Source organism: Methylobacterium sp. JK268 (assembly GCF_054052225.1).
Genome location: NZ_JBSVZN010000011.1, coordinates 165,684 through 220,234, shown reverse-complemented (window position 1 = coordinate 220,234; position 54,551 = coordinate 165,684). Strand labels below are relative to the sequence as shown.

General features: G+C 72.2%; 54 protein-coding genes (2 of these 54 cut by a window edge). 23 read left to right on the top strand and 31 right to left on the bottom strand.

Annotation, left to right across the window (positions count from 1 at the left end):
* The 4 genes from ACW9J6_RS14530 to ung form a co-directional block, all read left to right on the top strand.
* Positions 1-114: the 3' portion of a hypothetical protein gene (locus ACW9J6_RS14530; RefSeq protein ID WP_457117186.1), read on the top strand. It extends 1,929 nt beyond the left edge of the window; the window shows 114 of its 2,043 coding nt (coding positions 1,930-2,043); its start codon lies beyond the left edge, outside the window; its stop codon occupies positions 112-114.
* A complete protein-coding gene (locus ACW9J6_RS14525; protein ID WP_457117185.1) occupies positions 111-692 on the top strand; it encodes a hypothetical protein in 582 nt (193 codons plus the stop codon). The genes ACW9J6_RS14530 and ACW9J6_RS14525 overlap by 4 nt, the downstream gene beginning before the upstream one ends.
* A gap of 77 nt (positions 693-769) precedes the next feature.
* A complete protein-coding gene (locus tag ACW9J6_RS14520; RefSeq protein ID WP_457117184.1) occupies positions 770-2,275 on the top strand; it encodes a bifunctional metallophosphatase/5'-nucleotidase in 1,506 nt (501 codons plus the stop codon).
* An 86-nt stretch (positions 2,276-2,361) separates the two neighbouring features.
* The gene (gene ung, locus ACW9J6_RS14515) at positions 2,362-3,066 is read left to right on the top strand and encodes a uracil-DNA glycosylase (RefSeq protein WP_457117183.1); all 705 of its coding nucleotides are present in this window, start codon (positions 2,362-2,364) and stop codon (positions 3,064-3,066) included.
* An 85-nt stretch (positions 3,067-3,151) separates the two neighbouring features.
* Here the strand turns inward: ung and aqpZ are convergent, their stop codons facing one another.
* Positions 3,152-3,886, bottom strand: coding sequence for an aquaporin Z (aqpZ, locus tag ACW9J6_RS14510; protein WP_457117182.1), 735 nt, complete (start codon positions 3,884-3,886; stop codon positions 3,152-3,154).
* A gap of 198 nt (positions 3,887-4,084) precedes the next feature.
* Entirely contained in the window at positions 4,085-5,173 is a 1,089-nt protein-coding gene (locus ACW9J6_RS14505; RefSeq protein ID WP_457117181.1) for an inositol-3-phosphate synthase, read from the bottom strand.
* Between the two features lie 131 nt (positions 5,174-5,304).
* Between ACW9J6_RS14505 and ACW9J6_RS14500 the strand changes: the two genes are divergently transcribed.
* Positions 5,305-5,763 carry a MaoC family dehydratase gene (locus ACW9J6_RS14500; protein WP_457117180.1) on the top strand — a complete coding sequence of 153 codons (459 nt, stop codon included), beginning with the start codon at positions 5,305-5,307 and terminating at the stop codon, positions 5,761-5,763.
* Positions 5,764-6,380: 617 nt separating this feature from the next.
* On the top strand, positions 6,381-8,051 hold the full coding sequence (locus tag ACW9J6_RS14495; RefSeq protein ID WP_457117179.1) for a methyl-accepting chemotaxis protein: 1,671 nt from the start codon (positions 6,381-6,383) through the stop codon (positions 8,049-8,051).
* A 387-nt stretch (positions 8,052-8,438) separates the two neighbouring features.
* Here ACW9J6_RS14495 and ACW9J6_RS14490 read toward each other — a convergent pair whose 3' ends face one another.
* Positions 8,439-9,320 carry a peptidylprolyl isomerase gene (locus ACW9J6_RS14490; protein WP_457117178.1) on the bottom strand — a complete coding sequence of 294 codons (882 nt, stop codon included), beginning with the start codon at positions 9,318-9,320 and terminating at the stop codon, positions 8,439-8,441.
* A gap of 281 nt (positions 9,321-9,601) precedes the next feature.
* On the opposite strand from ACW9J6_RS14490, the gene ACW9J6_RS14485 reads away from it, so the two are divergent.
* Positions 9,602-12,340, top strand: a complete 2,739-nt coding sequence (locus ACW9J6_RS14485) for a bifunctional acetate--CoA ligase family protein/GNAT family N-acetyltransferase (protein ID WP_457117177.1) — start codon at positions 9,602-9,604, stop codon at positions 12,338-12,340.
* 69 nt (positions 12,341-12,409) lie between these two features.
* On the opposite strand, the gene ACW9J6_RS14480 is transcribed toward ACW9J6_RS14485, so the two are convergent.
* Complete coding sequence (locus ACW9J6_RS14480; protein WP_457117176.1) at positions 12,410-12,730, bottom strand: hypothetical protein; 321 nt, start codon at positions 12,728-12,730, stop codon at positions 12,410-12,412.
* A 101-nt stretch (positions 12,731-12,831) separates the two neighbouring features.
* Positions 12,832-14,607, bottom strand: a complete 1,776-nt coding sequence (locus ACW9J6_RS14475; protein WP_457117175.1) for a hypothetical protein — start codon at positions 14,605-14,607, stop codon at positions 12,832-12,834.
* Positions 14,608-14,985: 378 nt separating this feature from the next.
* Between ACW9J6_RS14475 and frc the strand changes: the two genes are divergently transcribed.
* Positions 14,986-16,263, top strand: coding sequence for a formyl-CoA transferase (gene frc / locus ACW9J6_RS14470; RefSeq protein ID WP_457117174.1), 1,278 nt, complete (start codon positions 14,986-14,988; stop codon positions 16,261-16,263).
* 118 nt (positions 16,264-16,381) lie between these two features.
* On the top strand, positions 16,382-17,314 hold the full coding sequence (locus ACW9J6_RS14465) for a methionyl-tRNA formyltransferase (RefSeq protein ID WP_457117173.1): 933 nt from the start codon (positions 16,382-16,384) through the stop codon (positions 17,312-17,314).
* A gap of 4 nt (positions 17,315-17,318) precedes the next feature.
* On the opposite strand, the gene ACW9J6_RS14460 is transcribed toward ACW9J6_RS14465, so the two are convergent.
* Together ACW9J6_RS14460 and ACW9J6_RS14455 are read right to left on the bottom strand one after the other, a co-directional pair.
* Positions 17,319-17,984 (bottom strand): glutathione S-transferase family protein, encoded by a 666-nt coding sequence (locus ACW9J6_RS14460; protein ID WP_457117172.1) that lies wholly within the window; start codon positions 17,982-17,984, stop codon positions 17,319-17,321.
* A gap of 181 nt (positions 17,985-18,165) precedes the next feature.
* Positions 18,166-20,328 carry a glycoside hydrolase family 16 protein gene (locus tag ACW9J6_RS14455; protein ID WP_457117171.1) on the bottom strand — a complete coding sequence of 721 codons (2,163 nt, stop codon included), beginning with the start codon at positions 20,326-20,328 and terminating at the stop codon, positions 18,166-18,168.
* 595 nt (positions 20,329-20,923) lie between these two features.
* Between ACW9J6_RS14455 and ACW9J6_RS14450 the strand changes: the two genes are divergently transcribed.
* Entirely contained in the window at positions 20,924-21,634 is a 711-nt protein-coding gene (locus ACW9J6_RS14450) for a cyclic nucleotide-binding domain-containing protein (RefSeq protein WP_457117204.1), read from the top strand.
* 9 nt (positions 21,635-21,643) lie between these two features.
* Here ACW9J6_RS14450 and ACW9J6_RS14445 read toward each other — a convergent pair whose 3' ends face one another.
* The 6 genes from ACW9J6_RS14445 to ACW9J6_RS14420 form a co-directional block, all read right to left on the bottom strand.
* Entirely contained in the window at positions 21,644-21,976 is a 333-nt protein-coding gene (locus tag ACW9J6_RS14445) for a c-type cytochrome (protein WP_457117170.1), read from the bottom strand.
* Complete coding sequence (locus ACW9J6_RS14440; RefSeq protein WP_457117169.1) at positions 21,976-22,788, bottom strand: universal stress protein; 813 nt, start codon at positions 22,786-22,788, stop codon at positions 21,976-21,978. Before ACW9J6_RS14440 ends, ACW9J6_RS14445 begins: the two co-directional genes overlap by 1 nt.
* A 180-nt stretch (positions 22,789-22,968) precedes the next feature.
* Complete coding sequence (locus ACW9J6_RS14435) at positions 22,969-23,223, bottom strand: DUF2312 domain-containing protein (RefSeq protein ID WP_457117203.1); 255 nt, start codon at positions 23,221-23,223, stop codon at positions 22,969-22,971.
* Positions 23,224-23,501: 278 nt separating this feature from the next.
* The gene (locus tag ACW9J6_RS14430; protein ID WP_457117168.1) at positions 23,502-23,816 is read right to left on the bottom strand and encodes a DUF1244 domain-containing protein; all 315 of its coding nucleotides are present in this window, start codon (positions 23,814-23,816) and stop codon (positions 23,502-23,504) included.
* A gap of 112 nt (positions 23,817-23,928) precedes the next feature.
* A complete protein-coding gene (locus tag ACW9J6_RS14425) occupies positions 23,929-24,681 on the bottom strand; it encodes an N-formylglutamate amidohydrolase (RefSeq protein WP_457117167.1) in 753 nt (250 codons plus the stop codon).
* A 195-nt stretch (positions 24,682-24,876) separates the two neighbouring features.
* Positions 24,877-26,286 (bottom strand): amidase, encoded by a 1,410-nt coding sequence (locus ACW9J6_RS14420; protein ID WP_457117166.1) that lies wholly within the window; start codon positions 26,284-26,286, stop codon positions 24,877-24,879.
* Positions 26,287-26,419: 133 nt separating this feature from the next.
* On the opposite strand from ACW9J6_RS14420, the gene ACW9J6_RS14415 reads away from it, so the two are divergent.
* A complete protein-coding gene (locus ACW9J6_RS14415) occupies positions 26,420-26,983 on the top strand; it encodes a TetR/AcrR family transcriptional regulator (RefSeq protein ID WP_457117165.1) in 564 nt (187 codons plus the stop codon).
* A gap of 118 nt (positions 26,984-27,101) precedes the next feature.
* Here ACW9J6_RS14415 and ACW9J6_RS14410 read toward each other — a convergent pair whose 3' ends face one another.
* Together ACW9J6_RS14410 and ACW9J6_RS14405 are read right to left on the bottom strand one after the other, a co-directional pair.
* Entirely contained in the window at positions 27,102-27,701 is a 600-nt protein-coding gene (locus ACW9J6_RS14410; RefSeq protein ID WP_457117164.1) for a hypothetical protein, read from the bottom strand.
* Positions 27,702-27,719: 18 nt separating this feature from the next.
* Positions 27,720-28,895 carry a zinc-dependent alcohol dehydrogenase gene (locus tag ACW9J6_RS14405; RefSeq protein ID WP_457117163.1) on the bottom strand — a complete coding sequence of 392 codons (1,176 nt, stop codon included), beginning with the start codon at positions 28,893-28,895 and terminating at the stop codon, positions 27,720-27,722.
* 641 nt (positions 28,896-29,536) lie between these two features.
* Between ACW9J6_RS14405 and ACW9J6_RS14400 the strand changes: the two genes are divergently transcribed.
* Positions 29,537-30,634: a two pore domain potassium channel family protein gene (locus ACW9J6_RS14400; RefSeq protein ID WP_457117162.1), complete on the top strand. Its 1,098-nt coding sequence runs from the start codon at positions 29,537-29,539 to the stop codon at positions 30,632-30,634.
* A 65-nt stretch (positions 30,635-30,699) separates the two neighbouring features.
* Entirely contained in the window at positions 30,700-31,509 is an 810-nt protein-coding gene (locus ACW9J6_RS14395) for a Crp/Fnr family transcriptional regulator (RefSeq protein ID WP_457117161.1), read from the top strand.
* A 6-nt stretch (positions 31,510-31,515) separates the two neighbouring features.
* On the opposite strand, the gene ACW9J6_RS14390 is transcribed toward ACW9J6_RS14395, so the two are convergent.
* Positions 31,516-33,414 carry a PAS domain S-box protein gene (locus ACW9J6_RS14390; RefSeq protein ID WP_457117160.1) on the bottom strand — a complete coding sequence of 633 codons (1,899 nt, stop codon included), beginning with the start codon at positions 33,412-33,414 and terminating at the stop codon, positions 31,516-31,518.
* A gap of 419 nt (positions 33,415-33,833) precedes the next feature.
* Between ACW9J6_RS14390 and ACW9J6_RS14385 the strand changes: the two genes are divergently transcribed.
* The 5 genes from ACW9J6_RS14385 (at position 33,834) to pyk (ending at position 38,521) form a co-directional block, all read left to right on the top strand.
* On the top strand, positions 33,834-34,793 hold the full coding sequence (locus ACW9J6_RS14385; RefSeq protein ID WP_457117159.1) for a DMT family transporter: 960 nt from the start codon (positions 33,834-33,836) through the stop codon (positions 34,791-34,793).
* A gap of 38 nt (positions 34,794-34,831) precedes the next feature.
* A complete protein-coding gene (locus tag ACW9J6_RS14380; protein WP_457117158.1) occupies positions 34,832-36,136 on the top strand; it encodes a glycerate kinase type-2 family protein in 1,305 nt (434 codons plus the stop codon).
* The gene (locus ACW9J6_RS14375; protein WP_457117157.1) at positions 36,102-36,563 is read left to right on the top strand and encodes a DUF1036 domain-containing protein; all 462 of its coding nucleotides are present in this window, start codon (positions 36,102-36,104) and stop codon (positions 36,561-36,563) included. The genes ACW9J6_RS14380 and ACW9J6_RS14375 overlap by 35 nt, the downstream gene beginning before the upstream one ends.
* A 41-nt stretch (positions 36,564-36,604) precedes the next feature.
* A complete protein-coding gene (locus tag ACW9J6_RS14370; protein WP_457117156.1) occupies positions 36,605-36,946 on the top strand; it encodes a type II toxin-antitoxin system HicB family antitoxin in 342 nt (113 codons plus the stop codon).
* 138 nt (positions 36,947-37,084) lie between these two features.
* Complete coding sequence (pyk, locus tag ACW9J6_RS14365; RefSeq protein WP_457117155.1) at positions 37,085-38,521, top strand: pyruvate kinase; 1,437 nt, start codon at positions 37,085-37,087, stop codon at positions 38,519-38,521.
* A gap of 310 nt (positions 38,522-38,831) precedes the next feature.
* Here pyk and ACW9J6_RS14360 read toward each other — a convergent pair whose 3' ends face one another.
* The 3 genes from ACW9J6_RS14360 to ykgO all read right to left on the bottom strand — a co-directional run bounded on the left by ACW9J6_RS14360 (position 38,832) and on the right by ykgO (position 40,755).
* The gene (locus tag ACW9J6_RS14360; protein WP_457117202.1) at positions 38,832-39,881 is read right to left on the bottom strand and encodes an alpha/beta fold hydrolase; all 1,050 of its coding nucleotides are present in this window, start codon (positions 39,879-39,881) and stop codon (positions 38,832-38,834) included.
* A gap of 15 nt (positions 39,882-39,896) precedes the next feature.
* Complete coding sequence (locus tag ACW9J6_RS14355; RefSeq protein WP_457117154.1) at positions 39,897-40,505, bottom strand: tetratricopeptide repeat protein; 609 nt, start codon at positions 40,503-40,505, stop codon at positions 39,897-39,899.
* 124 nt (positions 40,506-40,629) lie between these two features.
* A complete protein-coding gene (ykgO, locus tag ACW9J6_RS14350; RefSeq protein WP_012334921.1) occupies positions 40,630-40,755 on the bottom strand; it encodes a type B 50S ribosomal protein L36 in 126 nt (41 codons plus the stop codon).
* A 487-nt stretch (positions 40,756-41,242) separates the two neighbouring features.
* Here ykgO and ACW9J6_RS14345 point away from each other — a divergent pair, with 487 nt between their 5' ends.
* On the top strand, positions 41,243-41,824 hold the full coding sequence (locus tag ACW9J6_RS14345) for a YqaA family protein (RefSeq protein ID WP_457117153.1): 582 nt from the start codon (positions 41,243-41,245) through the stop codon (positions 41,822-41,824).
* A gap of 10 nt (positions 41,825-41,834) precedes the next feature.
* Complete coding sequence (locus tag ACW9J6_RS14340; RefSeq protein WP_457117152.1) at positions 41,835-42,332, top strand: disulfide bond formation protein B; 498 nt, start codon at positions 41,835-41,837, stop codon at positions 42,330-42,332.
* 110 nt (positions 42,333-42,442) lie between these two features.
* Here the strand turns inward: ACW9J6_RS14340 and ACW9J6_RS14335 are convergent, their stop codons facing one another.
* The 4 genes from ACW9J6_RS14335 to cpdR all read right to left on the bottom strand — a co-directional run bounded on the left by ACW9J6_RS14335 (position 42,443) and on the right by cpdR (position 44,621).
* Positions 42,443-42,928, bottom strand: a complete 486-nt coding sequence (locus ACW9J6_RS14335) for a DUF1178 family protein (protein ID WP_457117151.1) — start codon at positions 42,926-42,928, stop codon at positions 42,443-42,445.
* Positions 42,929-43,021: 93 nt separating this feature from the next.
* A complete protein-coding gene (locus tag ACW9J6_RS14330) occupies positions 43,022-43,870 on the bottom strand; it encodes a carbon-nitrogen hydrolase family protein (RefSeq protein WP_457117150.1) in 849 nt (282 codons plus the stop codon).
* Between the two features lie 69 nt (positions 43,871-43,939).
* On the bottom strand, positions 43,940-44,197 hold the full coding sequence (gene grxC, locus ACW9J6_RS14325) for a glutaredoxin 3 (protein ID WP_457117149.1): 258 nt from the start codon (positions 44,195-44,197) through the stop codon (positions 43,940-43,942).
* 67 nt (positions 44,198-44,264) lie between these two features.
* Entirely contained in the window at positions 44,265-44,621 is a 357-nt protein-coding gene (cpdR, locus tag ACW9J6_RS14320) for a cell cycle two-component system response regulator CpdR (RefSeq protein ID WP_012334928.1), read from the bottom strand.
* Positions 44,622-44,732: 111 nt separating this feature from the next.
* On the opposite strand from cpdR, the gene ACW9J6_RS14315 reads away from it, so the two are divergent.
* The 3 genes from ACW9J6_RS14315 to ACW9J6_RS14305 all read left to right on the top strand — a co-directional run bounded on the left by ACW9J6_RS14315 (position 44,733) and on the right by ACW9J6_RS14305 (position 47,625).
* Positions 44,733-45,653: a glycosyltransferase gene (locus ACW9J6_RS14315; RefSeq protein WP_457117148.1), complete on the top strand. Its 921-nt coding sequence runs from the start codon at positions 44,733-44,735 to the stop codon at positions 45,651-45,653.
* Between the two features lie 131 nt (positions 45,654-45,784).
* Entirely contained in the window at positions 45,785-46,675 is an 891-nt protein-coding gene (locus tag ACW9J6_RS14310) for an N-formylglutamate amidohydrolase (protein WP_457117147.1), read from the top strand.
* Between the two features lie 65 nt (positions 46,676-46,740).
* Positions 46,741-47,625 carry an HpcH/HpaI aldolase/citrate lyase family protein gene (locus ACW9J6_RS14305; protein ID WP_457117146.1) on the top strand — a complete coding sequence of 295 codons (885 nt, stop codon included), beginning with the start codon at positions 46,741-46,743 and terminating at the stop codon, positions 47,623-47,625.
* 174 nt (positions 47,626-47,799) lie between these two features.
* Here the strand turns inward: ACW9J6_RS14305 and ACW9J6_RS14300 are convergent, their stop codons facing one another.
* The 8 genes from ACW9J6_RS14300 to ACW9J6_RS14265 form a co-directional block, all read right to left on the bottom strand.
* The gene (locus tag ACW9J6_RS14300) at positions 47,800-48,201 is read right to left on the bottom strand and encodes a hypothetical protein (RefSeq protein ID WP_457117145.1); all 402 of its coding nucleotides are present in this window, start codon (positions 48,199-48,201) and stop codon (positions 47,800-47,802) included.
* Between the two features lie 152 nt (positions 48,202-48,353).
* On the bottom strand, positions 48,354-48,932 hold the full coding sequence (locus ACW9J6_RS14295; protein ID WP_457117144.1) for an NADPH-dependent FMN reductase: 579 nt from the start codon (positions 48,930-48,932) through the stop codon (positions 48,354-48,356).
* Between the two features lie 100 nt (positions 48,933-49,032).
* Entirely contained in the window at positions 49,033-50,496 is a 1,464-nt protein-coding gene (locus tag ACW9J6_RS14290) for a methyl-accepting chemotaxis protein (protein ID WP_457117143.1), read from the bottom strand.
* A gap of 7 nt (positions 50,497-50,503) precedes the next feature.
* A complete protein-coding gene (locus ACW9J6_RS14285) occupies positions 50,504-50,842 on the bottom strand; it encodes a hypothetical protein (protein ID WP_457117142.1) in 339 nt (112 codons plus the stop codon).
* Positions 50,843-50,987: 145 nt separating this feature from the next.
* Positions 50,988-52,313 carry a TRAP transporter large permease gene (locus ACW9J6_RS14280; protein WP_457117141.1) on the bottom strand — a complete coding sequence of 442 codons (1,326 nt, stop codon included), beginning with the start codon at positions 52,311-52,313 and terminating at the stop codon, positions 50,988-50,990.
* Positions 52,310-52,897: a TRAP transporter small permease gene (locus tag ACW9J6_RS14275; protein WP_457117140.1), complete on the bottom strand. Its 588-nt coding sequence runs from the start codon at positions 52,895-52,897 to the stop codon at positions 52,310-52,312. The genes ACW9J6_RS14280 and ACW9J6_RS14275 overlap by 4 nt, the downstream gene beginning before the upstream one ends.
* 253 nt (positions 52,898-53,150) lie before the next feature.
* Entirely contained in the window at positions 53,151-54,170 is a 1,020-nt protein-coding gene (locus ACW9J6_RS14270; protein ID WP_457117139.1) for a TRAP transporter substrate-binding protein, read from the bottom strand.
* 166 nt (positions 54,171-54,336) lie between these two features.
* A protein-coding gene (locus tag ACW9J6_RS14265) for an FAS1-like dehydratase domain-containing protein (protein ID WP_457117138.1) crosses the window boundary here: on the bottom strand, positions 54,337-54,551 show its 3' end. It continues 628 nt past the right edge of the window; only the last 215 of its 843 coding nucleotides appear in the window; its start codon lies beyond the right edge, outside the window; the stop codon is at positions 54,337-54,339.

Here is a 54,551-nt window from a genome sequence, read left to right as displayed (position 1 = left end):
GCCCGCGACCCGGTCTTCGCGGCGCCCGGTGCCTGGCCGCAGCGGGCGATCCCGATCCACGCGGAGCCCGGCGTGCGGGCCTTCGCGGTCTCGCCGGAGGCTCAGATTCCGTGAGCCGCTCCCTCCTCGCCGGCCTCCTCGCGGCCGCCCTCACCTACACCCTGGCGCTCCTGCTCGGGACGGCCCTGTTCCTCACCGTCACCCGCGCGGGCGTGTTCGGCGCCGTCCCGATCCTGTTCTACCGCGGGCTCGCCGGCCTCGCCCTCACCTTCGCGCTGCTCTGGGCCGCCATGGCCGCCGTGACGCGGCGCCGCCGGCTCGGCCTGCCGCTCGCGATGCGGGACGCATTCGGGGCGAGCGTCACCGCGGCGGCGCTGCTGCTCGCCGCCTTCGTGGTCGGTCCGGTCACCGTCGACCGCTCCGTCTCGGTGTTCATGCTCGGGCGGTTCGCGGCCGCGCCCGAGGGCCTCGACGCGCCCGCGGTCGAGGACGCCTTCCGGCGGACCTACCTGGAGGAGTGGCGCCAGATCCCGCGCCGTCTCGACGAGCAGGTCGCCTCCGGCAACCTCGTGCGCGACGGCGACCGCTACCGCCTGACCCCGCAGGGCGCGCGCTTCATGCGCATCGCCCGGGGCACGGCGCGGCTCTTCGACACCGACCGCCGCTTCGTCGGCCTCTCCGACCGGCCCTGACGGCGCCGCTGTCGCTCGCCGGTCAAGATTCGCCGCCAGACAGGATGTCCCGCTTCGAGCCCGCCGCGAGGTCGCCCATGACCCATCCCACACGCCGCGAGACGATCGGCCTCGGCGCCGCCCTGACGGCGGCCCTCGCGGCCGACCCGGCCCAGGCGCGGGGGCCCGACGTCGCCTTCACCCTCGTCCTGGTGAACGACATCTACCGGATGCAGGCCGTGGAGGGGCGCGGCGGCTTCGCGAAGCTCGCGGCGATCGTCAAGGCGGAGCGGGCGCGGGGAGGCCCGGTGCTGGTCTGCCACGCGGGCGACACCTTCTCGCCCTCCCTGATGTCGGGCTTCGACAAGGGCCGGCACATCGTCGACCTCACCAACCGGGTCCGGCCGGACGTGTTCGTGCCGGGCAACCACGAGTTCGACTTCGGCCAGGCGGTGTTCCGCGAGCGGTTGGCGGAGGCGACTTTTCCAGTTCTCGCCGCGAACCTGCGCCAGGCGGACGGATCACCCGTCCCGGGCCTGCGCGATACCGCGCTCCTGACCCTCGGCGGGATCGCGGTCGGCGTGGTCGGGATCGCGCTGCCGGAGACGCCCGCGAAGTCGCAATCCGGCGACTGGCGCTTCGGTCCGGCGCTCGAGACCCTGCGCGCCGGAGCGGGCGCGCTGCGGGCGGCGGGGGCGGACTTCGTGCTCGCGGTGACCCACACGGACCGGCCGACCGACGAGGCGCTCGTCGCCAGCCGCCTCGCCGACGCGGTCCTGTCGGGCCACGACCACGACCTCGCCCTGCATTACGACGGCCGGACCGTCTTCGCGGAATCGGGCGAGGAGGCGAACGTCGTCACGGCGATCGACATCCGGGTCGCGGGCCGCCGCGAGGGCCGCCTCGCCTGGGTCCCACGCTTCCGGGTGACCGATTCGATCGACGTGGAGCCCGATCCCGAGGTCCAGGCGGTGGTCGACGGGCTGCAGCGGCAGCTCTCGGCCGATCTCGACCGGCCGCTCGGGCGCACCGATGTTTCCCTCGACACGCGGGTCGCGGCCGTGCGCGCCGCGGAGACGGCGTTCGGCGACCTCGTGGCGGACGCGCTGCGCGCGGCGACCGGGGCGGCGCTCGCCATCACCAATGGCGGCGGCATCCGCGGCAACCGGCTGTACCCGCCCGGCACCGTGCTCACCGCACGGGACGTCCTCACGGAACTCCCCTTCGGCAACACCACCGTACTTGTGGAGATCACCGGCGGGCAGGTCCGTGCCGCCCTGGAGAACGGCTACGCCGAGTTCGGCCATCCCTCCGGGCGCTTCGCCCATATCTCCGGCATGACCGTGACGGTGGCGCCCGAGGCCCCGGTCGGGGAGCGGGTGACGGAGATCCGGGTCGCGGGCGCGCCGCTCGATCCTACGGGGCGCTACACGGTGGCCTCCAACAACTTCATGCTCGGGGGCGGCAACGGCTACGGGATGCTGGCGGAGGGCCGGACGCTGATCGGCGGGACCGACGGCACCCTCCTCTCCGAGGCGGTGGTGACCTACATCCGCCAATCAGCGCCGCTATCGATCGCGACCGGCCGCATCCGGACCCGCTGACGCGCCGCACCCGGATCTCAAGGAGGTGCCCCGTCCGTGCCGAATGCCCCGCGACGACCCGGCCCTCCCTCTCCCGGAAGCTGCTGATGCCGGACCCGGATTCCGTCGCGGGCGCCCTCGCCCGCTTCCGCGCAAGCGGATCGCCGTGGCTCGCCCTGCCCTTCTTCCAGGACGGCAGCGCCGAGCAGGTCGCTGCCGCGGTGGATGCCCGGCGCGAGGCCGGGGCCACGGTGCTGCCGCCGCCCGAAGCGGTCTTCGCCGCCCTCGCCCTGACGCCGCTCCCGGCCGTGCGGGCGGTGATCCTCGGCCAGGACCCCTACCCCACGCCCGGCGATGCCCACGGCCTCGCCTTCTCGTATCGCGGCGCGCGCCGGCTCCCCGCCTCGCTGCGGGTGATCCTCGCCGAGATGGCGGAGGATACCGGCAGCCCGATGCCGAAGGCGGGCGACCTCTCGGCCTGGGCGCGCCAGGGCGTGCTCCTCCTCAACACGGCGCTGACCGTCGAGGCCGGCAAGGCGGGCGCGCACCTCGCGTTCGGCTGGGCGTCGCTCACCGACCAGGCGGTGGAGGCCGTGTCGCGGGAGCAGCCCGCCGTGGCCTTCCTCCTGTGGGGGGCGCCGGCCCGGCGCCGCGCCGCCCTGATCGACGGCGAGCGGCACCTCGTCCTGGAGGCCGGCCATCCCTCGCCCCTCAACCGGCGGGGGGATTACCGCGGCAGCCATCCCTTCAGCCGCACCAATGCCTGGCTCGCCGCGCGCGACCTCGCGCCGATCGACTGGCGCCTCGCCTGAGCGTCTCTCACGATACTCCCGATCACCGCCGTGGCTCGCCGTGGCGCTTCCAGCGCGGCGGGAGGTGTGTGAGGTGCACTGAGCCTCAGGTCGCCGTCGCCTTGGTGGCGACGCCGGTGACGGCCGCCGAGGGCTCCTCGCTGAGCCAGCGGTAGAGCACGCCGCCGAGCGCTCCGCCCGCGAGCGGCGCGACCCAGAACAGCCAGAGCTGGCCGACCGCCCAGGCGCCGGCGAACAGGGCCGGCCCGGTGCTGCGGGCGGGATTCACCGACAGGTTGGTGATCGGGATGCCGACGAGGTGGATCAGCGTCAGGCCGAGCCCGATGGCGATCGGCGCGAATCCCGCCGGCGCCTTCCCGTGGGTGGCGCCCATGATGATGAACAGGAACATCATCGTGAGCACCACCTCGGCGAGGAGCGCCGACGGCAGGCCGTAGCCCCCGGGCGAATGGGCGCCGTAACCGTTGGCCGCGAAGCCCTTGGCGGCGTCGAAGCCCGGCGCCCCGCTCGCGATCACGAAGAGCAGGCAGGCCGCCACCACCGCGCCCGCCACCTGGGCGCCCACATAGGGCCCGATGTCCCGCGACGGGAACCGTCCGCCCGCCCAGAGCCCGACCGTCACCGCCGGGTTCAGGTGGCAGCCCGAGACGTGGCCGATGGCGTAGGCCATGGTGAGCACCGTGAGACCGAAGGCGAAGGATACGCCGAGGAGCCCGATGCCGACCTGCGGGAAGGCGGCGGCGAGGACCGCGCTTCCGCACCCGCCGAAGGTGAGCCAGAACGTGCCGACACCCTCGGCGACGCATTTGCGAAGCATCATCACGTCCTCCCGATCGCGACGGAACTCGCAAGGACGCGGCGCCCAGCCGAGTTCGACCGCGCCACGTCGTCCGCATGCCTGCAGTAGATACGGCGGATCGAGAATTCGCAAGTGCAGCCGAGGTCCAAGACTCCACCGGATCGGGTGAGCCGGCGAAGAAGTCAATCCTGCCGCCGACGACGGAGTGCCGAGAGCTTGTCAGTCGGGGTCGGATTCTCCCGCCACGAAGCGCAGGGTGCGCCGGTGGGCCTCCTCGTCGGTGAATTGCTGCGGCGGCGACTTCATGAACCAGCTCGACGGGCCGATCAGCGCGCCCCCGATGCCGCGGTCGCGGGCGATCCCGGCGCAGCGGACCGCGTCGATGACGACGCCGGCGGAGTTCGGCGAATCCCAGACCTCGAGCTTCAGCTCGACATTGAGCGGAACGCCCCCGAAGGCGGTGCCTTCGAGACGGATATGCGCCCATTTCCGATCGGTCAGCCAGGGCACGTAGTCGCTCGGGCCGACATGGATGTCGTCTGGGTCGAGGGGCGCGTCGAGCTGGCTCGTGACGGCCCGCGTCTTCGAGATCTTCTTCGATTCGAGCCGCTCGCGCTCCAGCATGTTCCGGAAGTCGGAATTGCCGCCGAAGTTGAGCTGGTAGGTGCGGTCGAGGCGCACGCCGCGCTCGCGGAACAGGGCAGCGAGGGCCCGGTGCACGATGGTGGCGCCGACCTGGCTCTTGATGTCGTCGCCGATGAGGGGCAGGCGCCGTTCCGCGAAGCGCGCCCGCCACTCGGGATCGGAGGCGATGAAGACCGGGATGCAGTTGACGAAGCCGCAGCCGGCCCTGAGCGCCGCCTCGGCGTAATGCTCGGTGGCGGCCTGCGCGCCGACCGGCAGGTAGGAGACGAGGATCTCGGCGCCCGCCTGGTCCAGCGCCGCCGCCACGTCGACCGGGGCTTCCGGCGATTCGGGCACCACGTCGCGCAGGTAGCGGCCCAGCCCGTCCAGGGTCGGCCCGCGGGCGACCGTGACGCCGGTCGGCGCCACCGCGGCGAAGCGCGCGGTGTTGTTGGGCGCCGCACCGATCGCCTCCGCGAGGTCGCGCCCGACCTTCGCGGCGGCGACATCGAAGGCCGCGACGATCGCGACATCCGCCACGTGGTAGCCGCCGAGCACGACGTTCATGAGGCCCGGGACGGCCTCGCCGGGCGCCGCGTCGCGGTAGTGCGTGAGGCCCTGAACGAAGGACGAGGCGCAGTTTCCGACGCCCGCGATGGCGATCCGCAATCTCCGCTGTCCCAACGCACGCACTCCCTGCCGCGAGGAACCCCCGCCCGGCAGCTATGTAGAACACTCACCGGGAGTATCATCCCCCCATCCACAGCCATCGCCACGCGGCCGCCGAGGTTCTAGGCTCGCCCCGGGAGGATCGTATGAAGGCATTCGACGGACCCGAGGCCCTGATGGCAGCGCTCGGGCAGGAGATCGGCATCGGCGCCTGGATCACGGTGGATCAGGCCATGATCGACCGCTTCGCCGCCGCGACGGGCGACCACCAGTGGATCCACACCGATCCGGAGCGCGCCGCCCGCGAATCGCCCTACGGCCGGACGGTGGCGCATGGCTATCTGACGCTGTCGCTGGTGCCGCAATTCATCGCGGCGGTCCGGCGACTGGAGGGGTTGCGTCTCAGCCTGAATTACGGGCTCGACCGGGTGCGCTTCCCCGCGCCCGTCCTGGCCGGGGCGCGTCTGCGCGGGCGGGTCTCGCTCACCGCGGCGTCGCCCGTGCCCCCGCGCGGGCTGCGGGTCACCTACGGGGTCACCGTCGAGATCGAGGACGAGGAGCGCCCGGCCTGCATCGCCGCGGCGGTCGTGCTGCACCAGTGGTGAGGCGTGGACTCCGCTTTCCGCGATAGGAGACGATCGGAGGCTCCGTGAACGCGCCTCCGTCTCGGCAGGATGCGATTTTGACGACAGCCTACGCAAGTCCAGCCCGGCGCGGGATCCCCTCTCCCGTACCGGAGAGGGGTAGGGGTGAGGGTCCAGGACCGTGCCGTCGTCAAGCGGCGACTGTTGTGCTGGCAGCGGGACACTTCAGAATTCTTGCTGAACCACCTGGACCCTCATGCGGGATCTCCGATCCCCTGCCCGTCTCCCGCACGGGCTAGGGTCTGAACTCAATCAGCTTGGCCGCGTGAAGGGCTGCTGACGGTGGGGAGCCGAAGTTTGCTGCGCGCCGACATGCGGACGTTCAAGCCAGTGGAGGATGGTTCGATTTGATTGTGCTTGTATCAGGTCAGCGGGAAGTCACTCTAGCAAATTTCAACCATCGGTAGTGATGACAACCGCGGATGATGGCACTTGAGTGAGATCAGCAGATGTCACGATCTCGTCATCTTCACTGCTGCGACGCTCGCGCAGTAGTGACACTGGGAAGGCTGCAGTTGAGAATATATTAACCTGATAGTTGTAATTCTAGTGACCTCAACATACGTGATCTGGCAGCTATGAGCCTAAAAATTAAGCACATCCTGATCGGGATGATTGCTCTTCTCCTAGCGGCCATCGCCGTACAGGGCGGCACGGCGATCATGCAGCTGCGCATGGTCAACGCGAATACCGTCGACATCGCCACCAACTGGATGCCCAGTGTGCGCGAAATCGGCGATCTGAAGTATAGGATCACCCGACTGCGCCTGATGGATGCGCGCTACGTTACGGCTCTCGAAGCCATCGCCGACCTCGAAAAAGTATCGGCCGACCGTTTGAAGGCAGTTGAGACAGTGGCAAAGCGCTATGAGGCGCTGATCTCAAATTCCGACGAGCGAGCCCTCTGGGAAGCATTTGGCCGGCACTGGACCGATTACCAGGGGCTGCGCAGAGCGCTCATTGCCGCCGCGCAGGCTGGCGACCAGAAGCGGATGAACGAGATCTTCGCCGCCTCGCGCAAGCCCTTTGATGCGGCGGTCGAGACGATCGACCGCGACACCGCCCTGAACGCCCAAGCGGCTGACCGTGCACAGAGCGAGGCCGCAGAGGCTTACGAGCGGGCGATTTGGCTGACCGGGCTGCTCTGCACCCTGGCGTTCATCTGCGGCCTCGCCGGAGTCGCTTTTGTGCTCGGCGGCGTCACGCGCCCGATCGACCGACTGATTCTGCGGATGCGGGCCCTGGCCGCCGGAGACCTGGAGCAGGTCGTGCCCTACCGCGAGCGCGATAATGAGATCGGCTCGATTGCGCAGGCTGTCGAAGGCTCGCGAGAGAACCTGATCCGCACGCGTGCTCTGGAGGCGGAGACGGCACAGGCGCGGCTGGCCGCCGAGGAACAGCGTAGGACGGGCATGCGCCAGATGGCCGACGGCTTCGAGACGGCGGTCGGCGCAGTGATCAGCATGGTCTCGACATCGGCCACCGAGCTACAGGCTACGGCCCAGACCATGACGGCCACCGCGGCCGAGACGGCCAGCCAGTCGAGCATGGTGGCGGTGGCGGCAGAGGAAGCCGCCTCCAACGTCAATACGGTGGCTGCAGCCGCTGAGCAGCTCAGCTCGTCCGTGGCTGAGATCAGCCGGCAGGTGGACGGGTCGGCCGAACTGGCGCGCACGGCGGTGGCCGAGGCGGATCAGACCGGGGCGTTAGTGCAGGAGCTATCCGGGGCGGTCGCGCGCATCGGCGACGTGGTCGGGCTGATCTCCAGCATCGCCAGCCAGACGAACTTGCTGGCACTCAACGCCACGATCGAGGCGGCGCGGGCCGGCGAGGCAGGTCGCGGCTTTGCGGTGGTCGCCGCGGAGGTGAAAGAGTTGGCCGGGCAAACGGCCAGGGCCACCGACGAGATATCGCGGCAGATCGCGCGCATCCAAGCCTCGACGGGGCAGGCGGTGGTGTCGATCGGGGTCATCACCGGGCGCATCCGGGAGATCAGTGCAGTGGCGACGTCGATAGCGGCGGCGGTCGAGCAGCAGGGTGCGGCCACCCAGGAGATCGTGCGCAACGTGAGCCATGCGGCCACCGGTACCGGCGAGGTGACCGGCACTATCGCGGGGGTGGCAGGCGCGGCCGAGGAGACGGGCGCAGCGGCCGGTCAGGTGCTTGTTGCGGCCTCCGAGCTGTCGCGTCAGTCTGAGCACCTCGCCGCCGAGGTCAGCTGCTTCCTGACCACCGTCCGTGCCGCGTGAGGTGAAGTCGTCTGGAAAGCAGACCTCGCCAAAGCCTGAGGTCGGTCGCAAGCAGCCCCTCGCATGGTCAAGCTGAGGAGGTTTTGACCCGAGCCCGAGTGAGAGAGGGGTAGCGCGATCGGAGATCGTGCAGGGTGGCTCGGCTTCAGGATTGAACTCCGAAGGTCGAGCAGCCAGCGGCACGGTTCAGACGTCTTGCTGAAGCCGAGCCACCCTCACGGGGGATCTTCGATCCCCCGGCCCCTCTCTCACGTTGGAGAGGGGAGACGTGCCTCTCCATCGCCGCGGACAGCCGGGCCGTGAAACGCTGTTCCTGTCCCGCGCGCGACGCGCCAGACGGGAGCCTTCACACCGGAGAAGGCTCCCGCCTCTGTCTGACCCGGCGCTCTACTTGGCCTCGGGCGCCTTGGCGGGCCCGTCGGGGGCCGCGGGCGTCGGCGCGGCGGGGGCCGCGGCGGTGCGCTCGACCTTCCCCTCCCCGCGCAGCTTCGTGATGATGTCCTGCTGCGTCTTGCGGGTGAGGTAGGTGTCGATCTGCTCCTTCATCTCGTCGAAGGACGGCACCGGCTTCGCGCGCTTCTCCTCGACCTTGATGACGTGCCAGCCGAACTGCGTCTTGACCGGGTCCGAGACCTTGCCCGGCTCGAGCTTGAAGGCCGCCTCGGCGAAGGCCGGGACCATCCGCTCCTTCGTGAACCAGCCGAGATCGCCGCCCTCGGCCTTGGAGCCGGGATCCTTCGAGGTCTCGGCCGCGACCTTGGCGAAATCCTCCCCGCCCTTGATGCGCGCGGCGATCTTCTTGGCGTCGGCCTCGTTGTCGACGAGGATGTGGCGGGCGTGCACCTCCTCCTCGGGCTTCATTGTCTTGACGGTGTCGTCGTAGAGCTTGTGGGCGGCCTCCTGCGTCACGGCCTTCTTGGCCTCGCGCTCCAGGTACTCGTCGAGCAGGAGCTTGTCGCGGAAATAGGCGAGCTTGCGGGTGAAGTCCGGGCTCTCGGCGATCTTGGCCTTCTCGGCCGCCTGCGCGCCGAGCTTGAGGTCGACCATGTAGTCGACGAGGAGGCCCTTCTTCTGCTCCTCGCTCACGCCCGGCAGGGACAGGGCCGGATCGTCCGCCGCCACCGCGAGGTCGCCGGCCGTGACCGGGGCGCCGTTCACCCGGGCCACGACCGTGTCAGGGGCCGGAGCGGGCGGGGTCTGCGCCGCGGCGGGCAGCGCGAGCCCGAGCGCGAGGGCGGCCGCGCGCCAGGTCAGGGAAAAGCTCTGCATCGGACGATCCTTGGGCCTCAAGTCGGGGCGAACGCGGCGGAGAGGTGGCGCAGATCGCCCGGCAACACAAGAGAGTCCCGCCGACGCACGGGCGACCGGGGACACCCCGCGGCAGCGGCGGGATGCCCGACCGGGCTCGCTCGTCCGGATGCCCTATCTCGCCCCACGAGGCTGCATCACGGGGCGCGTCGTGCGATGCAGCCCCGCGCCGGAGCGGCGGAGCCGGCCGGCGCGGGCGCCGTTTCGTCTCGCCAGGGCCGCGCCGCCGGGGAGCCGCATCGATGAGCACCTACCGCTTCGACCGCATCCTCGCCCCGCGCTCCGTCGCCCTGGTGGGCGCGAGCGACCGGCCCGGCTCCTTCGGGGGCGCGATCCTGCGCAACCTGCGCGAGGCGGAGTTCCCCGGCCCGATCTGGCCGGTCAACCCCCAGCACGACCGGGTCGCGGACCTTCCCTGCCTCGCGTCCGTGGCCGACCTGCCGGAGGCGGCCGACCTCGTCGTGGTGGTGTCGCCCGCCGAGACGGTGCCGGAGGTGGTCAGGGCGGCTGGAGAGCGCGGCTGCGGCGGCGCGGTGATCATCTCGGCGGGGTTGGGCGCGGGCGAGACTTCGCTCGCCGAAGCGGCCCGCCGCGCCGCGCGGCCGCACGGCCTGCGGCTCCTCGGCCCGGAATGCATGGGGCTCGCGGTCCCGGGTGCCCGGCTCAACGCGAGCCTCCTCGCCCACCGGCCGCCCAAGGGGGACCTCGCGCTGATCACCCAGTCGCGGACCGTGGCGGCGGGCATCGCCGAGTGGGCGGTCGGGCGGGGCTACGGCTTCTCGGGCGTGCTCTCGGTCGGCCAGGCGCTCGACGTCGACATCGCGGACTGCCTCGACCATTTCGCGGGCGACCGCACCACCCGGGCGATCCTCCTCCACCTGGAGACGATCGCGGACGCGCCGAAATTCATGTCCGCCGCCCGCGCCGCGGCGCGTGCCAAGCCCGTCGTCGTGCTCCGCTCGGGCCGGCACGCGGCGGCGGCCCTCGACGGGCGGCCGGTCACCCATAGCGGGCTCCTGGCGCGGCCCGATGCGGTCTACGACGCGGCCTTCCGGCGCGCCGGCCTGCTGCGCGTGGCGGCGCTGCACGACATGTTCTCGGCGGTCGAGACGCTCGGGCGGCAGCGGCCCTTTCCGGGAAAGCGTCTCGCGGTGGTCACGAATGGCCGCGGCGTGGGGGCCCTGGCGGTGGACCGGCTCGCCGATCTCGGTGGCACCCTCGCGACGCTCTCGCCGGCCGCCGTCGCGCGGCTGGACGAGACTCTGCCGGCGACCGGCCTGGCCGCCGCGCCCTGGGGCAACCCCCTCGACCTCGGCGCGGATGCCGACGCGGTGCGCTACGCGGCCGCGCTCGACGCGCTGATCCCCGACCGCGAGAACGACGCGGTGCTGGTGATGAACGTGCCGACGGCCCTGTCGGGCGGGGAGGCGGTGGCGGGCGCGATCGCGGAGGCGGTGCGCCGCGGGCGCAAGGCGAGCCTGCGGGCGAAGCCGGTCTTCGCGGTCTCCGTGGGCGACGAGACGGCGATCGAGGTGCTCGGCGCCGCCGGCATCCCGCGCTTCTCCACGGATGCCGAGGCGGTCGAGGGCTTCATGCACCTCGTGCGCTACCGCGAGGCGCAGGACGACCTCATGAAGACGCCCGACTCGCTGCCGAAGGACTTCTCCCCGGACGTCGCGACCGCCCGCGCGGTCGTGGAGGGGGCGCTCCGGGAGGGGCGGACCTGGCTCGACCCGCGCGAGGTCGAGACGCTGCTCACCGCCTACGCGATCCCCGTCCTGCCGGTCCGCTTCGCGCGCGACGCGGACGAGGCGGCCGAAGCCGCCTGGCCGCTGATCGCGGCGGGATGCCCGGTCGCCCTGAAGGTCGTGTCACCCGACATCGTGCACAAGTCGGACGTGGGCGGCGTCCATCTCGACCTCACCAGCGAGGCGGCGGTGCGCGAGGCCGCCGCCGAGATCCTGGCCCGCGCCGCCCGCGACCGGCCCGAGGCGCGGATCAGCGGCTTCGTGATCCAGCCGATGCGGCGGGGCCGGAAGGCCCGCGAGCTGATCGCCGGCCTCACCGACGACCCGGTCTTCGGTCCCGTGGTGGTGTTCGGGCGCGGCGGCACGGCGGTCGAGGTCATCGACGACCAGGCGCTGGCGCTGCCGCCCCTCGACCTGCGGCTCGCCGCCGAGCTGATCGGCCGGACCCGCGTCGCGCGCCGCCTGAAGGCCTATCGCGACGTGGCGGCGGCCGACGAGCACGCGATCGCCCTCGTCCTCGTCAAGATCGCTCAGCTCGCCGCCGACCTTCCGGCGGTCCGCGACCTCGACATCAACCCGCTCCTTGCCGACGAGACCGGGGTGATCGCGGTCGATGCCCGGGTGGCCGTCGCCCCGTCGGGAGCGGCGCGGCGGCGCGACGCGGGCGTCGGTCCGAGCCACGCCCGCTTCGCGGTGCGGCCCTATCCGACCGAGTGGGAGCGGCACATCACCCTCGACGCCCACCGGGTCTTCATCCGCCCTGTCCGGCCGGAGGACGAGAGATTGTTCGCGGCGTTCTTCCGCAACGTCAGCGAGACGGATCTGCGCCTGCGGTTCTTCGCGCCCGTGCGCGACTTCAGCCACGCCTTCCTGGCGCGCCTGACCCAGCTCGACTACGCCCGGGCGATCGCCTTCGTGGCCCTCGACGAGGGGGACGGGACGATGATGGGGGCGGTGCGCCTCCACGCGGATGCGAACCACGAGACCGGCGAGTACGCCATCATGATCCGCTCGGATCTCAAGGGGATCGGGCTCGGCTGGGCGCTGATGAGCCTGATGCTGGACTGGGCCCGGGCCGACGGCATCCGCTGCGTCGAGGGGCAGGTGCTGCGCGAGAACACCACCATGCTGGCCATGTGCCGGAAGCTCGGCTTCACCGTGCGCACGGACCCCTCCGACCCGGAGGTGATGCTGGTGACGCTGTCTCTGGGCGAGGAGCGGAGCGGCGCTTAGGCGGGCGACCGCGTCCCGAGCCGCCCGCGAACCCTTCCCGCGCATGGGGGGAAGGGTTCGGGTTCATGCTCAGCGGTAGCGATCGCTGCTCTGGCTCATCCTCCGGGCCACGTCGTCGCCCGACACCGAGCGCTGGCCGAACATCAGCCAGGCGAGGCCGAACCCGATGGCACCGGCCACGAACCAGCCCGTCAGAGTCGTGGCATCGACCTCGCCCACGGCCTCGCGACCGCGCCGGACGTAGTGGGAGCCGCGCTGCGAGACGTCGTCCCACTGGTCGGACGCCTGGTCGGCGAGGTTGCGCGCCGCGCTGGTCGCCTGGTCGTAGAGGCTCTCGCCGCCCTGCGGCCCCCGGCTGCGTGCGCCGCCGGCCTGAGTTCCACCCGCCATGTCCATCTCCTCCGGTCTCACCGCCGCGGATCCTGCCGATGGCGCGGCGCTGGCGACGCCCCAACGTCCCCGCGCGGGCGGGTGTTCCTGGAGGCCGGCCGTCAGGGCTCGGGCGGGCCCCAGGCCCCCAGCGTGTGGGTGTCGGCGCGGGACAGCAGCTCCCGCACGGCCCCGTCGGGGCAGTGTTCGGGCGGGCCCTCGGCGACGGCCGCCAGGGCGGCGCGGGTGTCCGGGTCCGAGAGCGCCCGCAGGAGGGCCGGACGATCCGCGCAGGCGAGCCGGCGTCCCTCGAAACGGGCGTAGACGCGCCCGGTCGCGGCCTCGGCGAAGCACAGGCGCCGCATCTGCCGCGCGCATTGGCGCAGGAACCCGGTATTGCCCGCCGGCGCCATGGCGTCCGGGCCGGGATAGACCTCGACCGGGGCGTTCGCCCCGACATTGATCCGGCGGAACCGCTCGATGTCGAGGAGGCGGCCCGGGTCGAGGATGGTCATCTCGCCGTTCCAGCCGAAGGCGACGGTGCGCGGCCGGCAATCCCGAGGCACGCTGTTGTCCAGGAACTCGGTGTGCACGCGGCGGTGCGGCCTGAGGCTCCAGGTGAAGAACAGCCGCGGCATGCCCGTGAAGGCCTCGACGTTGTGGGCGAGGAGGTCGTCCACGGCCTTGTAGCGGCCGAAGCGCTCGCCCCGCAGCCACGCCCGCTCCACGGTAGCGTCCGGCGGCGTGATCATGAACAGCATGTAGACGCGGTCGCCGAAGCGAGTCAGGAGCTGGCTGCCGTCCTCCTCCCGGGACTCCGCCGCGAAGCTGCCGAACCGGAAGCGGTCGATCAGCAGGTGCGACATCCGCCCCTCACCGGCCTTGGCCGCCATGTAGTGGTCGAGCTTGGTGTTGACGATCTCGACCTCGTGGCCGGTCAGCGTGCCGGCGTAGCGCCGCGCCGGCCCGAGGGCGGCGTAGTCGAGCAGGAACTTGCGCCAGATGTCGGGGCTGATCAGCGCGAAATCCGACCAATCCGCGCCGATGCGGCCGGCCAGCGCCCGCTGCAGGGGCCGCATCGTGCTCTTGCCGGCCGCGGAGGCGCCCTTCACGTTCATCACGACCGGGCGGGGCTGCGGGGGCAGCAGCCGGTAGCCCTCGCGGGCCGCCGCGTCGCGGAACCAGGGATCGAGGCGCCGCCCGATCTCCCGGCTGCCGTAATCGTTCACCAGGAGCGGCGCGGCGATCCGCCCGATCAGGGCGCGGTCCCGCATCAGGCGGCCCCGCTGGCGCAGGATCGCCGCCACGGCCCGGGCCAGCGCCGCGCGCGCCGCGCTCGCCAAGGCGTCCGCGTTCCCCTCCGGAGGATCGGCGAGGAGGCGCAGCGCCCGCTCCTCAACCGTTTCCGTAAGGGCAGGCGCGGGCCGCCGCCCGAGCCGAAACCGCCGGGGCCATCCCGCCGCCGCCGCCGCGGACGGCGCGAAGATCGCGTCGAGGTCGCGGTCGATCGCGGCGACGGCCCGGAGAGTCAGGTCCCGGTGGGACTCCGCGAGGTCGTCGAGGCGCGGCCGGATCGCCGTCGTGAGGATCCGCTCCGTCATGCGGCGGAAATTCACGCCGAGATCGGCGTATTCCTCGCCGGCCGGGACGCTGAGGTCGGCCGTGACGCGCACCAAAACCTCGTGCACCGCTAGTCGCTCGGGCCGGAAGCAGACGAGGTCCTGCGCCGGCAGCCCGCAGACGCCCGCCAGATCCTCCGCCTCACGCAGGGAGGTCGCGACGTTCTCGGGCCGGAACACCGTCGCGAGCGGCAGGAAGGTCCGCGGCAGCGCCGACTGGAGGCCCGGATTCCACGGGCCGTAGGGCGTCGGTGCGGGGTCGGACGCGTCGCGGAGCATCGAGGAGCCCTCCCGGCAGACGGACGCTTGTTTGACACATGGTATCTGGTATGCCAAATTTTGAACACCGACGCGACGGGGAGCCGGTCGATCGGCTCCTTCCGGGAGCCCGCCCCGGGGCCTTGTGGCCCGCGAGGCGGTGCCCCGGCAGAGTGGCGGCGTGAGCGAGGAGGCGCCCGATGGTGAGACCGCACAGGTTGATCTCGGCCGCGGCGTCGACCGGCACCCGGCGGTGCCGGCCCGGCCTCACGGTGCCCACCCGAATGCGCGCGATCCCCCGCGAGACACCCGGAGGAGCCCGGATCGCGCCCGACGCGGCCCGGGCCGTCCCCACCGGCCCCGGCCGGCCCCGCAACCGCTCACAGTGAAGACGATCCCATGACCCAGGCACTCGCAGGCGTGCGCATCCTCGATTTCACGCATGTCCAGTCCGGACCGACCTGCACGCAGCTCCTCGCGTGGTTCGGAGCCGACGTCATCAAGGTCGAGCGGCCGGGCGTCGGCGACATCACGCGGACCCAGCTGCAGGACGTGCCGGACGCCGACAGCCTGTACTTCACGATGTTGAACGCGAACAAGCGCTCCATCACCCTCGACACGAAGAACCGGCGCGGCATGGAAGTGCTGGAGGATCTCGTGCGGGCCTGCGACGTGCTGGTCGAGAATTTCGCTCCCGGCGCGCTCGACCGGATGGGCCTCACCTGGGAGCGGATCCAGGCCCTGAACCCCCGCATGATCGTCGCCTCCGTGAAGGGATTCGGCCCCGGCCCCTACGAGGAGTGCAAGGTCTACGAGAACGTGGCGCAGTGCGCGGGCGGCGCCGCCTCGACGACGGGCTTCCGGGACGGGATCCCGCTGGTGACGGGGGCGCAGATCGGGGATTCCGGCACCGGCCTCCACCTCGCCCTCGGCATCGTCACGGCGCTCTTCCAGCGCACCCAGACCGGCCGCGGGCAGCGGGTCGCCTGCGCGATGCAGGACGGGGTGCTCAATCTCTGCCGGGTGAAGCTGCGCGACCAGCAGCGCCTGAGCCACGGCCCGCTCAAGGAGTACAGCCAGTTCGGCGAGGGCGTGCCCTTCGGCGACGCGGTGCCGCGCGCCGGCAACGATTCCGGGGGCGGCCAGCCGGGCCGCATCCTCAAGTGCAAGGGATGGGAGACCGACCCGAACGCCTACCTGTACTTCATCACGCAGGCCCCGGTCTGGGAGAAGATCTGCGACGTGATCGGCGAGCCGGACTGGAAGACCCATCCCGATTACGCCAAGCCGGCCGCCCGCCTGCCCCGCCTCAACCAGATCTTCGAGCGCATCGAGCGCTGGACGATGACGAAGACCAAGTTCGAGGCGATGGAGATCCTCAACCGCGACGAGATTCCCTGCGGCCCGATCCTGTCGATGCGGGAACTGGCCGAGGAGCCGTCGCTGCGGGCGACCGGCACGATCGTCGAGGTCGAGCACCCGGTGCGCGGCCCCTATCTGACCGTCGGCAACCCGATCAAGCTCTCGGACAGCCCCACCGAGGTGAAGCGCTCGCCGCTCCTCGGCGAGCACACCGAGGAGGTGCTGCGCGACGTGCTGGGCTACGGCGAGGAGCGGCGGCTCGACGTCGCCGCCTCCGGCGCGATCGGCGACGTCCCGAAGATCGCCGCCGAGTAACCCTCTCCCCGCGACCACGGCGCCCGGCACGGCTGGGCGCCTCCCGCACCCGGAACCACGGCGCCCGCCCGGGCAGCCGAACGGGAGCCTGCGCGCCGGGCTTCCGAAGGAGGCCAGCATGCGCATCGCACTGATCGGTCAGCAGGATTTCGGCAGGGCGGTGCTCGACGCCTTCCTGAAGCGGGGCGATACGGTCGCCGGCGTGTTCTGCGCGCCGGACCGCGAGGGTGCGAAGCCCGACGCCCTGACGCAGGCGGCGCGCGAGCGGCATCTGCCCGTCTTCCAGTTCCCGAGCCTGAAATGCGTCGACGCCGCCGACACGCTGCGGGCGCTGGAGGTCGATCTCGGCGTGATGGCCTACGTGCTGCAATTCGCGCCGCAGGACTTCGTGACCATCCCGCGCCACGGGACCATCCAATACCACCCCTCGCTGCTGCCGCGCTATCGCGGCCCCTCCTCGATCAACTGGCTGATCGCCAAGGGCGAGACGCGGACCGGATTAACCATCTTCCGCCCGACCGACGGCCTCGACGAGGGGCCGGTCATCCTCCAGAAAACCTGCGAGATCGGGCCGGACGACACGATCGGGGACGTCTATTTCGGGCGGCTGTTCCCGATGGGCGTCGCCGCCCTGCTGGAGGCCGCCGACCTCGTCGCGGCCGGGCGCCACCGGGAGGTCGCGCAGGACGAGGCGCAGGCGAGCTACGAGGGTTGGTTCTCGGCCAAGGCCGCGCGGCTGCACTGGGACGCGCATGCGGACCACCTCTACGGGGTGATCCGCGCGGCCAACCCGGCCCCCGGCGCCTGGACCACCCTCGACGGCCGCAAGCTTCAGATCTTCGACAGCCGCCTGCACCGGATCGGCCGGATCGGCGACGTCAAGGGGACGCCCGGAGAGGTCGTCGCGGTCGGTGACGATTCGATCACCGTCGCGGCCCAGGGCGGCCGCATCGAGATGCTCCGGCTTAAGCCGGAGGGCGGGGCGAAGATGACGGCCGGCGCCTTCGCCCGCGAGGGCGGCGTGCGTCTCGGCCAGATGCTCGGGACCTGAGCCCTCAGCCGCCGAGCGGGGACGGGACCGGCGAGACGCCCTGCGCCAGGGCGGCGTCCCGCTCGGCCGCGAGGGCCCGCCGGTAGCCCGGCCGCTCCTGCAGGAGCGCCCAGTAGGCCCGCGCAACATCGGGCACCTGCTCGCCGAGCCCCGCGAACTCGGCCAGCATCAGCGCGTAGCCGAGGCTGATATCGGCTGCCGTGAAACGGCCCGCCGCGGCGTAGGTCCGGTCCCCGAAGAGGGTGCCGAAGGCGCGCAGCCGCGACCCGAACCAGCGGGCGTAATCCTCAGCCACCTGGGGCAGCCGCCGCTCCGGCGGCTCGAAGCGCCCGTAGCGCAGCACCAGCGTCTGCGGGAAGGTCAGGGTCGCCTCTCCGAAATGGAGCGCGTTCACGTAGGCCGCGTACTCCGCCTCCTCCGGGCGCACGCCGAGCACGCCGGGGCTGTGGCGGGCGGCGAGGTATTCGCAGATCGCCGCCGATTCCGTCATGACCGTGTCGCCGTCCCGGAAGGCCGGGATCGTGCCGAGCGGGTTGACGGCGAAGTAATCCTTGCGGTGGGCCCGCGGCGGGAACGGGAGCATGGCGAGGTCGTAGGCCAGCCCCAGTTCCTCCAGCATCCAGAGCGGCCGGAACGATCGTGCGCCGACGCAGTGATGGAGCGTGATCATCCGGCTGCCCTCCTGCCTCCCAAGTGCTGAGCCGATCCTTACACGCTTCCGCATCTCCCGGACGGAACCGCCGGCCGACACTCGGCGGACTCGTCAAGGGGGCAAGGGCCGGCGGCCCCGCGCCGGCGCTGCGGGCGGGGGAGGACGGGCCAGCCGCCGGTCCTTCGCGGGGATGGCTCGCTCAGGCGAGATGCCAGGCCTGCGTTCCCGCGTAGCCGCTCAGCACCAGGCTCTGGTGCCCCGACCCGTCCACGTCCGCCAGCGCCCGCACCGTCGTGGCGCTGTCCCAGCCCTCCTGGTAGCCGAAGTCGTTGATCTGCTTCGTCGGGTCCATCGTGAAGCTCAGGTGACCGGAGGCGTCCCGCGAGCCCAGCGCCACGAAGGTCGACGAGGCCCCGAACCCCACGATGTCCGGCGTCCCGTCCCCGTTCACGTCCCCCACCAGCCGCGGTGTCTGCGCGTTCGACCAGCCCTGGTTCGAGCCGAAATCCGCGATGGCGAGGTGCAGCGCCCCGAAGGGCTGGCCGCCGTGGCTCGCCGGGTCCTGCCCCTCGGCCACGAACACGCCCGCCGCCCCGAAGGCCAGGATGTCGTCGTAGCCCGTCACCGCGTCGTGCACGATCAGCCGCTGAGTATTCTGGTCGGTCCAGCCCTGCGCCCGGCCGAGGTCGGTGCTGCCGCCGCCGAAGGTGGCGGTCTGGACCGGGCCGAGCGTGTACTGGTGGCTGGAGGGATCCTCCTGGCCGTAGGCGAAGACGGTGCCCTGCGGGCCCATGCCGATGAAGTCGGCGACGCCGTCGTGGTTGAGGTCGACGATGCCGCCGTCGCTGTCGAGGAAGGTGCGCACGTCCGTGAGTTGGTCCCAGCCGGCATTGTTGCCGATGCTCGCCGGCAGCACGGTGACCTGGGAGGCGTCGGCGCCCGGGGCGAAGGCCTGGCCGCCGACCACGATGCCGTCGTTGCCGAAGCCGAGGATGGAGGCGTAGGTGTCGGCCCTGCTGGTCTTGAGGACCTGGAAGCCGTTGTGCGGGGTCCAGCCCTGCTGGGTGCCGAAATTGGCGTAGAAATGCGGAGTGCTGTCGTAGGTCAAGGTGTAATACGTCTTACCCGCCGCATCGGTATGCGCCGATCTGGCGCTGGCGCCGTACCAGTAGATGCCCGCGAAACCCTGGCCGTAGATGCTGGCGGCGACGCCGTAGCCGGTATTGGCGGCGCCGCGCTGAGCCTGCGCGGTGTAGCCCTCGTTGGTGCCGAAATCGTGGATCACCGCCGCCGGCGCGGTGAAGCCCGGGCCCATGTTCCCGCTGCCGTCCGCGCCCGTGATCCCGTCGGCCACAACGGTGTCCTCGGCGCCGAAGCCGAGATAATCGGCGCTGCCGGTGAGATCCATATCGGCCAGCTGACGAGGGGCGCTGACTGACCCCCAGCCTTGGCCGAGGCCGAAGTCCTGGAGGCCGATCGGCGATGGGACCCAACCTTGGGTCGCAGGGACGTTTGCGGTTGTGGCGCCATAAACACCTGGGTCCCGTCCATCCGGTGCGGACACGGTGCCCAGCGGAACAGGAATTGCGCTTGGATCTTTCGAGTAAACCCGAATATAATCGATCGATGAGCTGATTGGCACTCCGGCTGCGTCGGCGTTATTGTTTTCTGAGGCTTGCGTTGCTAAGTTGGCCAGTAAATACATCGGTCCATGCATGTCGCTCGGTGTCGCTTGCGAGCCGATCAGTTCTCCATCGACGTAGAAGCTGATCTTGTCCGCTTCCCAATCCATGCCATAGGTGTGGAAACCTGATGGATTGATGAGCTCGCTGTAGACTTGCCGATTCTGCTGCCAAGGGACGCCGTTTTGCGGGTCCGTGGTGTGGATGGTGCTGTACACGCCCTTGTCCCAGCCACCATAGTGCTCGACGACATCGAGCTCCTGCCAGCCTCCGGCATCCTGAGGATCGGGCAGCGGGTGATCGGGCAGCAACCAGAATCCGTCCCAGGCGCCGGGCAGGTTGGAGAAATCGGCCCGGATCTCGAAGTAACCGTAGGTTTGGGAGAACTTGCCTTGCGTGGTGATCAGACCGGATTCCCAGCTGCCGGGATAGCCGGCACTGGTCCGATCGGGAACGGCGGTGATGGTCAGGGCTCCGCCCGAGACGCTGAAGGGGTCGTAGCCGGAGGCTGGATCGACGAAGGAGGAGTGACCGAAGCCGATATCCGAATCGGCATCGAAGCGCCATTGCGAGCGGATGTCGCCCCACGTGGTCGCTCCGGCGACCTGTGAGATGCTGCGCGTGTTGAACTCGTCATCGAACGTCAGCTTGAAGCCGGAAAGATTGAGGCCCATCGTCATCCCCCACCGACAGGGGCGACGATGCGCCTTACAGACTAATGAGGAGTTTAAATTTAATGATTAATGAAATCTGATGATCTAAAGTCAATTGTTTTGTCTTGCAATTTTCCGATAGTATTGATCGCCTTCGAATCACGAGGCCGTGCGTAGATTTTGACCCGCACTGTGAGTCCAGCGTCGTGTGGACATGGTTCGCTGCTGCGCCTGAACGGGAGGAGCCGGAGACGCGCGCGGCGACCCGCCGGGCCGATCTCGCCACGACCGCGCCGCGCTGTCGTCGGTGCCCGTCACCGCGTCGTGCGCGACGAGGTGCTGGGTCCCGTGGTCGGTCCAGCCCTGCGCCCGGCCGAGGTTGGTGCCGGTGCCCCGAAGACCGCCGGGGCCTCGTGACCTTGGCGCCATGACAGGCTCAAGGGACGGGCACCGGCACCGGGGCATCGTTCCTCAGCGTCGCGCCGCCGCGGGGCGCGGCCCGCTTGCGCTGGATCAATGCGCGCCCGCCGAGGCTCCCCGAACCTCGGCGGGCGGGGCCGGCCGGCGAGGCCCGCGACGGCGGGGAGGCGGCATGCTGGTCGAGACGGGCGCGTGCGAGCGGATGCCGCACGCCTGCCACCACGGGCGTTCGCAGGACGGCTGCGCGGCGTGCAGGGTGCGCCTGATCAGCGTCTGCGCCGTCCTGGACCTGTCCGAACGGGAGGCGCTGGAGGCGCTGAGCCAGCACCTGACCCTCGACAAGGGCCAGACGCTGTTCGGTCAGGACGAGGCGGCCGACGCCGTCTACACCGTCATCGAGGGGGCGCTGCGCCTCACCCGCCTTCTCCCCGACGGGCGGAGGCAGGTGATGGGCTTCGCGCTGCCGGGCGACTTCCTCGGGCTCGCCCTGCAGGAGCGCCACGCCGTCTCGGCCGAGGCGCTCGGTCCCGTGCGGACCTGCCGCTTCGGCCGCGAGGCCTTCGCCGAACTGGTCGAGGCCAAGCCGCACCTCCTCAGGAGCCTGCACGAGCGGGCAGGCTACGAACTCATCCTGGCGCAGGAGCAGATGCTCCTCCTCGGACGCCGCACCGCGGAGGAGAGGGTCGCGGCCTTCCTGCTGGGCCTGCGCGCGCGCCGCGCGCGCGCCGGGCACCGCTCCGTCACGGTCGAGCTGTCGATGGGGCGCCAGGACATGGCCGACCATCTCGGGCTGACCATCGAGACGGTCAGCCGGATGCTCACCCGCCTCGACCGCGCCCGCGTCATCCTGGTCGTGCCCGGGGGCGTGCGCCTGCGCGACCTCGCGCGGCTTGAGCGGCTCGCGGCGATCTGAGCGGGCCCGTCAGCGCTCCAGCGAGCGCAGATAGGCGATGAGCGCCATGGCCTCGTCCGGGTCGAACCGGAATTCCGGCATGGCCGGGTGGCCGGTGCGGATGCCCTCGGTCAGCGCCTCGGCGAGGTCCTCGACCGGATAGCGCTCGTGGAGGATGCGGAAGGGGGGCGCCTGCGGCAGCGGGCTCGCCCCGGCCCTCTCGACGGCGTGGCAGCGGGCGCATTCCGCCCGGGCGAGCGTGCGTCCCCGCTCGACCTGCCGGTCCCAGCCCCGCGCCGGGAGGGCGTGGAGGCCGGCGAGGAGCAGCAGCGCCCCGAGCCCGAAGGCGGTCGCGGTGCGCATCAGTGGCTCATCAGGCAGCAGAGGGGGCAGGCCCGCAGCACGTCCTCGGTGACGCCGCCCAGCAGCCACTCGCGCAGCCGCGAATGGCCGTAGGCGCCCATCACCACGAGGTCCGCGTCCTGGCGCCGGGCGAAGCGGAGGATCTCGCCGGCCACCTCCCGGGCGGGCGCGTCGAGCAGGTGCGCCGTGACGTGGGCGCCGTGGCGGGCCAGCAGGTCGGCCACCTCCCCGGCCCCCTCGAACCGCGCCTCGCTTCCCGCCGTCACGACGAAGACCTGATCGGCGCGCCGGACGAAGGGCAGGGCTGCGGTCACGGCGCGGCGCGCCTCGGGCGTGTCCTTCCAGGCGACCACCACCCGGGCGGCCGCGAGGCGGGCGGTCTCCGGCGGCACGACCAGCACCGGGCGGCCGGCCTCCATCAGCACCGTCCCGGGGGCCGCGCCCATGGCGCCCCCGCCCTCCTGCCGGGGGTCGCGCCCCACCACCACGAGGTCGGCGCCGCGCGCCTGCCGGATCAGGAAGGCCTCGGGCGCCGCCTCGGCCTGCCGCCACTCCGTCCGCCGCGCCGCGCCGGCATGGCCCGTGAAGACGTCCCTGGCCCGCGCGCAGTCGGCGGCGAGGGCGTCCCTCGCCGCGTCGTAGGCCTCCTGCACCGCCGCGAAGTCGCCGACAGGCGCGGGCGTGGCGATCCGGCGGGCCGCGACGCCGGTGAGGCCGGCCTCGAACCGGTCGGCGAGGTCGGCGGCGAGGCGGACGCGGTCCGCCGCCGCCCGTCCGAGGTCGACCGAAACCATGATGCTGGCGAGGGACATGGGGAGGATCCGGAAGCGTCGGGCGAACGCACGGCGCATCCTCGCCCGGCGCGCGCCGGCGCGGCCTTGATCCATCTCAAGGATGGCCCTCGCCCCGCGCGCGCCCGTCCGGAGGGTCTCCCGGATCCCGGCGCGGATGCGGCCCGCGGTCGGGCCGCGATCCGCCCGCGCCGGGGACGGCTACGCCATCCCCAGGGCCTGCATGTAGAGCTCCAGGATCGCCTCCTGCTCCTGACGCTCGCTGTGATCCTGCTTGCGGATGCGGAGGATGGCCCGCACCGCCTTCGCGTCGAAGCCCCGCCCCTTCAGTTCCGCGAAGACATCCTTGATGTCTCCCTGAAGGCCGGCCTTCTCTTCCTCGAGGCGTTCGATCCGCTCGATGAACTGGCGCAGTTCGTCTGCGGCGACGCCGGAGCTGGCAACGTCCTGGGGCATGCTGTGCGCGTTCATTCGGTCCTCTCTCGTGGGATCCGGCCGTCTCGGCCGTCCAGGCCCCGCCAGGGGCGAAAACGTGTGTGCGCAACGGTGCGGCGGTCGTGGTCGGGGCGGCTCGCCTCCGCCCCGGCGCGGGGCGCGCGGCGGGCCCCGCGCCGGCTCGGATCGGCGCGCCCCGCGGGGCAACCTCGCAGGGTTGATAGGGTCTCAACCTTACCGAGTTCTTGCCTGCCGCCTCCCGGGACGCCGCCTCGCGCCCGGCCGCGCGGGGCTCGGCGTCAGTGGCCCGTGCCCTCGGGGGCCCGCGCCGCGAAGGCCGCCTGCTGCGCGGGCGTGGCCTCGCCCTGGTGGCGCGCCTTCCACTCTTCGTAGGGCATGCCGTAGACGTGCGCGCGGCTCTCGTCCTTGGTCAGGGGCAGGCCGCGGCTGTCGGCGGCCTCCTTGAGCCAGTTCGACAGGCAGTTCCGGCAGAAGCCCGCGAGGTTCATGAGGTCGATGTTCTGCACGTCGGTGCGGGCCTGCAGGTGGGCCACGAGGCGGCGGAACACGGCGGCTTCGAGTTCGGTGCGGGTGGTCTCGTCGATCTGCGTCACGGGGCGGTCTCCGGCGGCGATGCTCGCGCCGACATGTAGGCCCTCCGGGACCCGGGCCCAAGCGACCCGATCAGCCCAATGGTCCCGGCGGCGCGTGCCCCGTCCCGCCGCTTCATCCGGCCATCAGCGGCGCGAGCAGGCGCGCGAACCGCGCGGCCCATTCCTCCTGGCCGGCCTCCCCGGCGATCAGGTCCTGCCGGATCTCGATCAGCGCGTTCGGCAGCCCGGCGGCGCTGGCGTGCCGGTCGAGGGTGTCGCCGGGAAGCCCCCCCGCATAGGGCTCGTTGTCGCCCACCGTGAGTCCGGCCGGGTCCGCCCGCAGCCCGTCGAGGAGCGGCAGGGCGGCGCGCCCGTCGCGCCCGTCCCAGAGGATCCCGACCTCCCAGGGCCGCGGGACCCCGCGCCAGGCCGGCGTGAAGCTGTGCACCGCGACGAGGGCCGGCGCGCGCCCGGCCGTCCGCGCGGCCGCGACCGCCTCGGCGATGGCCGCGTCGTAGGGTTCGTAGAAGCGGGCGATCCGCCGGGCCTTGCCCTCGGGCGTGATCCGCGCATTGCCCGGCACCACCGCGCCGTCCGACAGGCGCATCACCAGGGTCGGGTCGTGGCGGCCCCGGTTCGGGTCGATGATCAGGCGCGAGAAGGTGGTGAGCAGGGCCGGCGCCCCGAGCCGCCGGTGCAGCCCGCGCGTCACCGCGGCGGCGCCGATGTCGTAGGCGATGTGCCGGTCGAAATGCGGTGCCTCCAGGCCGAGCGCGTCCAGATCCTCCGGCACGGCGTTCGAGGCGTGGTCGCACAGGAGGATGAGCCCGCAGGCCGGGTCTCCCGCGAGGCGCTCGACGGGCTGGATCGGGGCGGGATCGGGCATGGCGGCCTGCGGTCCGTGGCGGGAGCCGGTTGCATAGAGCATCCGGCGCCGGACGGGAATCGCCGGGGCGCGGGGAAAGCGGGGCGGAATCAAGGGGGTAGGGTCGTCGTCGGAGCGGCTCGACCCGGCGGGGCCGCTGCGCCGGCAAGCCCGCCCGCAGGATGCGTCCGGCCTCGGGTCGATCTCCGGCCGTGGTCACAGGCTCGGGCGCGGGTGTTCGATCTCACGCCGAGCCTCGAGGCGCGCGGCGAGGTCCAGGATCGTGCTCTCGGCGAACGGGCGCGCGACCAGTTGCACGCCGATGGGCAGGCCCTCGCGGCTGGTGCCGAACCGGACCGTCATCGCGGGCAGGCCGGTCAGGTTGAACGGAACCGTCGCGCTGAGGATGTGCCGCGCGGGCACGGTCCTGCCGTCGACGGTGAACTCGGCCAGCCCGTGCGGCGGCGCCGGCACCGGCGTCACCGGGCACAGCAGCGCGTCGTGGCGCGCGAAATAGGCCGCGAAGGCATCCCTCAGCCGCTCCACCGCCTGATGCGCCTTTAGGTAAGCGTCCGGCGCGACGTCGGGCCGCCCGAGGAGGGCCGCGCCGGTCCGGAACAGGGGGTCGGACCGGCCCGCCACGAGGCGCGCGATCTCCGGCTTGACCTCGGCGGCGAACAGCGCCCCGGACAGCGCGACGCCGTCGCTCTCCTCCAGCACCGGGATCCGCACCGGCTCGACGGCGCATCCCCGATCCCGCAGGGCGCGGGCCGCCCCCTCCACCGTCGCGGCGACCTCGGACGCGACGGGGCCGAAGCCCGGCTCCGTCAGCCACCCGACCCGGATCGGGCGATCGGGACCGGCGGCGCCGAGGTCGAGGTCGCGCGGAATGGCGGCGTACCCGTCGATCCCGTCCGGTCCGGCCATGAGGCGGTAGCCCAGCGCCACGTCGCGCACGCTGCGGGCCATCGGTCCGACGTGCCAGAAGCGGCGCGGCACCTGCGGCCAGTGTCCGGTGGTCGGGACGCGCCCGTGGGTCGGCTTGAGGGCGGCGATGCCGGTATGGGCGGCGGGGCCCCGCACCGAGATGGCGACGTCGCTGCCGATGCCGATCGGCGACATCCCGGCGGCGATCGCCGCCGCCTCGCCCCCGCTCGACCCGCCGGGCGTCCGCGCGAGGTCCCAGGGGTTGTTAGTGCGCCCGGTCAGCAGGTTGTCGGTCTCGGTCCAGTAGGAGAACTCGGGCAGGTTGGTCTTGGCCAGCAGGATCGCGCCGGCCTGCCTGAAACGGGCGACGGCGGTCGCGTCCGCCCGCGGGACGCGCCCGGCGAAGACGGGCGAGCCGCGCTGCGTCGCCACGTCGGCGGTGTCGAGACAGTCCTTGACGGTGAACGGCACGCCGTGGAGCGGTCCGAGCTCGGCCCCCGCCATCACGGCGGCTTCCGCGTCCCTGGCGGCGGCCAGCGCCTGCTCGGCGGCCAGCGTGACGATGGCGTTGAGCCTCGGGTTGACCGCCGCGATGCGGTCGAGATGCGCGCGGACGATCTCGACGGGCGAGACGTCCCGCCTCCGCACGCGGGCGGCCAGTTCCGTCGCATCCGCGTCGGTCAGGGGGCTGGCGACCACGGCGACCTCCCTCGCAGGCATGGACCAGGCGTAGCCGCGCGCGCGGGCCCTGTCTATCTACCAGTTGATAGATTGCGCTGTCGCGGAGCGTCGTCAATGTCGCTCGACCGGGCGGTCGGGCCGGAGGCACGGGATGACGGACAGACGAGAGGCGATCCTCGCCGCGGCGCGGGCGGCGGCGCAGGCCCACGGCTACACCGGGCTGAACTTCCGCGACCTCGCGGCGGAGGTCGGGGTCAAGAGCGCCAGCATCCACTATCACTTTCCGACCAAGGCCGCCCTCGGCGCGGCGGTGGCGCGGCGCTACCGGGAGGATTCGAAGGCCCGGCTGGACGCGCTGTGGGCGGAGAGCGGGGACCCGCTGGCCTGTCTCGCCCGCTATCCCGGCCTGTTCCGCAGGGCGCTGGAGGACGGGAACCGGATGTGCCTGTGCGGCTTCATGGCGACCGAGCACGAGGATCTCCCGGACGCGGTCCGGGCCGAGGTCCGCGCCTTCGCGGACGTCCACGTCGCGTGGCTGGCGACGGTCCTGCGCGCCGCGGACGCTGCCGCGGAACCTGCCGCGATCGCGCGCAGAGCCCGGGCCATCTTCGCGGCGATCGGCGGCGCACAGGTGATGGCGCGGTCGCGCGCGGACATCGCCGTCTACGACGACATCGTGGCGGGCTACCGCGCGAGCGGCCTGCTGCCCGCCTGATCGGAGGCAGGCCCGATCGGCCGGTCCATCGGAGCCGGCCCGCGCGACGTCGACCGTCGCGCGGGCGAGGCTTCGGGCCGCGCGGGCAGCCCGAACCCCTCAGCGGGTCGGGACGGCCTCACCCCGCGGAGGCGCGCGGCGAGACCGCGGCGAGGGCCGGGGCGTGCCGCAGGTCGGGCGGGGTCTTGAAGTCCCGCGCCGCGCCGCGGGACGCCGTGACGCCGCGCGGGAAGCCGCTGCGATCCCGGTAGGACCGCTTGCGTCCCGCATCGCGGCCGTGGCGCACCGTGGTGGCCTGGGCGTCGATCAGGTCGACGGCCGTGATGCCGAGCAACAGGGCCAGGGCGACCACGACGTTGTCCCGCTTCGGGTTGCCCGGCCGAAGCGCCGTCATCACGGTCGCGATGTCGAGGCCGTCGCCGGCGACGCGGCTCCAGAGCCCGAGCTTCTTGTCCACCGACAGCGAGAGGATGCCGCTGCCGATCTCGCGGGCCCCGTAGGCCCGCACCAGGGCCTCCTTGCCCTCCATCCCGAGCGCCTGCGTGATGCGCTGGGGCGCCAGGAGCTCGGTGAGACCCAGGGCGAGGCTGAACCAGCCGAGCCCCTGGGCGACGCTGTCCGGCACGCCGCGGGAACTCGGCCCGGTGCGAAGGACCTTCGGATCGCCCTCGGACCGCGCGATGTTCGAGAGGCCGGCGATGCTTGAGATGTTCGTCATGATCTCTCCCTCGTCCTGTCAGGGTTTGAGAACGACCTTGATGCAGCTGTCCTGCTTGTCCCGGAACATCCGGTACATCTGGGGTCCTTGGTCGAGCGGGACCTCGTGCGTGATGACGAAGGAGGGATCGATCTGCTCCTCCTCGATCCGGCGCAGGAGATCGGCGGTCCAGCGCTGGACGTGGGTCTGCCCCATGCGGAAGGTCAGGCCCTTGTTCATCGCCGCACCCATCGGGATCTTGTCGGCCAAGCCCCCGTAGACACCCGGGATCGAGATCAGACCCCCGGGTCGGCACACGTAGATCATCTCACGCAGCACGTGCGGCCGATCGCTCTCGGCCAGGAAGATCTGCTTGGCGCGGTCGTAGACCGTATCCGGCATCGACGGCGTGACGTGGCTCTCCATGCCGATGCAATCGATGCACTTCTCGGGGCCTTCGCCGCCGGTGAGCTCGTTCAGCCGCTCGACCACGCTCTCGTCGTCGAAATTGATGGTGATGGCGCCCGCCGCCTGGGCCATCTCCAGCCGCTCCGGCAGGTGGTCGATGGCGACGACCTGCTCGGCGCCCAGGAGGATGGCCGAGCGGATCGTCATCTGGCCGACCGGCCCGCAGCCCCAGATCGCCACGGTGTCGGTGGGCTGGATGTCGGCCTGCACGGCCGCCTGCCAGCCGGTCGGGAAGATGTCCGACAGGAACAGCAGCTTCTCGTCGGGAATGCCGTCGGGCACCTTCTGGACGGTCGCGTCGGCGAAGGGCACCCGCAGGTACTCGGCCTGGCCGCCCGGATAGCCGCCGGTGAGATGCGTGTAGCCGAACAGGCCCGCGGTGCTGTGGCCGAAGACCTTGTCGGCGAGGTGCTTCTTGCGGTTGCTCCTCTGACAGACGGAGAAGTAGCCGCGCTTGCACTGGTCGCACTCGCCGCAGACGATGGTGAAGGGCACCACGACCCGGTCGCCCTTCTTCAGCTTGCCATTCAGCCCGCGTCCGGTCTCGACGACTTCGCCCATGGTCTCGTGGCCCATGACGTCGCCCGGCAACATGGCGGGAATGAAATTGTGGAACAGATGCAGGTCCGAGCCGCAGATCGCGCAACTCGTGACTTTGACGATGACGTCGCGACCGTCCTCGATCTCCGGATCGGTGACGGTGTCACAACGGATGTCTTCCTTCCCGTGCCAAACCAGGGCTCGCATGACCTTCTTCTCCCGTCGGTTGAGGTGCGGGGGCGGTTTTGGAGCCGGACGGCCGGCGTCCCGGCCGCCTCAGGCGTGAGCCCCCGCGGGATGGTGGTCGGGACCGCAGCGAGCCGAACCGGGCGGAGCGGTGCCCTGTTCCTGCGGACAAATCCCTAGGAAAGGTCCGTTGCGGGCCGATTCTCCAGGTCCGGAAAGGATTTGGCCCGCCGGCGGGCCGGACCGGCATGGGCCCTACGGGGATGCCCGGATCCTCCTCCCCGCGTGCTCCGTCACCGTCGCGTCCGCGAGGGCGGCGCGGCCGTCCGCCGATCGGGAGGACCGCCATGGCCGATGTTCTGTCGGATGCCGAGGCAGAGGACTGCGCGCGCGAAGCCGCCGCGACGATCGAGGGGGTGCTCGGCCGGCGGTGCCCGGAGATGAGGACCGCCTTCTGGACCGCCGTCGACCTGCTCTATCGCGAGGACGTCGAGCCCGGCCGGCCGCCAGCCGCCGCCCCACGGCCGACCCCGGACGCTCGGCCGCCGGCGCCGCCCCGACCGGGACCGTCCTAGGGAAGTCTCCGCGGAACGGGGCCTGGCAGCGGCCGGTTCGCGACCAGAGTGCGCCTGCGGCGCACGGGGCCTCGCGACAGGCAGATCATGGTGTCCGTCCTCGAACGCGCGTCAGGCGCCCTCGTGATGGGGCTCGCCCTCCTCGACGTGTTCCTCACCGTCCTCTACGCCCGCATCGGCACCGGCCTGATCGCCGAGCGCGCCGCACATCTCGCCTGGATCGCCTTCCGCCGCGCGGCCGAGGCGGCCGGCGCGCGACGCGGAACGGTGCTGTCCTTCTGCGGCCCGGTCATCCTCGTCCTCTACGTCCTGCTCTGGGCCGGCGGCCTGACGCTCGGCGCCGGGCTCATCCTTCATCCCGGTCTCGGCACGGGCGTGCAGGCGGGCAACGGCCCCACGCCCACGGACTTCCTCACCGCGCTCTACGCCGGGGGCAGCAGCATGGCGATCGTCGGCGCCAGCGACTTCAAGCCCACGAGCGATGCCTACCGCGTCGTCTACCTCGTGAACTCGCTGATCGGCATGTCGGTGACCTCGCTGGTCCTGACCTACATCATGCAGGTCTACGGCGCCCTGCAGCAGCGCAACGCGCTCGGGCTGCAGTTCCACCTCCTCTCGGGTGGAACCGCGGATGCGGGCGAGCTGCTGGCGCGGCTCGGGCCCCGCGGGCAGTTCAGCGCCGGCTACAGCCACCTCATCAATCTCGCCAACGCGATGACGGCGATGAAGGAGGCCCATCACTTCTACCCGGTACTGTTCTACTTCCGTTTTCGGCAGCCTTACTACTCGGTCTCGGCGCAGGCCCATCTCGCGCTCGACACGGTCTCGCTGATCCGCAGCACGCTCGCGGACGAGGAGGCGGCCTGGCTGAAGGAGGCCGCGGCCGTCGAGGCGCTCTGGCGCGTGGCCCAGATGGTGGTCGTCACGCTCGAAGCGGCGTTCCTGCCGGGCGACCCGGCGGAGGCGGGAGCGGCCGGTCCCGACGAGCGGCGGCGGTGGCGCGCGCAGTGGGAGAAGGCGGCCACCCGGCTCGCCGCGGAGGGGATCGCGGTCGCGCGGGGGGAGGCGGCCGCGCAGGCCTACCTCGCGCAGCGCGCGCAATGGTCTCCCCACATCGCGCGGCTCGCCCCGGCGATGGCCTACGGCCGCAAGGACATCGAGGCACACGGATCGGAGACGTCCTAAGGGACCGGCCGGATGCGCCCGCGCGGCGCCGCGGGAGAATGGGCCACCATTCTGGAGGACGCCTCATGGGGATACTCGCCTCGACCACCCTGACGCAGGCCCCGATGCCCGGAGCGGTCCAAGGACGGCGGCAGCCCGGGACGGCGCCCGAAGCCGATGGTCACGCCTGCGCCCTCACCCGCAGGCTCGCCGGTCTCGCCGCGCTCACGGCGCAGGATCGCGCGGCGCTCGACGGCTTGGCCGGCTACGTCCGACCGGTCGAGCGGCACCGCGTCCTGGCGGAGCAGGAGGGCGTGTCCGACCACGTGCTCATCGTCTTCGCCGGTTTCGCCGGCCGCTCGAAGCGCCGCGCGTCCGGCCGGCGCCAGGTCGTCGCCTATCTGGTGCCCGGCGACCTCTGCGACCGGAGCGCCCTCCACGGCTCCCCGCTCGACCACGCGATCGAGACCTTCACGCCCTGCGAGATCGCCAAGGTTCCGCGCGCGGCTTACCTCGACCTGCTCGGCCGGCATCCCGGCATCGCGCTCGCGCGGCAGCGCGCACGGCTCGTGGAGGAGGCGACGGCGCGCGAGTGGGTGGTCAATCTCGGCATGCGCTCGGGCCTGGAGCGCATGGCGCATCTCCTGTGCGAGCTGATGGAGCGCCTGGGGGCGGTCGGCCAGGTCACGGACGGCGGCCTCGATCTGCCGCTGACGCAGGTGGATCTGGCCGACACGCTCGGCCTGTCGAGCGTGCACGTGAACCGCGTGCTGCAAGACCTGCGGCGGGACGGGCTGATCACGCTGCGGGGGCACCGTCTGCGGATCCTCGCGCCGCGGCGGTTGCGCGACCTCGCGGAGTTCGAGGCCGGGTACCTGCAGGCCGGGCGTCCCTAGAGGCTTTTATGGCCCGCTTCCGGCCGAGCCGCCGGGCTGCCCGGCAGGGCGCACGCCGGCCGCCGTGGCGATCAGGACCGCCTCGGGCAGGGTGCGGGCGCCCAGCGCTTCCATGACCCGGGCGCGGTGGATCTCCACGGTGCGCGGGCTCAGGCCCAGCGTGCGGGCGATGGTCTTGTTGGTGCCGCCCGCGAGCAAACCCTCCAGCACCGCCCGCTCGCGCGCCGACAGGGCCGCGATCCGGTCGTGGGACTCGTCGTGCTCGCGCGTCCGCTCCGCCATGTCGCGGATCTCGGCCTGCGCCGACCTGACCGCGAAGACCAGCGCCTCCGCGCTCCAGGGCGTTTCGAGGAAATCGACGGCCCCCGCCTTCATGGCGCGCACCGCGAACCCGACGTCGCTCCCGCTCGCGCCGATGGCCACCACCGGCAGGTGCGTGCGCGCCGCCTTCAGGGCGCTCGCGACCACCAGGCCGTCGGCCTCCTCCAGGTCGATCACGACGCAGCCCGGCATCAGGGACCCGGCCATGGTGAGGAGGGCCTGACCGCTCGCGAAGGCCTGCACCTCGTACCCGGCGGTCTGCAGGACGCCGGCGAGGCCGTGCCGGGCGTCCTCCCCGGTCGCGACCACGTAGGCGCGCAGGCCGGTATCGGCGGTGACGTCCTGCGCGATCCCGCCCACGAACTGGATGTGGCCGTCGGTCCCGGGGATCGGGAAGAAGGTGTCGCGGATGCAGCGGACCGCGCGGTCGGAGGGGCGCAGGATCCGGTACTCCAGGACCAAGGTCTCGCCCCCGCCGACCCGCTCCAGCGCCCGTGCCGCCCCGTCGCGATCCTCCGGATGGATGCTGGCAAGCCAGCTCGCGACGTCCGACATCTGCTCGGCGGGCATGCCCCAGACCTGCGCGAAGGCGGGGCTGAGGTAGTCGACGCGCCCGCTCTCCAGGTCGGCGAGCCAGAGCACGTTCGCCGAATGCTCGGCGAAGCGCCGGAAGCGCTCCTCGCTCTCGCGCAGGGCCGCCTCGGCGCGCATCTCCCGATCGACGTTCTTCACCACCATGATGGCCTGCCGAATGTTGCCGTCGCGCTCCCGCACCGGAATGGCGCTGACGCGCATCCAGGACTCGTGGCCCTGCCCGGACCGGTGCAGGAAGCTCACGTCCTGCACGACCTCGCCCCGCATCGAGCGCGCGAAGGGATAGTCGTGCGGGCTCAGCATCCGGCCGTCCGTGTCGAAGCCGGTCCAGTCGGGCCGCGCGTCCGGATCGAGGGAAGGGGGCCGGCCGCCGGGAAGGAAGTGTCGACAGAGCGGGTTGGTGAGCAGGGCGCGTCCGTCAGCCCCGAAGAGCCCGGCCGCGAAGGGGAGATGCTCGATCAGGGTGTCGAAGCGCGCCCGCTGCGCCTCGATCTCCCGCAAGGCGGAGCGGAGGTGCTCCTCCATGCGGACCCGCCCGGTGGTCTCGTACACGTGACAGAGCACGCCCTGCACGCTGCCGCTCTCGCCCCGGACCGGCGAGTAGGAGAAGGTCCAGAGGCTCTCCTCCCGAAACCCGTTGCGATCGACCGTGACGGTGTAATCCTCCAGGTAACTCGCCTCACCGCGCAGCGCGCGCTCCGTCACCGGACCGATCTGACTCCATGCCTCGCCCCAGACCTCGCGGAAGGGGCGCCCGAGCGCCTCGGACTTGATGCCGAGGATGGGCCGGTACGCGTCGTTGTAGAAGCTGATGAGGTCGGGCCCCCAGGCGAGGTAGGTCGGAAAGGCCGAGTTGAGCATGCTGCTGAGCGCGTACCGCAAGGCGAGCGGCCACGCCTCGATCGCGCCGAGCGGCGAGGGTCTCCAATCGTGCTCTCGGATGCGGAGAGCCATCTGACCCCCGCCGGTGAGGAAATGTCCTGATTCCATGGCCGCCTCCTTCCGGGTTCGTGTGGAAGAGGCTGATCCACCCAGGGGGCAATTAACTATGTTATTATGGATAGTACAATTGAATTGACGTATCCATAATCGGTATGGAATCTAGTTTCCATGACGTAAGGATAGAACCCAGCATCGAATGGCTGGAAAGCAGATCGTCCGGACGGCGAACATGGATCTGGCGCTTAAAACAGGCGTGCTCAATCCGGATGCGATCGCGAGCCCCGTGCGCATGGCCGGGCGGGCGGGTTCTCGACCCGCAGGCGAGGGAACGCGACTCGTCCGGCCGCCCCTCCCCCCAAAGAGCCGAGCGCCCCGCGCCGCGCCCCGGCCCACCGCCAGGGTGACGCGGGCCGCGACTTGCCATAGTGCTTGCCGGTCGATCCGCCGCCGTCGGAGCCGCCTGGTCCATGTCCCGGCCCCTGTCCCGCACGCCCCAGCCCGACCTGGCCGCTGGCCCGGGAGCGGTGTCCCCTGGAGCCCGCTCCGCGGAAGGAGGCGCGGGCCTCGCCTTCGCGGCCCTGTTCCTCGGCGCGGTGGCGATGGGCGTGTCGCCGATCCTGGTGCGGCTGGTGAGCCCGGAGGTCGGCCCCTTCGCCAGCGCCTTCTGGCGCGTCGCCCTGGCGCTCCCCGCCCTCTACGGCTGGATGCGGGCCGAGGAGGCGGCCCGGCCGCACCTGCGGCGCCCGGCCCTCGCCCCCGCCGTGCTCCTCTCGGGCCTCGCCTTCACGGGCGACCTCGTGTTCTGGCACCGGGCGATCCTCGAGACCACGGTGGCCAACGCCACCTTCTTCGCCACCACCGCCCCGGTCTTCGTGGTGCTGTTCGCCTGGATCGGGCTCGGGCGCCGCCCCGCGCGCGCCACCCTGGCGGGGCTCGCGCTCTGCCTCGCCGGGGGCGCGGCGCTGATCGGCCAGTCCCTGCAGATCGACCCCGCCCGCCTCGCCGGGGACCGGGACGGGGTGCTGACGGCCCTGTTCTTCGGCCTCTACTTCCTCACCGTCGAGCGCGCCCGCGGGCAGGGGATCGGCGCCGCCCGGGTCACCTTTGGGGCCTCCTGCGTGACGGCCGTGCTGCTCCTCGGCGTCGTGCTCGCCGTCGAGACGCGGCCCGTCCTGCCCCAATCCGCGGGGGCGGCCGCGGGCCTCGTCGCCCTGGCGCTCCTGAGCCACGCCGCCGGCCAGGGCCTGCTCTCGGTGGCGCTCGGCCGCCTTCCCGCCGCCTTCTCGTCCCTGGTGATCTTCCTCGAGGCGGTGGCCGCCGCGGCGCTCGGCTGGATCGTGCTGGGCGAGGCGCTGAGCCTGCCCCAGGCACTGGGCGGCGCCCTCATCCTGTTCGGCATCGCGGTCGCCCGCCCGCGGCGCCGCTAGCCCGACTTCCCCCGAAGACACGCGCGAGGATCCGGCCCGTGACCGCCACCCCCTCCCCCGCCGATGCGCGCCGCGCCCTGCTGCTGCGCCTCCTCGACGCGGCCGTGACGGCGGCCCATCCCCGCGGCTGCCTCGTGCCCGAACTGCCGCCGCCGCCGGCCGGGCGGCTGGTGATCCTCGGCGCCGGCAAGGCGGGCGCCAGCATGGCGGCCGTGGCCGAGCGGCACTACCGCGAGGCGCACGGGCTCGGCCCGGACCGCCTCGTCGGGCAGGCGGTGGCGCGTCACGGCTACGGCGAGCCCGCCGGCCTCGTGGCGGTGGTCGAGGCGGGCCACCCGGTCCCCGACCAGGCCGGCATCGATGCGACCCGCCGCAGCCTCGACCTCGCGGCCGCGGCCGGCCCCGACGACCTCGTGCTGGTGCTGCTCTCGGGGGGCGGTTCGGCGAACTGGATCGCGCCGGCCGGCGACCTCACCCTCGCGGAGAAGCAGGGGATCACCAAGGCGCTGCTGCGCTCGGGCGCGCCCATCGACGAGATCAACTGCGTGCGCAAGCACCTGTCGCGGATCAAGGGCGGGCGATTGGCGCTCGCCGCGCGCGGGGCCGGACAGGTTCTGACGCTCGCGATCTCCGACGTGCCCCGGGACGACCCGGCCGTGATCGCGTCCGGGCCGACCGTGCCCGACCCCTCGACGCTCGCCGAGGCCCGCGCCATCTGCGCCAAGCGCGGCATCCCGCTGCCGCCCGCCGCCGAGGCGCTCCTGAACGATCCGGAGAACGAGAGCCCGAAGCCCGGCGACCCGCTCTTCGCCCGCACGGCGTACCGCATCATCGCCCGGCCGATCGACGCCCTGAAGGCCGCCGCCGCGGCGGCGGCGGAGGCCGGCTACGCGCCGGAGATGCTCGGGGCCGACCTGGAGGGCGAGGCCCGGGAGGTCGCCGCCGAGCACGCGGCACTCGCCCGGCAGAGGGCGGCGGAGGGCCGCAAGGTCGCGCTGATCTCGGGCGGCGAACTCACCGTGACGATCCGCGGCGAGGGCCAGGGCGGGCCGAACCAGGAATACATGCTCGCGCTGGCGGTCGCCCTCGACGGGACGCCGGGCATCGCCGGCCTCTCGGCCGACACCGACGGCACCGATGGCGGGCGCGGCGAGGCCACCGACCCGGCCGGGGCGCTCGTCGACGAGACGACGCTCGCCCGTGCGGCGGCGGCGGGGCTGGACCCGCGGGTCAGTCTGTCGGAGAACGATTCCACCTCCTTCTTCGACCGGATCGGCGACCTTGTCCGGCCTGGGCCGACCCGCACCAATGTCAATGATTGCCGCATCATCCTGGTGGGTTAGGGCGACACGCGCGGGGGCTTCGGCGCTCGCCCTGTGGCTCCTCCTCGGCGCGACGCCCGCCCGCGCGGACCTGCGCATGTGCAACCTCACGGGCAGCCGCGTCGGCGTCGCCCTCGGCTACCGGGATTCCGGCGGCTGGGTCACGGAGGGTTGGTGGAACCTCACCGCCAAGGCCTGCGAGACCCTGCTGAAGGGGTCGCTCGCCGCCCGCTACTACTACGTCTTCGCGGTCGATTACGACCGCGGCGGCGAGTGGAGCGGGCGCTCGCTGATGTGCACCCGCGACCGCGAGTTCACCATCCGGGGCGTCGAGGACTGCCTCGCCCGCGGCTACGACCGCAACGGCTTCTTCGAGGTCGATACCGGCGAGCAGAAGAGCTGGACCATCCAGCTCACCGATCCGGGGCGGCCGGCGGCGAGTCCGTGAGGCCGATCTCCGGAGCTGCCTGGGAGAACCGAGGTTCGACCATGACGACGATGCACGACAAGGGCTACGAGGCCCTCGTCGAATTCGACGAGGAGGCCGAGCTGTTTCACGGCGAAGTTCAGGATCTGCGTGACGTGATCACTTTTCAGGGTCGTTCGGTGGATGAACTGAAACAGGCCCTGGCGGACAGCATCGAGGATTACTTCGCTTTCTGTGCCGAGCGCGGTGAGGAGCCGGAAAAGCCTTACTCCGGGCAATTCGTGGTCCGTGTCGAACCCGGGCTGCACCGGGCCGCCGTGTCGGCCGCCCGCCGTGCGGGTCTCAGCCTCAACAAGTGGGTCGCGCGTGAGTTGGAGCGGGCGACCGTCTCTGCTGCCGGTTGAGCCCAGCGCTCGATCGCCCCCCCGGAAGGAAGGGGGGAGTCCCGTCCCGCTGACCTGCTAAGAGCTTGCCGGTTCGCCGGGCTGCGCCCCGCGCGGGATCCTTGAGACCGGCCTTCGCCCATCGCCCCGGACCAGCCCATGAAACGCGCCCGCCGCACCAAGATCGTCGCCACCCTCGGCCCGGCCTCCGAGGAGCCGGAGGTGATCGAGAAGCTGTTCGAGGCCGGGGCCGACGTGTTCCGCATCAACATGAGCCACCTGCCCCGGGAGCGGCTGTCCGAGCGGGTGGCGGTGATCCGCTCGATCGAGCAGCGCCTGCGCCGGCCGATCGCGATCCTCCTCGACCTGCAGGGGCCGAAGCTGCGGGTCGGAAAGTTCGTTGGGGACGCCGCGATCCTGGAGAACGGCCAGGGCTTCGTCCTCGACGGGGACGAGGCGCCGGGGGATTCCGCCCGGGTCCACCTGCCCCATCCGGAGATCCTCTCCTCCCTGGAGCCCGGCCACGCGGTGCTGATCGACGACGGCAAGCTGCGCCTGCAGGTCGTCGAGGTCGGGCCGCGCCGGGTCGTCACCCGGGTGCTGGTCGGCGGGCGGATCTCGAACCGCAAGGGCGTCTCGCTGCCCGACACCGTGATCCCGGTCGCCGCCATGACCGAGAAGGACCATCTCGACCTGGAGGCCGGCCTCGCCGCCGGCGTCGACTGGATCGCCGTCTCCTTCGTCCAGCGCCCGGAGGACGTGGCCGAGGTCAAGGCGATCGCGGGCAACCGCGCCCTGGTCATGGCCAAGATCGAGAAGCCGCAGGCGCTCGCCTGCCTCGACGCGATCATGGAGGTCTCCGACGGCCTGATGGTCGCCCGCGGCGATCTCGGCGTCGAGATGCCGCTGGAGCAGGTGCCCGGGGTGCAGAAGCGCATCACCCGCGGGGCGCGGCGCCTGGGCAAGCCCGTGGTGGTGGCGACCCAGATGCTCGAATCGATGATCGCCGCGCCGGTGCCGACCCGGGCCGAGGTCTCGGACGTGGCGACCGCCGTCTACGAGGGCGCCGACGCCGTGATGCTCTCGGCCGAGAGCGCCTCGGGCGGCTTCCCGGTCGAGGCGGTGGCCACCATGAACCGCATCGCCGAGCAGGTGGAGCGCGACGGGATCTACTGGTCGATCATCGCCGCCCAGCGCACGCCGCCGGAGGCCACCGCCTCGGACGCGATCGCGCTCTCCGCCCACCAGATCGTCGACACGCTCGGCCTCGACGCGATCATGGCCTGGACCGCTTCCGGCTCGACGGCCCTGCGCCTCGCCCGCGCGCGCCCGAACGCCTCGGTGATCGCGCTGACGCCCAAGCGCGAGACCGCGCGGCGCCTCGCGCTCGCCTGGGGCACGCACCCGATCGTCACCAACGACGCCAGCGACATCGACGACATGTCGTTCCGGGCCTGCAAGTTCGCGGTGCGCGAGCGCTTCGCCAAGGTGGGGGACCGGGTGATCGTGGTGGCGGGCCTGCCCTTCGGCACGCCCGGCGCGACGAACCTGATCCGCATCGCGCAGGTCACCCGCGAGCACGCCGCGAAGGCGTGAGGGGCGGGCCTTGGTCTCCAGAAAGCGCTCATTCAACATCAAACTACATTAGTCCAGCGCGCTCCGGATCCCCTCTCCCGGGTGGGAGAGGGGTAGGGGTGAGGGTGGCTCGGCCTCAGGGTTGAACTCCGAAGGTCGAGCTGCCAGCGGCATCGTTCAGGATACTTGCTGAATCCGAGCCACCCTCACGCGGGATCTTCGATCCCCCGGCCCCTCTCCCACTCGGGAGAGGGGAGACGTGCCTCACATTCTCCCCAGACAACCATGCCGCAGCGGCGGAATGTTGGCCGGCGACCCTTCATCGGACGCCTCACTCCGAGCCGACGCTCTGGCGCGCCGCCACCGCCTCCACCTCCGCCACCACCGCGTCGGTCGCCGTGTAGTGCAGCATGTGGCCGACGCCCGGCAGCACCACGAGGCGCGCGCCCGGCACCGCCCGCGCCATCGGCTCGGCATGAACCGGCGTGCGCACGACCGGGTCCGCGTCGCCCGCCACGATCGTGGTCGGCACCGCGATCCGCCCGTAGCGCGGGCTCTGCTCGGCCAGGAAACCGTAGAGCCCGTCGAGGTCCTGGAGATTCGCCGCGAAGGTCGCGGGGCGCAGCACCAGGGGCACCCGCGCCGCGTCGAGGTAGTCCGCCGGCAGGGGCTCGGGGCGGAACACCGCGGCGGCGAACCGGTCGAGATAGGCGAGGCCGAGCGGCGCCGCGACCGTGTGCGTGGCGAGCCACAGGAGGGCGCGGCCGAACACGGAGCGGTACCAGCCCGCGTAGCCCGGCACCGCGCCGCCCGGCCAGGGATAGAGGGCCGGCGCCAGCAGGACGAGGCCGGAGACCCGCTCGGGATGGTCGAGGGCGAGACGGGCCGCGAGCGCGCCCGACCAGGAATGGCCCACGATCGTCGCTGGCCCGATCCCGAGGGTGTCGAGGGCCCGCGCGATCAGATCCGCCTGCACGGCCGGGGAGGCCGCCGCGCTTCCGCCGATCCGGTCGCTCCAGCCGAAGCCCGGCCGGTCGAAGGCCAGGACCCGGAACCCGTCGCCCGCGAGCCGCCGGCCGAAGGCCTGCATCGGATCCATGCCGTTGGCGGAGGCTCCGTGCAGAAGCACCACCGTGCCGCGGCTCGGGCGGCCCTCCCCCGGCCCGGCCTCCAGCACCGCGAGCTGCCCGCCCGGCACGCTCACGCGCCGGCCGGCCGGCGGGTAGCGCGCCTCGACCTGCGCGGTGATGATCCAGGTCGCCGCGAGCCCCAGCGCGAGGAGCAGCGCCACGAGGCCGAGCAGCCCGCCCGCGAGCCAGGTCAGCACGCGCCGCCCGCCCGGCAGCCGGTCATGATCGGGGCGTTCCTGGCCGCGCCGCATGCGCCGGGACACGCCTCACAGGTCGCGTCCGTCGATGTCGGGGGCGAGCCGCTCGATCGTCTCGCGCAGCTTGCCCATGCGGGGATAGATCTCCTGGGCCTTGCGGAACGCCGCCAGCGCCCGGGCCTTGTCGTCATCCGCCATGTACAGATGGGCGAGCGCCGCCCAGGCCTCGAAGTGCCGCGGCTCCAGCTGCAGGGCCCGGTGCAGGTCGGCGAGCGCGCTCGCCTTGTCGTCGAGGAGGTAGAAGGCCGTGGCGCGGCGGCTCCAGCCCTCGGCCCAGTCCGGCTCGAGGGTCGTGACGCGGTCGAGGAGTTCGACCGCGAGCGCGGCGTCCTTGTCCTTGAGGGCGTCGCCGGCGCGGCTCGCCAGCAGGTCGACCGTGGCGCTGCCGGAGCGGTCGAGGCGGCGCTCGATCAGCGCCGCGACGCCGCGCGCCTCCGCGTCGTCCCGGGCGACCTTGAGCCGGCCGAACAGGTCGTCGAGAGTGGGCGGCGGCCGGGGCGCCTCCTTGGCCGGAGCGCCGTCCCGCACGGGGGAGGCGGATTGGGCCAGGGCCTGCGTCCCGACGGAGCCGGCGAGCAGGAGCCCGAGGAGGCAGGGCGCGAGAGCGGGGCGAACCATGCCGCATGCTCCGGCGCCCGTGCCGGCCGGTCAACGCGATGGCTTGCCGCGGGTCCTGCGGACCCGGGCACGGATCCCTCGGACCCGGCGCAGCGGGCTCCCGGGGGAGCCCGGCCGCGGAGCCTCAGCCCTGGCGGGCCTTGTACCGCTTCTGGGTCTTGTTGATGACGTAGACGCGGCCCTTGCGGCGCACGAGCTGGTTGTCGCGATGCCGGCCGCGCAGCGACTTCAGCGAATTGCGGATCTTCATCGGTCTGGTCTCACGTCGGCGCGCCGGCGCCGGCCGGTCGCGGTGTCGAGGGTTGAACGGATTCGCGGCGCGGCCTGAGACCAAACGCCAAGGCCGGGCGGTGCAGGGCGCCGTCCGTGCGGAGGCCGTGTGTGTACAGCGAGGGTCGGAAAAGTCAATCCGTCACGCGGCGCGGGCCGTGTCGAGGGCGCCGACGGTGTCGCTGCGCCGCCGGGCGAGCGGCTGGTCGAGGGTGTCGCGGGTCCGCGACCTCCCCGGGCGGCCTCGATCCCGGCGTGGAGTGTCGGCGGGCATGGATGGCGGTGATGGTCTGCGGCGGGATCGTCAGCCCTCCCCCGCGGCGACGTCGAACCGGGATGCGGCCCTTGGGGCGTGAGGGCGGCGCCCGGACCCGGAGGCCGCTTCCCCCCTCCGCCTCCGCCCTCGCCAGCGCCGCAATCCTGTGCTGAAAGGGCGGCGACCGTGTCGTGACCAGGTTCTCCGATCGATGCTCCGCCGCCTCTACGAGTGGATCCTCGCGCTCGCCGGGCGCCCCTCGGCGCCCTATGCGCTGGGCGCCGTCTCCTTCGCGGAGAGCTCGTTCTTCCCGATCCCGCCGGACGTGATGCTGGTGCCGATGGTGGTGAGCCGGCCCGACCGGGCTTGGTTCTACGCCCTCGTGGCGACGCTCAGCTCGGTGATCGGCGGCCTCACCGGCTACGCGATCGGGGCGCTGCTCTACGATTCCCTCGGCCAGTGGCTGTTCGGCCTCTACGGGCTGTCGCAGGGGGCCGAGAAGTTCCGGGAGGGCTACGCCCATTACGGTCACTGGGTCATCCTGCTGAAGGGCCTGACGCCGATCCCCTACAAGCTCGTCACGATCACGTCGGGCTTCGCCGGCTACGACCTGTTCTGGTTCACGCTGCTGTCGCTGATCACCCGCGGGGCGCGGTTCTTCATCCTGGCGGGGCTGGTGAGCCGCTACGGCGTCGGCATCCGCACCGCCCTCGACCGCCACCTCAACGCGATCGCGGCCGGCGTCGTGGCGGTGGGCGTGATCGGCTTCGTCGGCTTCCGCTACCTGTTCTGAGGCCCCCGGCATGACGGCCATCACGCTCACGGCGCCGCGCCCGGCGGCCCTCCTCGTGCTCCTCGGGGCGGCGGCCACGGTCGGGGGCGCGCTGATCTTCCAGCATGGCCTCGGCTACGTGCCCTGCAAGCTCTGCCTGACGGAGCGCCAGCCCTACTACCTCGCCCTGCCGCTGGCGGCGGCGGCGGCACTGCTGCCCCCGCGCCTTGGCCGCTGGATCCTGGCGGCCCTGGCGCTGCTGTTCCTGGCGAGCGCCGGGCTCGGCGCCTACCACGCGGGGGCGGAGTGGGGCTTCTGGCCGGGCCCGAGCGATTGCGGCGGCGGCTCCGGCAAGGGCCCGGCCGACGTCAACGACTTCCTCAAGAGCCTGGACTCGATCCGGGTCGTGAGCTGCACGGATGCGGCGTGGCGCTTCCTCGGCGTGTCGCTCGCCGGCTGGAGCGCGCTGATCTCGCTCGCGCTCGCCGCCCTCGCGGGCGCGGCGGCGGTGGGGTCCGCGCGCCGCTGATCCCCTCATGCGATGTCCCGTTGATTGCTTCGCAATGCGGAAATCGGCTTCGCTCATTCGCCGCGCAGGCTTGCTGAGACGCCCTCCGCTTTGATCAAGCGGAGGGCGTCTCAGTTCCGCTCCTCCGGGAGCAGCGGCAGGGGCTGGACCGCGATCCCCTCCTCCAGGAGCGCCTGGGCCTCCTGGAGGCTCGCCTCCCCGTGGATCGCCCGCTGCTCGGCCTCGCCGTAATGCATCCGCCGCGCCTCCTCGGCGAAGCGGGGGCCGACATGGTCGGAGGTGCGGGCGACGTGCTCGTGGAGCGCCCGGATCATCGCGCGCAGCTGCATCTCGGGCTCCGCCAGCAGCCGCACCGGCTCGGCCGGGGCGGCCGGGGCCGGGGCCGCCGCGGCGGCCGGCTCGGCGGGGACCGGCGGGGCGCCCTTGTTGCCGCGCCGGCCGAGGGCGGGGGCCATCAGCTGCTTGGCGACCTTGGGGCTGCCGCAGACCGGGCAGGCGACGAGGCCGCGCCCCGCCTGATCGTCGTAGGAGTCGCTCGACGGGAACCAGCTCTCGAAAGCGTGGCCGGACTCGCAGGACAGGGCGTAGCGGATCATGCTCGGGATATCGGGATGGTGCGGCGCGCGTGCGAGGGGCGACGCGCGGGACGCGCGGCCCTCCCGGCGGCTCTGAGGCGAATTCGGGGTTCGTCAGCCGCGGCGCGCGGTCGCGGCCTCGATCGTGAAGGGCCGGGCGTGGCGCAGGGCCGGGATGCGCGCGCGGGCCTCCGCCACCTGGGCGAGGTCGATCTCGGCCAGGATCACGCCCGGCTCGGCGCCCTCCGCCTCGGCCAGGATCCGGCCCCAGGGATCCACGATCAGGGAATGGCCGTAGGTCTCGCGGCCGTCCTCGTGGCGCCCGCCCTGGGCGGCCGAGATCATGAAGGAGCCGGTCTCGATGGCGCGCGCGCGCTGGAGCACGTGCCAATGCGCCTCGCCGGTCTGACGCGTGAAGGCGGCGGGCGCGGTCAGGATCTCGGCCCCGGCCTCGGCCAGCGCCCGGTAGAGCGCGGGGAAGCGCAGATCGTAGCAGATCGCGATGCCGAGCCGCGCCCAGGGCAGGTCCGCCACCACCGCGCAGGTCCCGCCCGTGTAGGTCGCCGATTCCCGCCAGCTCTCCCCGTTCGGCAGGTCGACGTCGTAGAGGTGGAGCTTGTCGTAAGAGGCCAGGATCTCGCCCTCGGGCCCGATCAGGAAGGCCCGGTTCGCGACCTTGTCGCCGTTGCGCACGGCGAGCGAGCCGACCTGGATCACCACCCCGTGCGACCGCGCCGCCTCGCGCAGCCCCGCCAGCGTCGGGTCCTCCTCCGGCACCGTGATCTTGGCGAACAGGCTCGGGCGGTCGCGCTCGAGGAGCGAGGTCATCTCGGGCGTCTGCACGAAATGCGCGCCGCGCTCCGCGGCCTCGCGCACGCCCGCCACCGCCGCGTCGCGGTTGCGGGCCGGGTCGCGGCCCGAGCGCATCTGGACGCAGGCGGCGACGAAGCGGGAGGTACTCATGCGGGATCCCCGGGCGGCAGAGCCCGCGACCCTAAAGGATCCGCGGGCGGCCGGGCAATCCGGAAGCGGTCAGCCGGCGAGCAGCGGGTCGAGTTTGCCGGCCCGGTCGAGGGCGTAGAGGTCGTCGCAGCCGCCCACATGGGTCTCGCCGACGAAGATCTGCGGCACGCTGGTGCGTCCGCCCGCCCGGTCCACCATCTCGCGGCGGGCCCCGGCCCTCGCCTCCACGTCGATCTCCGTGAAGGCGACGCCCTTCTCGCGCAGGAGGGACTTCGCCGCCGAGCAATAGGGGCACCAGCTCGTGGTGTAGATCGTGACGGGCTGCATCCGGCGGCTCTCGGGCTCTCTCGAGCGCCCGATATAGGGTTTCCGCGCGCCGCGGAAGCCGGCCGCGTCAGGCCGCCATCAGTTTCTCGACCTCGTTGACGAGTTCGCGCAGGTGGAAGGGCTTCGAGAGCACCTTGGCATCCTTGGGCGCCTTGGAATCCGGGTTGAGCGCGACCGCCGCGAAGCCCGTGATGAACATGACCTTGATGTCCGGGTCGAGCTCGGTGGCGCGGCGGGCGAGTTCGATTCCGTCCATCTCCGGCATCACGATGTCGGTGAGGAGCAGCTCGAACGGCTCCTCGCGCAGCCGGTTGTAGGCGGACAGGCCGTTGTCGAACGAGGCCACGTCGTAGCCGGCGTTCTGGAGGGCCTTGGCGAGGAAGCGACGCATGTCGTTGTCGTCTTCCGCGAGGAGGATCTTCATCGAGCGGGGTCCCGGCTGTCGATTCGACGGCGTTCTTTCCATAAAGCGGCGCCTTGGTAAACACTTGGTTGATGCGCCGGCCGGGCCGGCGGTCGGGAGCGGGGCAGCGTCGTGGAGGAACAACAGGCCGTGCTCGCCGGGATCGTGGCCTACCATCCCGATCCCGAGGGTCTGCGCCGCCTCGCCGCCCGCGTGGCCCCGGGCCTGCGGGCGCTCGCCGTGGTGGCCAATTCCCCGCTCGATCCGGCGACCGAGGCGGAGCTGCGCCGCGCCGCGGCGCCGACGCCGCTCCTCGTCCTGCGGCCCGACGGCAACGAGGGCGTCGGCGCGGCCTACAACCGGCTCCTCGCCGCCGCGGAGGCGGAGGGCGACGCCTTCGTGTTCCTCCTCGACCAGGACAGCCTTCCGGCCCCAGGGGCAGTTCCGGCGCTCGCGGCGCGCTGGCGGATGCTGGTGGAGGCCGGCGAGCGGCCCGCCATCGTGGCGGCCCAGCCGGTCGGGCCGGACGGCGCCCCCCTCGGGGGCGCGCGGGCCGCCGATCCGCGCTGGCCCGGGCGGCCGCTGCGCCGGGCGGGCTTCGCCTTCTCGTCGGGCTCCCTCGTCGGGTGCGCGGCCGCGCGGGCGATCGGGCCCTTCCGGGCCGACTTCTTCATCGACGCGATCGACGTCGAGTGGGGCATGCGGGCGGCGGCACGGGGCTACTCGGTCTGGGTGGCGCCGGACGTCCCCATGGCGCACGACCTCGGGCGCGGGGTGATCCGGGTCCTCGGCCTCACCCTCACGGACCAGCCGCCCCGGCGCCTCTACACCTTCCTGCGCAACCAGCTCGCCATGCTGCGCCTGCCCCACGTACCGGCCGCCCACAAGGCGCGGACGCTTCTCCTGATGCCGGCCCGGATCGGGATCTATCTCTGGCACAACCGCTTCTCGCCGGAGGTGCGCCGCGCCGTGCGGCGCGGCCTCCTCGACGGGGCGCGCCAGCGGCTCGGGCCGCCGGAGGCCGTCTGGGGCGATCGCCGTACGGGGGAGTGATCCTTCCGGCCCGCCCCGCCATCCCCCGTCGGCCCTCCCGCCGCAGTGGACAGGCTCGACCCTCAGCGTCACATTAGCCCGATGAGGTCGCGCTTCCCCTCCCCTCCCTCGGCACGAACCCGGATGGCCGGATGAGCGGCACAGGTCCCGAGAGCCTGTTCGCGCCGCCCTTCGTCGTCGACGAGCCGGAGCGGCAGCGCCTGCCCTTCGTGTTCAACACCGGGCATTCCGGCGCGGTCTACCCGCCCTCCTTCGTCGCCGCCTCCCGGCTCGACGCGGTGGCCCTGCGCCGCTCCGAGGACGCCTTCGTGGACCGGCTCTTCGCGCCGGTGGTGGGGCTCGGCGCCCCCCTGATGCGGGCCTGCTTCCCGCGGGCCTATCTCGACGTGAACCGCGAGCCCTACGAGCTCGATCCGCGCATGTTCGACGGGCGGCTGCCGCCCTTCGCCAACGTGCGCTCGATGCGGGTGGCCGGGGGGCTCGGCACCGTCCCGCGGGTGGTGGCGGACGGCCAGGAGATCTATCGCGGCCGCCTGCCAGTCGAGGAGGCCACCGCCCGCATCGAGGCGCTCTACAAGCCCTATCACCGGATCCTGCGGGGGCTGCTCGCGCGCACCACCGCCGCCTTCGGGCACGTGGTGCTGATCGACTGCCACTCGATGCCCTCGACCAGCCTCGGCCGCGAGGAGGGGCCGCGGGTCGACGTGGTGCTCGGCGACCGCTTCGGCACCGCCTGCGCCCACGTCCTCACGGAGGCCGTCGAGGCGGCCTTCCACGCGCGCGGCTTCCGGGTGGTGCGCAATCGGCCCTACGCGGGGGGCTTCATCACCGAGCATTACGGCGAGCCGGCCCTCGGGCGCCACGCGCTCCAGGTCGAGATCAACCGCGGCCTCTACATGGACGAGCGCACGCTCACCCCGAAGCCCGGCTTCGACGCCCTCGTGGCGAGCCTCGCTGGGGTGGTCCGGTCGGTGGCGGCCCTGCCTCTCGACCTCGGTCCCGCCCGGATGGCCGCCGAGTAGCCCGCCCTCCTGTGCGCCGCAGCATTTTCGGCTAGGCTGGCGCGAAACGAGGAGGAAACCCCACGATGACCGATCTCCGCCTGCGCCGCAGCGTGCTCTACATGCCGGGCTCGAACGCGCGCGCCCTGGAGAAGGCCCGGGTCCTGCCGGCCGACGCGCTGATCCTCGACCTGGAGGACGCGGTCGCGCCCGACGCCAAGGACGTGGCGCGCGAGCAGGTCTGCGCGGCGGTGCGCAGCCGCGCCTATGGCGACCGCGAGCTGATCGTGCGCGTGAACGCGCCCCAGACCCCCTGGGGCGAGGCGGACCTGAAGGCCGCCATCGAGGCCGGGCCGGACGCGATCCTGATGCCGAAGGTCTCCTCGCCCGCGGTGCTGGAGAACATCGCCGACCGGCTGGAGGCCCTCGACGCCCCCGCCCACCTCAAGGTCTGGGCGATGATCGAGACCCCCGCCGCCATCCTCAACATCCAGGCGATCGCCGCGGCGCGCCGCAATCCCGGCACCCGGCTCGCCTGCTTCGTGCTCGGCACCAACGACCTCGCCAAGGACACCTGGACGCAGATCGTGCCGGGCCGTGCCCCGATGCTGCCCTGGCTGATGATGGCGCTGGCCGCCGCCCGCGCCGAGGGCCTGTCCATCCTGGACGGCGTCTACAACGACTTCGCCAATGTCGAGGGCCTGCGCGAGGAGTGCCGCCAGGCGCGCATCCTCGGCTTCGACGGGAAGACGCTGATCCACCCCAACCAGGTCGCCCCCGCCAACGACGCCTTCACGCCGACGGAGTCCGAGGTCGAGATCGCCCGCAGCGTGATCGCCGCCTTCGAGCGGCCCGAGAACGCCAAGCGCGGCGCCATCCAGATCAACGGCCGCATGTTCGAGCGCCAGCACATCGGGATGGCGCGCCGCTCCGTCGCCTGGGCCGACGCCATCGCGGCCAAGGGGCGGTGACGCCGGCCGACCGGCGCCTTATACCAACGGTCCAGGATGCTGACGCATCGATTCGATCTCGGGCAGGCCCGAGATCGACGGGGCCGTTGACCATCTCGAATTTTCGATGCCAAGCCAGAGGCTTGACGAAAATTCGAGAACGGAACCAGCGGTCATTAAAAATGACCGCTGGTCTTACCGGGCCGGCTTCTTCCCGGACTCGGCCGCCGGGAGGCTGCCGGTCTGGGTGACCTTGTCGCGAGCCTGATCCAGGCGCTTGGTCAGGGCGACGAGGTCCCGCTGGGTGGCGGTGAATTGCTGCTTGGCCTTCTCGCGGGCCGCCGTCACCTGGGCGACCTCCTCGCGGGCCGCCGCGACCTTGCCCTGCACGTCGCGCAGGGCCGCCTCGGTGTCCTTGAACTGCCGCTGCCAGGCCTGCAGCGCGTCCCGCTCGCTCTCCGCCTGCGCCAGGCGCGCTTCCAGGCCGCGCTGGCCCGAGGCGGTGACGCCGAACGCCCCCCAGCCGAACAGGGCGAGGCCGCCGAGGACGATCGCCGCGAGGGCGGCGGGAGAGGGACGGAAACGCAGAACGGACATCGGATCCTCGTCGGGAGCGAGGCTCGGGCCGCGGGAACCGGGGCGTCCCGGTCGGCGGTCGGAGACCTCGGCAACGATGGAGAAATGTCCTTAACGCGACGTTGACGGCACGACCGAGTCGACGCCGCAGCGGCGACCGATTCGGCCGCCGCTCAGTACGGCGTGCCCTCCGCCCGCCGCGCCCGCAGCGCCTCGGCGTACCACGCGAGTTCGTCGAGGAAGCGCCCTGCCGCGGCCTCGAACCAGGGCTGGAGCGGCGCGCCTTCGGGATCGAGCACCTTGTGCAGCTCCGGGATCGGCAGCAGCGAGGGAATGCTCGGCGTGCCCAGTTCGGCCAGCATGGCGCGCAGCTGCATCGCCGCCCGCACGCCGCCGTAGCGGCCGGCCGAGTAGCAGACGATCCCGGAGGGCCGCCAGAAATACTCCTCCAGGAAGTGATCGAGGGTGTTCGACAGGGCTGGCGGGATGCTGTGGTTGTACTCCCCCGACACGACCACGAAGGCATCGGCCCGGCGGTAGGTGGCGGCGAGGTCCTCCAGCACCGGCGGCGCCTCGCCCCGCGGGTATTCCTTGTACATCCGGTCGAGGAGCGGCAGGCCGAGGGCGGCGGGGTCGATCAGCGGCGCCTCGTGGCCGCGGGCGGCGAGCGCCCCGACGAGGGCGCGGGCGGCGCGAAGGCCGATGCGGTCCTGCCGGACCGAGCCGAGGATGACCGGGACGACGAGGGCCATGGCGCGCTCCGGGCCTGCGGCGCCCGCGGGGCGCCGTTGTCCGAGGATAAGCCAGGGTGCGGATGGCGGGAACCCGTCGCGGACGGCGCGGCGCGGGCGGTCAGGCGGCCCGCATCGCGCCCACGAGGTGGCGGACCTCGCCGTCGAGCCGCTCGGCCTGCCGCGACAGGTCGGAGGCGGCGGAGAGCACCCGGTCGGCCGCGCCGCCGGTCTCGCCCGCCGTCCCGGCGACGCCCCCGATGGTCTGCGTGACGGAGGCGGTGCCGGCGGCGGCCTGGCTCACCGTGCGGACGATCTCCCGGGTGGCCGCGTCCTGCTCCTCCACGGCCGCCGCGATCGCCGTGGCGACGGTGCTGATCTCGCGGATGCGGCCCGCGATCCCGCCGATCGCCGTGACCGTCTCGCCGGTGGCCGCCTGGATGCGGGCGATCTGGCTGCCGATCTCGTCCGTGGCCTTGGCGGTCTGGGAGGCGAGTTCCTTGACCTCGGCGGCGACGACCGCGAAGCCCCGGCCCGCCTCCCCGGCCCGGGCCGCCTCGATGGTGGCGTTCAGCGCCAGCAGGTTCGTCTGGGCGGCGATCGAGGCGATCAGGCCGACCACGTCGCCGATCCGCGTCGCGGCCTCGCTCAGTTCGCGCACCTGGGCGGCGGTGCGGTCCGTCTCGCCGACCGCCGCCTGGGCGAGCGCGGCCGAGCCGGAGACCTGCCGCCCGATCTCCTGGACCGAGACCCCGAGTTCCTCGGCGGCCGCCGCGACCATGCCGACATGGCCGGACGCCTCCGTGGCGGCGGACACCACCGAGGCCGATTGCGCCGCGGTCCGGTCGGCCGCCTCGGAGAGGCCGCTCGCCGTGGCGCGCAGGGATTCGGCCGCTGCCGAGACCTCGCCGACGATGCCGCCGATCCGGGTCTCGACGCTGTCCGCGAGGTGGAGGGCTTCGGCCCGGCGGGCCTCGTCGGCCTCTGCGCGAACCACCCGGCCCTCGCTCTCCAGCGCCTCCAGGCGCTGCGCGTGCGCCTCCGCCTCCTCCTGCGCCTGCGCGGATTCGGCGAAGGCCCAGGTGACGGTCCGGGCGACCCACGCGAGCACGGCGGCCTCGATCGTCACGATGCCGGCGTGCAGGACGATCCGCCCGAGGATCGCGTCCGCGCTGCCGGGGAAGACCAGCCCCGGCAGTGCGAGGCCGAGCGCGAGGTGGTGCAGGGCGATCACGGCCGACGCCGTCAGGATCACCCGCCCGTCGCACCAGCCGATCAGCACCGCGAGGCAGGCGAAGAAGTACATGTGCAGGTCGGCCTGCCAGGGATAGCCGGCGGCGAGTGCCACGAGGAGGGCCGCCATCCCGATCAGCGCCGCGCCCGAGGCGATCCGCGTCGCCGCACCGATCGGATCGCGCCACCACAGCAGCGTCACGGCGCCCGCCAGCAGCGCGGCCCCGAGGATCGGCCCGCCGGTGAGGCCGCGCGTGAGCGCCTCGGCGCCCGCCAGCAGCGGCAGGTGCAGCCAGAGGACCGGGATGAGGATCCGCGCGAAGCCGCGGCGGAGCGTGTCGAGTTTCGTCATCGCGGCGTCAGTCCTTGCGCGAGGGGGCGTCGGAGCCCGGATCCGGCCCGCAGCCGACGGCGAGCCGCGGGTCGAGGACGAGCCACGCGCCGGCCGCGTAGAGGCGGCGCGCGAAACCCGGCGCGTCGGACACGGCCACCAGGAGATTGCCGAAGCGGCCTTGCGCGAGGATCGCGCCGCCCGCCGCCGCGACGATGCGCGCGACGGCCGGCAGCCCGTCTCCCGGCGGGCCCACGACCGCGACCGGACCCCGCGCTGGGGGCACCGCGAGGGGCGCAGCGAGCCCGAGGGCGAGCGCCGCGCCGGCCGCACCCTTGACCCAGATGTCCGCCCCGTCCCGATGCACCGCGTGATCCGCCTCCGCGTGGGAGACAGAAAACGACGGGTTTGGCTTACAAAACCTTAACAGCGGGCGATCGTCTTCGCGTCGCGGCGTCGAGCGGGGACGCCATCGGCCGTGACCCAGCGTCCTCCGGCGCGCCGGACGGCGCTCACATCATGCCGAGCAGCCGCGGCAACCACAGGGAGAGGGCCGGCACGTAGGTCACCACCACGAGGAAGACCAGCATCGTCAGCAGCCAGGGCCAGACCGCGACGGTGAGTTCGGTGATCCCCATCCGGGTGATGCCGGAGGCCACGTAGAGGTTCAGTCCCACCGGCGGGTGGCACATCCCGACCTCCATGTTCACGACGATCAGGATGCCGAAATGGACCGGGTCGATGCCGAGCTTGGCGGCGATCGGGAACAGGATCGGCGCCATGATCAGCACGATGGAGGAGGGCTCCATCACGTTGCCGGCGATGAGCAGCAGCAGGTTGACGATGAGCAGGAACGCGACCGGGCCGAGGCCCGCCCCGGTGATCCAGCCCGCCATGGCCTGCGGGATCTGCTCGCTGGTCATCAGGAACGAGAACAGGACCGCGTTGGTGATGATGTAGAGGAGCATCGCGCTCATGTTGGCGGAGTCGAGCAGCACCCGCGGCACGTCGCGCCAGGTGAGGTCGCGGTAGACGAAGACCGCGATCACGAAGGCGTAGACGGCGCTCACCGCCGCCGCCTCGGTGGGCGTGAAGGCGCCCGTATAGATGCCCCCCAGCACCAGCACGATGAGGAGCAGCCCCCACAGGGACTTGCGGAACGCGACCCAGCGCTGCCGCCAGGAGGCGCGGGGCAGGCGCGGGTAGCCGAAGCGGCGGGCGCGCCACCACGTCGTGAAGCCGAGGAAGCCCGCCAGCATCAGGCCGGGCACGATCCCGGCCACGAACAGGGTCGAGATCGAGGCCGACGAGACCCTCTTGCCGTCCGGCCCGACCACCACGGCGCCGCTCGTCGCCACCGCGTACATCACCATCACGATCGAGGGCGGGATCAGGATGCCGAGCGCCCCCGAGGTGGTGATCACGCCCGCCCCGAAGCGCTTGGGGAAGCCCTGCGCCACCATGGCGGGCAGGATGATCGACCCGATGGCGACGACGGTGGCCGGGCTCGATCCCGAGATCGCCGCGAACAGCGCGCAGGCCATCACGCCCGCGAGCCCGAGGCCCCCGTGCCAGTGGCCGATCATCGCGGTGGCGAAGTTGATCATCCGCCGGGCGACGCCGCCATGGGTGAGGAAGTTGCCCGACAGGATGAAGAACGGGATCGCCATGATCTCGAAGTTCTCGATCCCGGTGAACAGCTTGAGCGCCACCGCCTCGATCGGCACGCTCGTCATCACGAACAGGAAGGTGAGAACCGACAGGCCGAGCGCGATCGAGATTGGCATGCCGGTGAGCATCAGGGCGACGAGGAGCCCGAAGATGACGGCGCCGTTCATCGCGCGCGCTCCTCGGCGGCGAGGTCGCGGGCGGCCTGCGGGCTCTCGACCACGCCCTCGACGTGGCCCGGATCGTGGTGCGGGAGCGCGCCGGTGCGCCCGAAGCGCCAGGCGACCTGCAGGAAGCGGAAGCACATCAGGGCCGAGCCGAGCGGGATGGCGAGGTAGACGATCCAGCTCGGGATCTCCAGGTCGGGCGAGGTCTGGTCGGTGTCGACGAGGCCGAGCACGAACTTCGCCCCCATCGCGGCGATGGTGGCGGTGAACAGCGCCCCGCACAGGAGGCCGAACAGGATCACGCCGCGGCGGAGGCGCGGATCGAGGCGGTTGACCAGCACGTCGACGCCGACGTGGATCCCGGTGCGCACCCCGTAGGCGGCGCCGAACTTCGCCATCCACACGAACATGTAGATGCAGAGTTCCTGCGCCCAGGACAGGTGGATGGCGGCGGTGACCGGGTAGAGGACCGGGATGCCGGAGGCGTAGCGATGGACGACGGCGACGAAGATCAGCAGCGTCGCGCCGGCCATCAGCGCGCCGATCAGGATCTCTTCGAGGCGGTCGAGGAGGCGCAGGAGGATCATGCGGGGCGGACCGGAGATGTGTTCGGAACAGGGAAAAGGCACCAGACGTCTGGGCCTCCGTCCCCTTTTCCGGACGACTGAAACGAAGTGGAAGGAGATCCGGAAACCAGCACAGGAAGCCGCGGAGCGTCCGTGTATCGGCGACGTTGCTGAAATCCGGAGCCGCTTCGCGGCAACTCCTCAGGCTGGTTTCCGGATCTCTTTCCGCTGGCGCTTCAGTCGTCCGGAAAAGGGGGCGATGGGGACGGTGTCCCTACTGCGTGCGCGCCTCGCGCTGGAACTCCTCGATCACGTCCTTGCCGATGCGCTTCGTCATCTCGGCCGCGACCGGGTCCAGCGCCGTGCGCCAGGCGGCCTTCTCCTCGTCGGTGAGCGTGATGAAGGTGATCCGCCCCGATTGCCGCATGGCCTCGAGGGCATCGGCATTGTCCTTGGTCGCCGCCTCGTTGGCGAAGGCCGTGGCCTCCGCCATCGCCTTCTCGAGCGGGGGCCGCACGTCGGCCGGCAAGCCGTCCCAGAACTTCTTGTTGGTGATCACCGCGTAGCCGATATAGCCGTGATCCGACAGGGTCGCGTATTTCTGCACCTCGTGGTGCTTCTGCGTAACCATGTTCGAGGGCGTGTTCTCCGAGCCGTCGACGACGCCGGTCTGCATGCCCTGGTAGACTTCCGAGAAGGCCATCACCTGCGGGATGGCGCCGAGCGCCCGGAACTGCGCCTCCAGCACCTTCGAGGACTGGATGCGCATCTTGAGGCCGCGGAAATCCGCCGGCATCCGCAGCGGCTTGTTGGCGCTCATGAGCTTGAAGCCGTTGTCCCAGTAGGCGAGGCCGGTGATGCCCTTGGATTCGAGCTTCTCGAACAGCCGCTTGCCGAGCGGGCCCTCGGTCACGCGGCGCAGGGCCGTCTTGTCGGGCAGGATGTAGGGCAGGTCGAAGACCTCGAACTCCTTGGCGCCGAGCGGCCCGAACTTCGCCAGCGATGGCGCCAGCATCTGCACGGCGCCGAGCTGGAGCGCCTCGACCTCCTCCTTGTCCTTGAACAGCTGCGAGTTCGGGTAGACCTCCACCTTTACGCGGCCGTTCGTATATTTTTCGGCGAGTTCCTTGAACTTGTCGGCGCCGCGGCCCTTCGGGGTGTCGGGGGCGACGACGTGGCTGAACTTGATGACGATCGGGCTCTGCGCGAGGGCGGCGCCGCCCAGGAGGAGGAGCGCGGCGGCCGCCGCGGCGGCGCGGCGGGTCAGCGGCGCGAGGCCGGCGGGGCGGGTCATGGCGTCTCCTCCCGGGTCGGCCGTTCCGGCCGTTTATGGTCGCGAGCTTGGCAGGTGAGGCGGACGGGCGCAAGGCGACGATCGCGCGATGTCACGGGGGCAGGCCGCGCGGGTCCCCATGTCGGCTTCGCGGGCGACAGTGGAGCGAGGGATCGAGCGTCAGGTGTCAGGCCGAGGCCTCCATGCACAGCGCGTCCCCGGCATCCGCCGTGAAGCCGGAGAACCCCCCCGCCTCCCGTCGGCCCGCGACCCGGAAGGTCCCGCCCGCGATCAGCGGCGACACCCCGCGGTAGCGGAACCGCTCCGGGACCCGCCCGAGCAGCACCGCCGCGAGGTTGAGCAGGAGGCTCGCCTGCAGCGGCCCGTGCACGACGAGGCCCG

Excerpts from the sequence above, each read along its gene's own strand:
- ACW9J6_RS14520 (WP_457117184.1), top strand. The coding sequence starts at position 770 with ATGACCCATCCCACACGCCGCGAGACGATCGGCCTCGGCGCCGCCCTG.
- ung (WP_457117183.1), top strand. The coding sequence starts at position 2,362 with ATGCCGGACCCGGATTCCGTCGCGGGCGCCCTCGCCCGCTTCCGCGCA.
- aqpZ (WP_457117182.1), bottom strand. The coding sequence starts at position 3,886 with ATGATGCTTCGCAAATGCGTCGCCGAGGGTGTCGGCACGTTCTGGCTC.
- ACW9J6_RS14500 (WP_457117180.1), top strand. The coding sequence starts at position 5,305 with ATGAAGGCATTCGACGGACCCGAGGCCCTGATGGCAGCGCTCGGGCAG.
- ACW9J6_RS14495 (WP_457117179.1), top strand. The coding sequence starts at position 6,381 with ATGAGCCTAAAAATTAAGCACATCCTGATCGGGATGATTGCTCTTCTC.
- ACW9J6_RS14490 (WP_457117178.1), bottom strand. The coding sequence starts at position 9,320 with ATGCAGAGCTTTTCCCTGACCTGGCGCGCGGCCGCCCTCGCGCTCGGG.
- ACW9J6_RS14485 (WP_457117177.1), top strand. The coding sequence starts at position 9,602 with ATGAGCACCTACCGCTTCGACCGCATCCTCGCCCCGCGCTCCGTCGCC.
- ACW9J6_RS14480 (WP_457117176.1), bottom strand. The coding sequence starts at position 12,730 with ATGGCGGGTGGAACTCAGGCCGGCGGCGCACGCAGCCGGGGGCCGCAG.
- ACW9J6_RS14475 (WP_457117175.1), bottom strand. The coding sequence starts at position 14,607 with ATGCTCCGCGACGCGTCCGACCCCGCACCGACGCCCTACGGCCCGTGG.
- frc (WP_457117174.1), top strand. The coding sequence starts at position 14,986 with ATGACCCAGGCACTCGCAGGCGTGCGCATCCTCGATTTCACGCATGTC.
- ACW9J6_RS14465 (WP_457117173.1), top strand. The coding sequence starts at position 16,382 with ATGCGCATCGCACTGATCGGTCAGCAGGATTTCGGCAGGGCGGTGCTC.
- ACW9J6_RS14460 (WP_457117172.1), bottom strand. The coding sequence starts at position 17,984 with ATGATCACGCTCCATCACTGCGTCGGCGCACGATCGTTCCGGCCGCTC.
- ACW9J6_RS14455 (WP_457117171.1), bottom strand. The coding sequence starts at position 20,328 with ATGACGATGGGCCTCAATCTTTCCGGCTTCAAGCTGACGTTCGATGAC.
- ACW9J6_RS14450 (WP_457117204.1), top strand. The coding sequence starts at position 20,924 with ATGCCGCACGCCTGCCACCACGGGCGTTCGCAGGACGGCTGCGCGGCG.
- ACW9J6_RS14445 (WP_457117170.1), bottom strand. The coding sequence starts at position 21,976 with ATGCGCACCGCGACCGCCTTCGGGCTCGGGGCGCTGCTGCTCCTCGCC.
- ACW9J6_RS14440 (WP_457117169.1), bottom strand. The coding sequence starts at position 22,788 with ATGTCCCTCGCCAGCATCATGGTTTCGGTCGACCTCGGACGGGCGGCG.
- ACW9J6_RS14435 (WP_457117203.1), bottom strand. The coding sequence starts at position 23,223 with ATGCCCCAGGACGTTGCCAGCTCCGGCGTCGCCGCAGACGAACTGCGC.
- ACW9J6_RS14425 (WP_457117167.1), bottom strand. The coding sequence starts at position 24,681 with ATGCCCGATCCCGCCCCGATCCAGCCCGTCGAGCGCCTCGCGGGAGAC.
- ACW9J6_RS14415 (WP_457117165.1), top strand. The coding sequence starts at position 26,420 with ATGACGGACAGACGAGAGGCGATCCTCGCCGCGGCGCGGGCGGCGGCG.
- ACW9J6_RS14410 (WP_457117164.1), bottom strand. The coding sequence starts at position 27,701 with ATGACGAACATCTCAAGCATCGCCGGCCTCTCGAACATCGCGCGGTCC.
- ACW9J6_RS14405 (WP_457117163.1), bottom strand. The coding sequence starts at position 28,895 with ATGCGAGCCCTGGTTTGGCACGGGAAGGAAGACATCCGTTGTGACACC.
- ACW9J6_RS14400 (WP_457117162.1), top strand. The coding sequence starts at position 29,537 with ATGGTGTCCGTCCTCGAACGCGCGTCAGGCGCCCTCGTGATGGGGCTC.
- ACW9J6_RS14395 (WP_457117161.1), top strand. The coding sequence starts at position 30,700 with ATGGGGATACTCGCCTCGACCACCCTGACGCAGGCCCCGATGCCCGGA.
- ACW9J6_RS14390 (WP_457117160.1), bottom strand. The coding sequence starts at position 33,414 with ATGGAATCAGGACATTTCCTCACCGGCGGGGGTCAGATGGCTCTCCGC.
- ACW9J6_RS14385 (WP_457117159.1), top strand. The coding sequence starts at position 33,834 with ATGTCCCGGCCCCTGTCCCGCACGCCCCAGCCCGACCTGGCCGCTGGC.
- ACW9J6_RS14375 (WP_457117157.1), top strand. The coding sequence starts at position 36,102 with ATGTCAATGATTGCCGCATCATCCTGGTGGGTTAGGGCGACACGCGCG.
- ACW9J6_RS14370 (WP_457117156.1), top strand. The coding sequence starts at position 36,605 with ATGACGACGATGCACGACAAGGGCTACGAGGCCCTCGTCGAATTCGAC.
- pyk (WP_457117155.1), top strand. The coding sequence starts at position 37,085 with ATGAAACGCGCCCGCCGCACCAAGATCGTCGCCACCCTCGGCCCGGCC.
- ACW9J6_RS14360 (WP_457117202.1), bottom strand. The coding sequence starts at position 39,881 with ATGCGGCGCGGCCAGGAACGCCCCGATCATGACCGGCTGCCGGGCGGG.
- ACW9J6_RS14355 (WP_457117154.1), bottom strand. The coding sequence starts at position 40,505 with ATGGTTCGCCCCGCTCTCGCGCCCTGCCTCCTCGGGCTCCTGCTCGCC.
- ykgO (WP_012334921.1), bottom strand. The coding sequence starts at position 40,755 with ATGAAGATCCGCAATTCGCTGAAGTCGCTGCGCGGCCGGCATCGCGAC.
- ACW9J6_RS14345 (WP_457117153.1), top strand. The coding sequence starts at position 41,243 with ATGCTCCGCCGCCTCTACGAGTGGATCCTCGCGCTCGCCGGGCGCCCC.
- ACW9J6_RS14340 (WP_457117152.1), top strand. The coding sequence starts at position 41,835 with ATGACGGCCATCACGCTCACGGCGCCGCGCCCGGCGGCCCTCCTCGTG.
- ACW9J6_RS14335 (WP_457117151.1), bottom strand. The coding sequence starts at position 42,928 with ATGATCCGCTACGCCCTGTCCTGCGAGTCCGGCCACGCTTTCGAGAGC.
- ACW9J6_RS14330 (WP_457117150.1), bottom strand. The coding sequence starts at position 43,870 with ATGAGTACCTCCCGCTTCGTCGCCGCCTGCGTCCAGATGCGCTCGGGC.
- grxC (WP_457117149.1), bottom strand. The coding sequence starts at position 44,197 with ATGCAGCCCGTCACGATCTACACCACGAGCTGGTGCCCCTATTGCTCG.
- cpdR (WP_012334928.1), bottom strand. The coding sequence starts at position 44,621 with ATGAAGATCCTCCTCGCGGAAGACGACAACGACATGCGTCGCTTCCTC.
- ACW9J6_RS14310 (WP_457117147.1), top strand. The coding sequence starts at position 45,785 with ATGAGCGGCACAGGTCCCGAGAGCCTGTTCGCGCCGCCCTTCGTCGTC.
- ACW9J6_RS14305 (WP_457117146.1), top strand. The coding sequence starts at position 46,741 with ATGACCGATCTCCGCCTGCGCCGCAGCGTGCTCTACATGCCGGGCTCG.
- ACW9J6_RS14300 (WP_457117145.1), bottom strand. The coding sequence starts at position 48,201 with ATGTCCGTTCTGCGTTTCCGTCCCTCTCCCGCCGCCCTCGCGGCGATC.
- ACW9J6_RS14295 (WP_457117144.1), bottom strand. The coding sequence starts at position 48,932 with ATGGCCCTCGTCGTCCCGGTCATCCTCGGCTCGGTCCGGCAGGACCGC.
- ACW9J6_RS14290 (WP_457117143.1), bottom strand. The coding sequence starts at position 50,496 with ATGACGAAACTCGACACGCTCCGCCGCGGCTTCGCGCGGATCCTCATC.
- ACW9J6_RS14280 (WP_457117141.1), bottom strand. The coding sequence starts at position 52,313 with ATGAACGGCGCCGTCATCTTCGGGCTCCTCGTCGCCCTGATGCTCACC.
- ACW9J6_RS14275 (WP_457117140.1), bottom strand. The coding sequence starts at position 52,897 with ATGATCCTCCTGCGCCTCCTCGACCGCCTCGAAGAGATCCTGATCGGC.
- ACW9J6_RS14270 (WP_457117139.1), bottom strand. The coding sequence starts at position 54,170 with ATGACCCGCCCCGCCGGCCTCGCGCCGCTGACCCGCCGCGCCGCCGCG.